Below are 57671 nucleotides of genomic sequence, written 5' to 3'. Positions count from 1 at the left end.
CAATCAAAATCAATTTGCCAATATCATGCAGCAATCCGGCCAGAAAAGCTTCTTCCGGATCGCAGATGACGAGATCTCTGGCAAGTTGTCGAGCGCCTATTGCGACGGAAAGTGAGTGTCTCCAGAAATCGTCCACATCAAAATGTAGTGAATGTGATTCTGTTTTGGGTCGCAGGGTCGAGACGGTCAGTCCCAAGGCAATGTTGCGAACGCCGTGAGTACCTAAAACCACGATTGCCTGTGGTATCGTACTGATTTGTCGAGAAAATCCGAAAAATGATGAGTTGACCACACGCAAAATTTGCGCAGCTAGACCCGAGTCTGCTTCAGCGACGTGGGCCATGTCTTGTGCAGATGCTGTAGGATCTCCCGCGAGCCGACTTAATTCCTGAGCGACTTCAGGGAGTGTCGGCACGGAGCGTACCATGTTCAAAATATCATTTAGCTTTGATTTATCCATATTATTCTTCCATCGAGAGAACACATCCTCGCAAATGGTCTCCGTCCATCAGTTTTTTACAGTGTATTTTGACCTGCTTATTATCGATCGTCAGAGGAACGGATTCTGTTTGCTTACTGCCTGATAAACAGTTCGTCACGGTTTCCACAATATCACTGGAAAAAATATCTTTGATATCAGAACCAAGGTGAACTTCACGTAATGTGGGAAACATCTGGTCTACCGCTTCGTTTGCTAAAACGACGATACTTTCCGCACTGATTCCAACAACCGGAATAGGGATTTTGGCCAGTACATCCTGAGAAAAGTGTAATGATTGTGTGCTTTTTCCGACCAGATCTTCCAATTGTTGATTGAGCCGATTCAGCTCAACGTTTTGTAATTTAATCTCTTCTGTCAGGTTTCGATTTTCCTGCAGCAGTTCATATTGACTTAAACATTGCCGAATGGTGACTCGGATTTCATCATCATTCCAGGGCTTTGTTAGAAATCGGTAGATGGCCCCTTTGTTGATAGAATCCAGGATGGTTGCCGCATCAGCATACCCGGAAAGCACCACGCGGACACATTCCGGATATTTCTCTTTCACGATCGAAAGAAATTCCGTACCCGTCATCCCCGGCATTCTCTGGTCAGAAAGGACGACGCTGACTTCTTCTTCAGCGAGGACAGCGAGACCTTCTTCGCCACCGTTGGCTGTAATTAACTGATAGTCTTCGTTTCTCAATAATCGTTTTAGAGATCGAAGTACATTGATTTCGTCATCGACGCAAAGGACCGTTTTCTGGTTCATGCACTCATCCCTTCCAGTGGCAATCGAATGGTGAATTTCGTTCCGGTGCCGACTTCACTCTCGACGGAAATGTTTCCGTTGTGTTTCTGAATGATGCCATAAATGATTGAGAGTCCCAGTCCGGTTCCCTGACCAACTGGCTTGGTGGTGTAGAAGGGAGTAAAGATTTGTGAAAGTTCCTGTTCGGGAATGCCCACACCAGTATCAGAGATGCTGATGATGATTTCTGAATCCGTCGCTTCCGTCTTAATCGAAATCGTGCCTCGTTCCGGAATCGCCTGGGCTGCATTGACCAGTAAGTTCATAAAGACCTGGTTCAGTTGCCCGGGGGAACAGCGGATGTCGGGGATCTCTCCCAGATCCGTTACAATTTCACTTTTGTATTTCAGTTCGTTCCAGACTACTTTCATGGTGGCGGTGATACCATCATTGATATTTGCTTCTTTGATGCTGGCTTCATCGAGTCGGGCAAAGCTTTTCAGGTTTTGAACTATTTCTGTGACACGGATCAGACCGTCTGTCGATTCAGTCAGTAATTCCTTCACGTCTTCTAAAATATCAGTGAGGTCTTCTTCTTCGCGAACCGTCTGGATCTGCTTGAATAACTGATCCTGTTGAGATTTATCACCAGATCGGATTGCTTGTGAGAGTTCCTCGTAGAGGCTTAATAACTGCGTGAAAATATCTACATATTCACAGAGAGTGCCGACATTACTTTTTACGAAACCAACGGGATTGTTAATTTCATGCGCGACACCGGCGGCCAGCTGTCCAAGCGATGCCAGCTTTTCCGACTGAATCAACTGGGATTCCAGCATATGGCGGTTAGAAATGTCGCGGATAAACGCGTTCAATACGCAGGGTTCGCCTTCTGAGGCACTGGACGCGGAAATTTCGATCGGAAATTCCTGTCCAGATTTGTTGAGTGCTGTCGCTTCGATTAATTTATTTTGAGTCAGACTGTGATCTTCGTTTCTCAACTCAAATAATTTATCTTTGAACGCTTCACGATGTTTCTCTGGCATCATCATGTCGATGAGATTCTTTTCGATGGCGTCTTTATAACTCCAGCCGAAAATCCGTTCTGCTGCTTTATTCCAGTCCAGAATTGTGCCATCATCCCACATGGAGATGAAACCGTCGGCTGCAGAATCGATGATCAGCCGCGTTCTTTTTTCTGCCTGCTTTAACGCATTTTGGGCAATTTCCAGGATCTGCTCTGATTTGATTTTCTTTAATGCGCGTTCAACAATGGTGGGGAGCAGACTGGTGAAAGTATCATCCTTGATCAGATAATCGACGGCACCGCGTTTCATCATTTGTACGGCGACGGTTTCACTTCCACGAGCTGTCATCACCAGGAATTCAAGGTATTGTCCCTGCCGGGCGAGTTCATCAATGATCTCGATGCCTTTCATATCAGGCAATTCGTAATCAAGGAGTAACAGTACGGCCTTATTGACTTTCAACCATTCTAAAGCTTCGTGGCCGGAACCCGTGCAATGAATTTGAAGTGGAAGTTCTTTCAAAGACTCTTCGATGATACGCGCTTGCGTATTACTGTCTTCGATAATCAGAATGGTACCACCAGGGCTGATGACGACATCATGATTTTTGCATCGGTCATATTTTGGTGGAATGGTCTCGTCGATTGGTTCAGTCAACGCACTCTGAATCATTGATCCCCCTGAAGATTCACATTGCACTAGCCTGTGAACAACGGGGGAGATTGATCAACAGAAATGCAAAGTAAAAATGCTTTGATGTGTTTGGTTAAAAAATGACATATGGCTACGATTCAAATCAGAAGATAGAAAAGTGAGCGTTTCCATAGAAAATATAGACCATCTATAAATTAAAAGAGCTCACTATTTTTGAAATGAGTGCTTTACCTCAGCCCGTGTTGATGAATTGAAACATCGCAAAAATACTGGGATGCAAAAGTTTAGAATCATGAGGGCTGTAGAGAGAAGCAGAACGTACAAAAAGATCAATGTAAGAACGTTTTTGTAGATTCACTCGCTTGGTATTCTCATAGAAAAACCAGGTAATTTCACAGGATACCGTTCAGCAAACTAATTGTAACCAGCGAAGCTTATACCAGTTCACGAATCGGCGTTTGCTCATCAACCAGATATTGGGGGCGGCCGTTGTTGTCTTCGATTGTTGTCGATGCGACATCGATGCCCAGATTATGATACAGGGTGGCAAAGACTTCCTGCATATGCACGGGGCGGTCAACAGCTTCTTCGCCGAGGCGGTTGGTGGAACCAATGACCTGGCCGGTTTTCATGCCGCCGCCAGCCATGAGTGCTGCATGCACTCGAGGCCAATGGTCGCGGCCAGCTTTTTTATTAATCTTGGGTGTTCGTCCAAATTCGCCCCAGACCAGAACAGTGACATCCTTATCCATGCCGCGTTCATGCAGGTCTTCCACCAGGGCGGCGACGCCTTGATCGAGTAGCGGGACAACTTTTCGGGCATGCCCGAAATTGTCTCCATGCCAGTCAAAGTGGGCGAAGCTGCAGGTTACACAGCGAGCACCGGCTTCCACAGCGCGTCGTGCTAACAGGAAGCGGGACATAATCGCCTGATAGCCTTTATCGAGCGAGTAGTTTAAAACTTTGGGACTGTCCTTACCGTAACGGGCGCGGACTTTGGGATCTTCTTTTTCAAGATCGAGGGCTTCCACCAGTTGAGATGAGGAGAGTACTTCTAATGCCTGCTTCGTGTATCCATCGTAGGTACCATCTGTGAGTCCCGTTTCTGAGACACGCCGAAAACGGTCTAGATTGTTTAAGAGACTGGCGCGTTCCGTGAGCCGGGTGTTGGAAATGGAATTAAGCGTCATGTTATCCATCACACGGCCATCGGGACGGAAGGGCGCATGTTCCAGTCCCAGAAAACCGGGCCCTTTGATGTTCCAGGGATTGTGTGCCATGGTATGCGACAAATCGATATAGGCTGGGACCGTTGGGTTTACAGGTCCTTTTACTTTGGAGAGCGCTGAGCCCAGTGCAGGCCAGCCTCCCTGTGGTTGGGAACTGCGAAAATGATGTCCCGTGCAGCACTCAAAAGAATCGTGTCGGCCTTCCGCGCCGACTAGAGAGCGAATGATGGAAAACTTATCCATCATGCTCGCCACGCGTGGCATGAGCTCGCTAATTTGAATTCCCGGCACGCTGGTGTTGATCGGTTTGAATTCGCCTCGGACTTCATCGGGGGCATCCGGTTTCAGGTCAAACATATCCTGATGTGGCGGACCACCAGCGAGGAAGATCATGATGACGGCTTTATGCGATGATTTTTTACCGCTCTGTTCCTGTGCACGTAATACTTGGGGAAGTGAGAGGCCTCCCATTGCCAACCCACCAATCTGCATAAAAGATCGTCGTGGCATCCTGTCACAGAGTCGAATGGATTGGTCTTCCAGTCTGAGCATCAATTTCTGCCTTCTGAAGAAAATGATTGTTCTTTTATACGGTAATAAAGCATGAATTTGTCACATAAGCGTACACTAATGTGTGGTGCTTGGATAGAAGAATTGACCTAAAAGATAAAGAAAATTAAGAAATTGTTCGCCTGCAAATAAAGCAAATAATTTGTCCTTTGATCATGTACAGGGATGGGAGTATCAAACGAGATTGTTGCAGCCCGTCAGAGTGAAAATGCGCGTAGCAGGCTCATCTCAAAGTCTTTTTTTGAGGGCCACTCGATCACCCTCAATATCACCACAAAGTGAGAGTCGATAATTACGAACATTCTCTATCAGCGTGATTCCACCTGGCTGGTCAGAATTGCAGAGAATCCAGCCTTTTCCTTCGAGACCATTTAGATAGCGCGTGACTCGGATTAACGAAGGGATCTCGAATTCTGTGGCAATATTTTGTGTGGAAGGCGCGATACCTGTGTGGTCAATCTGGCGGGTAATATAATCAAGAATTTGTTGTTCACGTTTGGTTAGATACTGGTTCATTGATTTCTCCTGTGCGCATCATGGTGCGCGTCTGGGGGCGCAGCAAAGCACCCACAATCATCCTTGAGAGTTAGACCCGGATTCCAATACAGGTCTTGAGAAGAAACAAAACAATGATTTTTTTAAAGTGACTACTTTCAGCGAGTCACACGCGGCCACCACCTGGTGAATGGGGAGGGAATCAGCAGAGCAAAGCATATAATCAATATCGTCGTTCGTCAATCAAAATATGAACTGAGTTTTTTTGATTTCAGATCCCTTTACCGAAGTACTGGAAAACAGGCCATTTTTTATAAACAGGTTGTGCTGACTCATTTCCTGGTACGAAAATAAAAACAGAACTGATCGGATAGATACTTTCGATTGGACTTTTGCTCCACTACGCATTAGGTTATATTGATGCATTGTAAAGTATATTAAAATATCCCACTTGCGCTTCAAATCATCTCTTGGATTCAGGAGAGTCGTGATGCCTGCTTATAATTCTACCAGCCATCCCCTTATTTCCCGTCGTACGGCTCTGGAAGCAGGTTCTATCAGCCTGTTGGGGTTAGGAATCAATCATCTGGACGCTTTACGGGTTCAAGCAGCCGCTCCCTCTAAACACCAAACTGCGAAATCCTGTATCTTTATTTTTCTGTCGGGCGGACTTTCACAGCATGAGAGTTTCGATATGAAACCGAACGCCAGTGATGAGATCCGAGGCGAATTCAATCCAATAGCGACAAAAATTCCGGGGTTGCAGATTTCTGAACATCTGCCGATGTTAGCACAGCGGAGTCATCTCTGGTCGTTATGTCGCTCGTTGACACATGGTTCGAACGAACATTCAATGGGACATCACATCATCTTAACCGGGCGGTCGGATATTCCAGTCGGGTTCAATCCGAGTCGTCCGATGAGTACTGACCATCCCTCGATCGCCGCCATCGCCGGCGACGTGATTCGTTCCCGTACTAATCTGCCGCCTGCGATCGTACTGCCAGACAAAATCGTGCATAATTCCGGACGTGTGATCCCCGGCCAATTTGCTGGCAGAATGGGATCGAATCGTGATCCGTGGTTCATTGAAGCGTCTCCGTTCCATAGTAAATCGTATGGTGCGTTTCCGCAGTACGATTTCGATCACCAGAGACGCGGTGGAGCGGATCAGCGTGTATTTCAGACGCCGCATCTGAAACTATCGCAAGGTATGACGCAGGGACGAATGAATAATCGGATTAGTCTCTTAAAAGAGTTGGGGAAACAACGTCGCGTGCTGGACAGTGCCGGTCAGGTAGAAAGTTTTGATCGCTATCGCAGTGCTGCCATTTCTCTGCTGAATGATGACAAAGTACATTACGCGATGGATGTCACAAACGCAGACGACAAGATTCAGGAACGTTACGGTAAAAACTCGTTTGGCTGGTCGTTGCTAATGGCACGGCGTTTGATTCAAACAGGTGTGAATCTGGTGCAGGTGAATCTGGGCAATAATGAATCGTGGGATACTCACGGTAATATGTTCCCACATCTCAAAGATAACTTAATGCCACCCACGGACCGGGCTGTTTCAGCACTGCTGGATGATCTGGAAGACAGTGGTCAGCTTAAAGATACCCTGGTTGTGATGTGCAGTGAGTTTGGTCGGACACCCAAGATTTCGCAACTGGCGCGCGTTTATGATTTGCCGGGCCGCGATCATTGGGGCGCTGTGCAATCCGTATTTCTCGCCGGTGGAGGGATCAAAGGGGGCCGCGTCGTTGGGAAGACGGATAAAATTGGCGGGTTTCCCATTGATCAGGCACAGAAACCGGAAAATTTTGCTGCAACCATCTATCGTGCCTTAGGCTTACCTAAAACAACGTACTGGCACGACGATGTTGACCGGCCACACTATATCTACGAAGGGGAGCCCATTCCGGGGCTTACCTGATCGATTCTAAATGTGCCTCAATGCAGGTACGATTTCCGCACGAGAGGCATAACAGGCAGGAACGACACCCGCGCAAATACCCGTACCCAGCGCCAACAGCATTCCGACCCAGGCCAGATGTAAGGAGGGAATAAAGGCGACGGTAACTGCCTCGGCTCCCACAGAAAGGCTACTGAGTTTAAGAATGATTAACGCGGCTCCGACTCCCAACAGGCCTCCTGCGAGACTGAGCAACGTACTTTCTGCAAGTATCAGTCCAAATACTTTGAAGCCCGAAAAGCCGAGCGTCCGCAAGACGGCGTGTTCCTGTATGCGGTCCTCAACAGACATCAGTGTTGTGGTGGCGACGAGTGCCAGCACGAGTCCGACGCAGGCCAGTCCCAGATAGTGGGCCATTTCAATCAGTTGGGATAAGTCACCAAGACTTTTCGCCTGAAAGACTCCTTTGGCGCGGGTATTGGTTTCGACGGGACCTCCCCGAAAGCGTTCATCAATGGCTTCACTGACAGTGATCGGATCCGTGCCGGGTTGCAGGATGACTTCGAGCTGCGTGACCGTTCCCACCAGATTGACGCCTTGACGTCGCTGTAAGAACTCCAGGTGGCTATAAATGTAATTCTCTTCAGCTGGGTTATCACTTTTGTAAATACCGGCGACATTCACGGAGAGATCGCCGATGGAAAATTTATCGCCCACGTTAATATCGCGTCGTGCGGCGACGGATTGGCCGATGATGGCGGCGTCCTGATGGGTTTCAAATTCAGTCCAGTTGCCCGAAACGAATTGAAAGTCCCGCGCGGTGCGTAGTTTTTTCGGCGGCACTCCATAGAAGACGACGACATCCAGACTCGCGCGACAATTGTTCGTGAAGACCTGGATTGGAATGACGTCTTTCACCCCGGTAAACTTCGAAATTTGTTGATCATAGTCCTGAGGTAAGTGACTGGTGGCGGGGCAGAATTTATTAGCTTGGAAAACGATCAACGAACCGCGGGCCTCCTGGCGCTGTTTCAAATCGTTCATTCCTTCCTGAATGGATTGGATGAAGCAGAACACAAATAGCGCGACAGCAGAGCCGGCAACGGTGAGCATCGTGCGGGCTCGGTGCCCCCAGAGCGTTTTGAGAATGTAACCGACCAACTTCATAATTGTTCCTTACCGTGAGCGGCAGTGGTTGCGAGGGCTTTCGGTTTTTCGTCATTCACCAGGACGAGTTTCCCATGATCGAGATAAAACTGCCGGTCCGCGACCTGCGCTGCCTCTGAATCATGGGTGACCATTAACATGGTAATGTCTAACTCTCGATTGAGGCGTTGCAGCAAATTCAGAATTTGTTCTGATGTTTCCGGGTCCAGGTCTCCGGTCGGCTCATCGGCGACGACAATTTTCGGGTGTTTGACGATCGCTCGGGCGATGCCCACGCGTTGTTCCTGTCCCCCCGACATTTGCCGCGGATAGTGATCGGCCCGATCGAGCAGGTCGACCGCCTGCAGTGCCACTTCGACCCGTTTTTTTCGCTCGGCGCGGGACATGGGTAACAGTAATAACGGGAGTTCTACATTTTCATATGCGGTGAGCACGGGGACCAGGTTATGCGTCTGGAAGATGTAACCCATGTTTGCAGCCCGCCAGCGTGCCAGTTTTGAGCGGGAGAGTGCTGTGATTTCGATCCCGTCCACAATAATTGATCCAGAATCTGGGTGATCAATGCTGGCAATCAGATTTAAAAGCGTTGATTTCCCTGTTCCACTGGCGCCCATTAACGAGAGAAATTCCCCCTGTTCAATTTGCAGTGAAACCTGGTCGAGGGGCGTGATGGTCTCGCCTCCCTTGTGATACTGTTTGGTCAGGTTATTAATGATGACGAGCGACATGATTAGTTTCCTCCCTGATCGGATTCACCAGTGATTTCAATGCGTTCTCCCGGCTGGAGATCTGTGGTAGGTGAAGAGATCAGATGGCTGGTTGGGTTTAAGCCTTTGGTGACTTCCACCAGAGGACCTTGTGTTTTTTGACTGATTTCGATTTGCTGACGCCGGGCGATCTGTTTTGATTGGTCAGCCACCCAGACAAAGGACTGTCCTGAGTCTGCTTGTTCCAGCATTTTTCTGGGGACATAAATCCGGGTTTCCGCATTTGTCTTTAATGCTTCTGCCTGTCGTTCAGGGGCCAGGAATGTGACGTCAACCAGCATTTCCGGCTTGAGCAGAGGTGACGCGTTTATGATTTCGACCTTGACCTGCAGGGTATTTTTCTGAATGTCTGCTTCCGAACTGATATAAAGCACTTTTCCGATTACCGGTTCACCCAACGCGGGATTATCAATTTGCACGGGTTGGTGCAGACTGACTTTAGGAATGTCTTCAAAACGGACATCGACGCGAACCTGTAGCATTTCCGGTTGATACATGGTCACAATGGTCCTGCCGTCATGGTCAATCATTTGTGTCATCATATTTCCTACGCTGGAGCCGGGATGTCCAATCAGTCGATAGATGCGGCCTGCGACCGGGGCGCGAATCGTCATACGATCGAGTGCCAGCTTGGCTTCATCAACGGCGACGCGTGCCTGTGCGAGTTGTGCAGCGGCAGCCTGGACTTTAGCCGCGTTCTCATCGCGTGCCTGTACTTCTTCCGTGAGTAGCTCGAATTCTTTCTGGAGTGCGTCTGTACGCGCTTTTAATGCTTTTCGTTCGGCTACCAGGGACGTTTTTCGACCCTGCAGTTCTTCATGAGCGGCGCGTGCTGTTTCCAGCGCGGTGAGAGATTCATCGACGGTGCGTTTCGTCACCGCTGCCTTTGCTAAAACCCTGCGATCATAATCATTTTTGGCGAAGTTCAGTTCTGCTTTGGCGCGTCTGACCATGAAGGGTAAGTTTTTTAACTCGGTTTCAATCTTAGCTAACTCTGCTTCAGCCGATCTTAAGATTGCTTCGCGATGGACGGGTTGTTCGAGGCGAATTTGGGAAGCTTTTAATGTTGCCTGGGCCTGTTTTAATTCTGCTTCCCGTAGATTCATACTGGCGATGGCATGTTTTAGCGTCAGTTCAGAATCGTCTTTGACCAGAAGGGCAATTGGTGCTCCCTGTTTGACGAACTGGTCTTCCACGACCAAGAGTTGCTCCACGACTCCCTGTGCGAGCGCTGCCACGCGAATTGGTGTAGGCCGCGGTTCGACCCATCCAGCTGCCTGGAAGAGAGGCGTACCGGCATTTCGGATTGTCGATTGTGTGACAATCACGGGCATGACGGTGACTGGTTTGGGAGGAAAGATCAGGTCGTGAGAAACCCAGTACATTAATCCCAGGAAGCCAGCCAGCAGCGTTCCCGGCAAGAGATAACGTGTGATCAGCCGCAGTCGCGTGTGCCCTCGAACTGACGAGGGCGCACTGCGATCAATGGCTAATTGTGATAAATCAACTTGAGACATATCATTAGTTCCGTACAAAAATACCATTAGCAAACACGGTCAGGTTACCTGTGTCATCACGTTGGGCTTTGCCTTTGACGACAACGGTTTGCAGTTCTTTCAGATTGAGTAGTTTCCGTGCGTCTTCATTAATGAGCGTTCCCTTGTCATCTACGACTTTGATGAGCGCCGTTGCTGTTGGGAGCTTGTCGGTTTCACAGCAGTAATCCCAAGGCTTTTCACAACCATCGCCGGGAATATCGCTACAGGCTTTTAATGAATTATCAACGATCGAAAAGACCGCGCGGTTATCAACCCAGGGGTTTTCGCTGCCCCCAATACGACCAACGAGAACAACTTCTTCGTCATTTTGAGCTGTTTTGCGGGCATCGATGACTTCTTTGGCACCCGCAGGTTCGCTGGTCAGCAACACGGTCGAGGTTGACGCTGGAGTTGTTGTTTCTGTCGCACCAGTACTTTCAGGAGCAGTGCTGGAATTTCCACAGCCGACAAAAACGCAAGCTGCCAGTGTGATTAACAAACTGTGAGGAAATAACTGTTTCATACTTTCAATCCTTTTTAAAAAAATGTGTGCTCAAAAACGATTTTCGAGCAGTTGTTAAACTGATTTTAATCCATCGATAATTGGCAGCCGGAGCGCACGCAGGGCCGGAGGGATTGCTCCCAGAAAACCCAACAGAATTCCGACACTACAACCAATTAAAAGTGAGATGCTGTCAATCTGAAGCGTAAACGCTCCCATTGTGAACCGCACTGAAATTCCATTGATCAGGAAAATTGCGATCAACGCCGCAATCAGGCTGGCCGCGGTGGCCAGAAGCAGACCTTCCTGAATCAAGCTGATCACAATGGCGCGTCGTAAAAAACCGAGGGTCTGCAGGGTAGAGAGTTCTCTGGTTCTACCCACGACGGCACCATACAGCGTATTCAGGCCGGCAAACACACCAGCGCCTGAAACTAAAAAGACGACGAGCCAGGCCAGCATCCGAATCGGGCCGTAATCTTTTTTGAGACTCTGATAATAGTCCACCTCTTGCAGTGACTGCAGTTCCAGGTCCAGGCGTTCCTTACAAAACAGGTTCAGATCCGGGTAGTCGGAGGGGGAATTTAACGTCACGGCGACGAGACTCAAATCCTGACGTTTCATTGCCTGCTGTAATTCATCCAGACGACACCAGATTTCTGATTCAAATGCGGAACCGGCGGCGGAAAAGGTTCCGCTGATGTGCCAGGTTCGCCCCTCCAGGTTCAATTCGCTGCCGACTGATAATTGCTGCGCTGAGAGTCCGAGTTTTGTCGCCGCCAGTTGTCCCACAATGATTTCACCCGGTCCCGGCCAACTTCCGGATTCCAGTTCTACCTGTCTACGTACTAACAGCACTGACTGGGTTACGCCACGGACCAGTCCCATTGCTGTTTCTGATTGACCAGGAATTTCAATCTGCGTTCCCAGATAGAGTTCTGGGGAAACGTATTTTCGATCATGAAAAGTTTTGATTCCAGCCACACTGGCGGAAACCAGCTCACTGGTTCGCATGGGGATGGATGAGTATTCCAGGTTTTCTCCCATCCCCAGGGAGAATAGAATTGCCACATTGGGGTCGCCGCTGACGGTCAGCGAATGTTCCAGGCCACGGATAAAACCGATCACGACGAACACCAGGACAATCACTGTAGTTAAGCCGGTGAGCGTGAGCAGGGTACGGATCGGACGCCTGAATAGATTGCGCACGCCGTATTCCCAGGGAATTAAAGAGAACCAGATCATAGAACGTCATTCTGAGGTTTCAGGGTAGCGTCGAGAAAGCAATTTACCTGCGCGCAGCCTGAATCGAAACGGAAATCGAGTGAATTTCGAGAGTCGAACGCTCAGAAGAGAATCAGCACTGATATGACATCTGCAGACAGCGCAGAGCTCGGCCGGAGGGCGGAACTGCATCTAAGAGGACGATGTCCGTCTGATGATTGATACTGATTTGTTGAAAGATGGCGTCCTGTTGTGGGATTGCAAACCAGAGTACGATTAGGTTGGCCTGTTCAAACTGGTCGGCGTTTTCCAGAATCGCGCCTGAGCAAAAACACTGGCAGGAATCCGATGAAGCAGGTTCTGGGGCCAATGGGTTTTCCGATGACGGTGGCTGGCAATGACTGCAGCAACTGTGAACCGCTGTGTCTGTATCTTCTGCGCTACTCTGCATGCAATTAAAGGGGCAGGCGAGTATCAGAAGTGTTAACAGTAGAGTGAGCAGTTTGCCGATCACGGTATACCTCTATAAAAAAGACGTGACTTTATCGTAGAGCATGCAGACGCGTCTGACAATATCATTTTTTTATTTGTTTAACTGAAATTCCGGAAAGCGTTCTTTGTCGCGCTCCCGGATGCGGATCCAGTGATCGGTGAAGTTGAGGTTGTCGTGGACTTCGACGGGGGGCATATGGCATTGCAGACACTGGCTTTGCATTGATTCTTTTGAACAGACGGGGGCGTGGTCTTGCTGCTCACTGTGACAATTCAGGCAGACTTTTCGATAGACTTCAGGATCCCTGCTAGCCTGCTGGTGCGGGTTATGGCAGGTGGTACAGTCGAATCGGGCTGGTTTTCCGTCTGCCAGTTTGACTTCAGATTGTTTCAGGAAGCAGGGGCTTTGCGACATGCCGACCGGAGCAAAACGTATGAGCAGTTCATTGTCCGGGTGGAGTTCATCTGGTTCAAGTTGATCAGAGCGTCGATGGCATTCGCCGCAACGGTTAATGGATTCGATTGGCGTTAATTGATTCCATTTGACCAGTTTCAAATCTTTTTCACCCCGTTCGACAGCTTTGATGTGTTCTTCACCATTCAGGTGACAGCGTGCGCAAGAGACGCCTGTGATCATCTGGGCGGGCTCAATTTCCCCTGGCACATCGCCCAAGTAGGATGAATGACAGCCGAAACAGTTCATCGTTTTGGCATGCGAGCTGACTTCGCCCAGTGTCTGAACACCTGTCTTGTTGTGTGCAAGTTCCTGAAGTCCGAGTGTGACTCCCAGTTTTCCCGAAGGATACCAGGAAACAATGTGTTGCAGGAGTTCTGACTCTCCCGCTTCGTTGGGGAATAGAGAGACGGGAGTCATGGCGTGCAGGCCGGAACCGAAGACCCATTCGATCCGTACCGGAGTTGGGTAATTCTCACACTTGACCCAGAGGGCATCATCTTCTTCATAGAAACGATAGGTGAGCCCATTTTCTTTGAGGGTGACTTCTTTGCCTGCAAATTTCTCCAGCACGCCTGGGGCGGTGGCTTTTCTCAAAGTTCTGAGGTGGGGGGCTCCTGTGTATTGGTGGCAAACTTTTTCATGGCACTCACAACACTGTTTCATTTTGACTGGTTGTTCGGCTGATTGAACATTGGGGACAAACGAAATCGTTTCTTGCGAGCCGTACAGATACCAGGCTGTGCCTGACGCGAAGGCCAGGAGCAGAATCAGCAGAGTTGGTATGAACGGGTATTTCTGGTTCATGGAAGAGAGTCCAACATCTGTTGACTGGGAATCGCCAGTCGGTCATTGGGGTAAAGTCGAATCAGTTCACGGAATGTTTTTTTAGCCTTGCCGGGGGCCCCCGATTCCAGGAGGATCTGCGCTTTCGCGTAGAGAGTTTCGCTATCCTCGTATGATAAATCACTGAGGGCCTTGTCCCAGTCGCCGTGAATGTAATTCTGAACGGCCCGTTCAAGTGCGTCAGATGTGCGCAGCGAATCTTCGTTTCCACCGAGTGTCGGACCGGAGATTGCGACGTCTAAATCAGCATCTCCTGCAAGTTGGAGCAGTGTAATTGTTCTGAGAGAGCTGGGGATGTTTAACCCGATTTCCAGTTTTTCCTGATAGGCCAGCTCTTTCTGGCAGAGTTGGAATTCACGAATGACTTGTGGTGTAGGATTGTGTTGCAGCAACGGATGCAGTACCCGCAGGGCCGCCGTATACAGTTTCATACCCCGAAATGTTTTTGCCTGTAGTAATGCCGGCGCCACGTTGGATGTACCGGTCAGAATTCCCCACCAGTCAGAGCATTCCGGTGTACCGGAGGGAACGGGAAGTGAGTAGGACCACTGATCTTGATTCACAAATTCTTTGGCAGGTAACAATTCTACAATTTTAGGGCTGCTCAGAAGTTCGCCGGACCAGCCAAATGGAATGACCGAGGCGTCAAGGGACATCGGTTGCCAACGACTGTCAAACAGGGCGCGAATGGTTTTTTCATCTCCATTGGGAACCAGCAGCAATTGGCAATCTCGGTTTTTCAAACGAACCCACCAGCCGCCCCAGCTTCCGTCGGCGCGGGGTTTCTGAAATATCCAGCCGTTGGATAATTCTTCATTCAAGGATAGTTCTTCAAATAGACGTCCTTGTAAAAGGGCTTGCCGGAGCGTTCTGACCGGTTGGATTTTATGATCAGCTTTGATCCAGCACAGCATACCGGTGGGGGCGATTCCCATACCGTGTGCGGTCCCTTTGTAATTGATGGGACCAATGGTTTGACCTAATAGTGTGATATCCAGCTCGGGAGCGATGCCCCAGCCCAGACGCTGTGGTTGCCCGGGTAAACTTCCAGCCGCCGACTTCCAGCTTAGGATCAGAATCCCGATTATGAATGCATATCGGGCGAGGGCTGGTGAAACAGCCTGTTTCCATTTTGAAAAAGTGGCTTGGAATTGATGAGCCTGCATCGACTGTGCGAGCACGAGCGCCATGCCAATCGCACAGGGGCCGAGGCTGTCATAATTGGTCCAGGCCGGGATTGCGAAGGCCAGGAAGGTGACTGCTTCTGACCAGGAAGTCGATTTTAAGATGAGAAACAGGATCGTGACAATCGACAGAATGGCCAGGCCGATGACTTCAATTGTGGCGCCATTGAGAAACGTGGGTCGCCAGATTGTCTGTGATAATAGATCCTGCCGATAGAACGCGCTGGGGAAAAGTTGGACGAACGAATCAGAGGGAGTTAACCACCCGCGGGGCGTAAGCATGAGTGCCAGCACGGAAAACAGAATCAGTAGATTCGTCTGTTTGAGAGGTGATTTCTTCTCAAGCGTGATCCCGGGTAGGTGTGGGAGTAGTGCAACGACGGCGATTCCCAGCAGGCAGAGCGGTGCCGAGTTGGCCCAGAGTGCGAGTACGAGCAAGATGGGGATCATTGTTTTGGTGCCTGGTTCCCGGCTCCAGCGTGCGGTGTAGAACCAGGTAAGAAACAGGAACCAGCAGTCGAGTAATCGCGGCGTTGGTTGCCAGGCAGGGATGCCGGTCATCAGAACCAACACAACAATGCCCAACGCCAGCCAGTTCAATGATTCCTCAAAATGCTTCATGAACAGATATAAGAGCAGACCCACGGCGGTGAATTTCAACAGCATCAAACCGGAAAAACCTGCCAGTTGGAGTGAGAGATAAAATGGTAGCCCACCCAGCCAGTCTGCTTCTGCGATTGGAGAGCCGGCTGTTAATACGGGGCCGGGCGGAGCAAGGTCAGACATCACGACACGACCCCGGCTCAGTTGCCACCAGACATCGGGAGCGGAAATCGGCGTCAGAATGAAACTCGCTATGATAATGAACAGCAAGATTCTGCGCAGTTTTTTATCAGTTGTTGATAAGTTTGGTTCAGTCATGCGGCGCTGTACTGTGAATCAAAAACAGGCAGAACGAAATGTCGGTTTATCAAAGTTGATCAGTAAGACGTGTATTCACTCCATTATATAGTTGTCTGAGAGCGATGAATACGGATGTTTTGTGCTCCCTGGTGAGAAAATGAGATTCCTAACCTGACTACGGCTCTTAGACGTACCATGTTTACCCTGTGTGACGGATTTTGGATATCAAACAGAAAAAGCCCGATCGAATTGACGACCGGGCTCGGAAGATACGATTTCTAACGAATATCAGGGGTGAATTATTGCGCCAGTGTTTTGACTTCCGCAGGTGTCAACGCCCGATTGAACACGGCAATTTCGTCCAGGCGTCCTTCCCAGTTGGATTGATTGTCTGTTCGTCCGCCGAAGAAGAGTTGTTCGAGCATTGGCCCTGGTTTTCCGGGAGCCGATTTCAACTCGATCTCTGGCTTGCCGTTCAGATAGACTTTCACAGAGTCTCCGTCACGGACCAGAGTGACCTGACTCCAAGTCCAGCGTTCAATGGTAGTCTGCCCGGCGTGGGGTTTGCGGTCGCTGCCGTTCATGAAGACGAGCTTGCCGGGAAATTCGGTTCCGCCCAGTCCCAGATGATCGCCGTAGGCGGCGAGTCCATGGTTGGGGCCCTGGGAAAACATCCAGCCGCAAATCTCGCGTGCATCCAGAGGCATCCCGTTCCAGATCCAGAGCGAGATGGAATACTGGTCTTTCAGATCATTGATGCGTGCCTGCAAACGGTTACCGGCAAAATGGACGGCCCGGTTTGTTTCGTCTGCCTTACAGAACGACTTCGATTTAGGGCCTTCCAGGAAATACGCAATGGCCGGTTCATAAATCGCATCGCGCTGATTGCCGGAGGCGTCACGGGCACGGGGACCATTGAATTCGTCCAGTCGCCAGTAAGCGGCGGGCTTCAATGCCAGAATCGCTCCCGCAGCCGGTCCGCGGTTTTGTTGATAAAATATGCGCCGCTGGTTGCTGACCTTCTCCAGCAGTTCCAGGTCGGACTCCACAATGCGCGGTTCAGCGAGGACTTCCAGTCCGGCAGAGCGGGCGGCCCAGGTGTTATAGCCGCCCAGCAGATGCTGTTCGGGAGGGGGAATGTATCCATCGCCGCCGTTGGCTAGTTCGATGACCATGGTTTTGGCGAGCGGACTTTGCCGTTTCAATTTTAAACCGGTCAACGCATACGTTTCGTTCGGAGTGGTTGCGATGGCGATATCGCCGATGCGGAGAGCCTGTGTGACGATTTCCGTATTTTGGCGCTCGTGCAGGATAACCTGTTCGCGAGCGTAGATTTCTTCCTGGGTTTTGGGGAGGCGGTCGCCTAGTTCTTTCACAATTTTTTGTGACCATACCAGGAGTTGTTTATTGGGGACGCGATAGTTCATCTGCAGGCGGTTCTCCTCCATTGCGATGTCTGCGTCTTGTCTGTATTTGATGTTTTTGTAGGCTTGTAAGGTGATTTTGACGAGGCCTTGTGCATATTCGTTGATATCGTTGGTGAAGGCCCACTGGTCTTTGGGTTTGGTATAGTCGCGACGATAAATGTCACCACTGCAGCCATGCGACATGATGGCGACGAAAGGGGGCGCGTCTTTGTCGACTTTCTTTCCCAGTTGATCCTGCAGGCCGTTACAGTACAAGCCAAAATAGTCAGCACTCAATGAAGCATCACCGAAGTAATGCATGGAAAAATTAGCCAGCAGGGCAATCGGGCGTCCATTGGGAGCCCGGAAAGAGATCAGAGACAGTTCCGGGTCTTCCGGTCCTGATTCGCCAACGGCATTGTCCCAGTTGGTGCCGGCGTGCATGGTGGCGCGGACAGTCGGATTGCCGAATGGATCGTTTCTCAGGCGGTCGGGACGCAGAATCCAGCGCCTCAGTGCGGTGTAGTCGGCGGCGTTTTCCGATCCCCAGCCGACTTGAGCCGGTTCCAGATTCGCTTCGGCGGCTGCGATGGCATCGACCAGTTTTCCTCTGAGGAACGGTACATATTCGGGATCCGCGTCTGTGCCTAAACAGGCCAGACTGGAAGGAGCCGAGTGGGCATGTGTGGCAGAAATCAGGATATGGTCTGCAGGAATTTTTGTCCGTTGTGCAGTTAGTTTTTTGACTTCATCCAGGAGTGGACGCGGCAGCATGCAACTATCGACTACGACGATGGCAAGACGTTCTTCGTCGTCAGCGACCACAATGGCGCGTGCATTGATTTTGGTTTTGACCGTACTCACGCTACGACTGGTCATGCTGCCATTCACGAGTACGGGGAATTTGGTGGGGGTGACATCGACGATGACAGCCCCAGCTTGAAGTTCCGCAAACACCTGGGTGGGAATGAGTAAGGCAAAGGCGGCGAGCAGGAGGGGGGCGAGTGACGATTTCATGTGAGGATCCTTTTTGAATGTCAGCCAGTAAGGTGTGTTTGATAATGCATCACCAATACTTCGAGTATAACTTCCCGTATCACAGAGTGGAATGGGTATAATTAAACTTCTTAAGTAAAAGTTTCACGTTAAATAGACATGAATTTCATACTGGAAATCGGTCCTTTCTGAGAACGGAGGCCACTTCAGGAAGTTGGCTTTGGAAGGCGTCAATAAGTAGTTCCTGACGCTTTGGAATTTTAATCTTGATGAAATGTGTTATTCTCAGAAATGCCCTTGGAAACCGAATTGATGATCCCTTACTAAAGGATGTTTGATCAAGATGATTACGGAAGAACCACTTCGGACCGACCCTTACGTTGGATGTAGATCTCTCTCGACAATACTCGTTATGGTAGCGTTGTTTCAGAATTTCTCTTTCGCGGATGAACTAACTGCAGAAAATAAAAGTGATCCAGCAAAGCGATTGTCAAAAGATGAAATCCATCAGGTCTGGGATACGATCAAGACGACTGAGTTTCCGGATACCAAGCAGGTGCCTGCAGGCTCGGAAGGATACTGGATTGAAGTCATGTCTGTTGGTTTTGATGAATTAAGGAGGGTCGTCGAATCATCTAATCCGCGGGAAGGGTTGAAATATTTCGTTGATCAATTTGGAAAAGAGGGAGCCCAAACCGATATGCGTTGGTTGGTCGCGGCACGGTCTCAGCTTCTCCCAGCCAATCGAAGAGTTAAACCAGCTAATGCTGATGGCCAACCGATATTGCGGCGTGCACAGATAATCTTTGCTGAACTGCAGGTTCGTCAGTTTTTGAAAGAACCCAAGTTATTGGCACGGTACTACCAGTCTGTCGTCTGGTTTGAAAATATGTTTGATGATCTGTTTTTTCCGATTCTTCTGGGGAATCTCTATCGCAACATGAAGGAAGACAGTTCGGATGATAACTACTGGTGGTATGCGCAAAATTTTCTATTGCTGGCTCATGCAACCGGACGGGATGATTTGTTGAAAGATGTTAAGCCGGAAAAATTGAAACCGCGGTTTCAGCAGTGGTTCAAGTGGTTCCGTTTCAATGGGATGTATTTAAGGCCTGCACCCAATTCGTGGTACTGGGAAATAGATAAAGGTGAGAAGACACGACAGGAAGGATATATTCCCTTTGTACTTCATCAGGAGCTACCACCATTGAAGGTGCGTCCCAAGTATCCTTTTCCTGACTGGAAAGGTCCCAAGCCAACAACGCCTGCGAACTACCGTTCGATGGAATAGAATTCAGAAACATGGGGAAAATGTCGACGAGAGGGCATCTGGTTATTTACTTTTGAGTTCGAAATTCGCTTCGTTTGCACCAGCTTGCTCAACTTTTGCTTTTAGACCACTGGTAGTTCGGCTGGAGTACTTTGCCGGGATCTTGGTGGCTGTTTTTTCCTTGGGCTTTTCTGCCAGAGCCATCGCGTTTTCTTCTTCTACCACTGGTGGGGTGATAGTGATTTCGTAGGCAGAACCGATGTCTGCTTTGGGAAACGTGATCGAATACTGACCGTTTTGATCCAGGTTCGCGTAGGCACTTTCCCCCGTTTTGGGAGACGTGAACTGAATGCTGGCCTGCTTGAGAGGGGCACCATCCAAGGTTACGGTGCCTTTGATTTCAACCGCAGGACGAGAGTCAGTATCCCCGCTACAGCCTGTCAGTAACACAATCGTCGAGAGCAGGCAGGCATTGAATTTCAACAGATTAAATTGCATTTGAAGATTCCGGTTAAAAAAATCGTGATGTGATCAAAGTCGAGTCTGATCGCATCACGTGAGGAAGTTATGTTCTCAAGCAGACAATACAGGTGATGGTTTTACCATTCACCAATGGTCTGACCATCGTCGCGGACGCAGAGCCGCTGGATTACTACCAAGTCTGTGTTATCGCTGAGAAAGCGGGTGGCGCCATCTCCCAGCAGGACATGCACGCCGCCGGTGTGATGCGAAGTCAGGGGGGTGTTCCAGTCCCATTTGGCGTTTGCTTCAGCGCCGGTCGAAGTCGGGTTTGGGTTGTGATAGACTGAAGTCACTCCGGTACCAAACCTGTGCAACATTGGTCCGGCGGCGATCCATTGTGTCACCGTACCTGAATTGCTGGTGCCGGCCCAGCCGGACGTATAGATGGATTGCATCAGTTTCGGTGTGCCTGTTGAACTGCGTGACTGCTCTCCCACAATGATGGTGTTGGATGATCCGTCGGTAATATCTCTCATCCCACGGCATTCATTAATCAACAGGCAGCCTGTGTTGGTGGCAAAGCTGTTGTACTGTGTTTCATAAAACACATTCGTGCGTCCTGCCGGATCGGGATAAGCGCCCATGATCCCGACATACTGATGCCCCTGCGATCCCTGTCCCTGTTCGCCATTCGCATATTCGAACTGGGGAGAAGCGCTGGAAGGGCACATGAAAATAGGAGTGATGATTTTGTCTTTGAAGAGCAGAGTGTCACCATTATAAGTTCCGCCGCCCCCTTCCCAGAAATCAACATCACTGCCTGGGCGGGTTTTGGCTTTTTCGTAGATGTTGGCCTGATCCATATAGGGCAACAGTGCAAAACGCCAGTTGTTAGGCTGATCATTAGGGTAGCGTGAACCGATCGGCAATTTCGTGTACACGTCGTGATAATTATGCAGAGCAAGACCGATCTGCTTCATGTTATTTTTGCATTGGCTGCGGCGGGCTGCTTCCCGAGCCTGTTGAACGGCAGGCAATAACAGGGCAATCAGAATTGCGATAATGGCAATCACGACCAGAAGTTCGATTAAGGTAAATCCTGATGTGCGCGTACTGCGCAGAGGATGGACTCTCATGAAATCACCTTTGATAGTATGTAGGGAAGGAATATACAGGGAGGATACATTGAGAATAGGCTGAACGAGCGATAACCAATTGTGTAACTAGTTTATCGTGCCCGTAGGAGGAAAATCAAGTAAGTAAATTTAACATAATAATAGTCTTGGCTGAAATAATACTGTAATTTGTGGTGATTTCATCATTTATTATATGGAAATGACGTTAATAGCAGAATGCCCGATCCGATAGCAGAACCTCAGGATTGCTGCCGCAGATCTTCAGAATCAACGTAGATCGACTTCAGGAAGTGGGGATTGCAGACTACGAAAAAGACCAGATCTTCTTCGCCGATATTCGTGATACTCTGGTCTGTGTCAGGAGGGATGCGAACGACATCACCGGGATGGACTTCGGTTGGCGGATAGTCGCCGACTTCAACGAGACCGGTGCCGGAGAGCATGATATAACGTTCGAATGTGCCTTTGAGTCGATGAAATCGGGTTTTCTTACCAGGCTCCACTCGGGCTCTGGCCAGCGAGACTTCCGGATCGACATCGGGGCTCGACATTTCGAGGATGAAGCAACCTTCTTCGAAAAAGTATTCGTCTTCCTCTTTGGGGCGAGTGATGTGCTCCATGTTGCGGCTGCCTTTCATCTCGTCAGTGGCTCTGGCGGGGGAGATCTCTTTCGATTCATTTCGAAAATGAATTATGACAGAGTGGTCCGAGATCGTCAAAGATACCAGGGTGTGACTGCAAGAAAAAACTGCGTGTCCCTATTTAAGTAAAAGGAACACGCAGTGGAATGATTGTTTTCACTTTCTGAGAGCGAACGAAATTAAGTCAATTCAGACAGAATTCCATCGCCACAGAAATTGGGATTTCCGAATGTTTTTACGTGATGACCCATGCCGTGGGCCAGTGACATCAGGAAGCGGTTGTGGGGAACCATTTTGAATTGGAGAGAGCGTCCCATTTTGAAATCGAGCCCCTTACCGACGAGCACCAGCGGGACGTCGTTTAATGTATGGGAGTTTCCTTTACCCAGTTCGTTGGTCCAGACAACGAGTGTGTTATCGAGCAGAGTTCCTTCACCATTGGGCTCGGGAGTTTTATCCAGTTTCTGAACCAGGTAAGCCAGTTGCTCACAGAACCATTTGTTGATTTTGGTCAGTTTTTCCTGGGCATCTTTGTCACTGTCCGGCTTGTGTGACAGGCCGTGATGACCATCTTCGATGCCGAGCCACTTCATCCGTGCCTGACCGACCGAATTTGTATATTGCAGTGTGGCAACGCGGGCCATGTCGTTGGCCAAGCTGTTGACCATCAGGTCGATCTGCATTTTACTGGTGACAGGCATGTGATCGTTGTCATTTTTGACGCCCACTTCCTGCACGGGAACTTCGATGGACAGTTTTTGTTCCTGTCCCGCTTTGAGTTCCTGTTCCATTTGTCGCACATATGTTTCATGCTCTTCCAGCAACTGCTTGTCTTCGCGGCTGAGTTTGGTTCTGACCTTTTTCAGGTCTTCCCGCACATTATCCAGAATGCTGGCCAGACTTTTTCGGTCTTTCATCTGGCCGTAAATCTTTTCGAACATCTGATAGGGATCGTCAATCGGGGCAATCGGTTTGTTGGAACCGGCATAGACCATGCGGGTCCAGGGGTCTGCCCGGTGAGGCACGTTCACGCCAAACTCCAGTGAGCCAAAGCGGGTGTGAGTTTCCGGTTGACTTTGCAGAAAACGCTTGATTTCCTGGTCGACCGATTGACCGCTGGCCCAACCGGCGGGAGTATGCGAACCGCCTTGAATATTGCCGGGCAGCAATTCAATTCCGGTCAGCAGGCAGCTCATGCCACGCATGTGGCTATCGCCGTCACCACGAACGCGGTCTGCAACCCCTTTGATCACGAGCATCTGATCCTGATAGGCTTTCAGAGGCTGCATGATTTCTTTCAGTTCGAACTTGTCACCGACTTCGTCCGGCCAATACGTTTTAGGAACGATACCGTTAGGGCTGAACATGACGATCAGTCGCTGTTTACGAATGGCTCGATCTGCGGCAAAGCCGAGGCTGGGCAAATGCATGACCAGCGGCAGAACAGCCGTTGAGAGACCGAGTTCTTTTAAAAATGCGCGGCGGGATTGATATCTCATGGAATATCTCTTTCTCAGGAATGAGGTTGATGTAAGGCAGCAACCTTCATGATTTCGATCAGTAGCTGTTGAATATTATAGTCAGATTTTTCAAATTTTGTGGTCAGTTCTTCCCGAATATTTTTGCCATAAGCATTAATTGGCTGTTTGACAGCCTGGTGAAACAATTGGTCGACAAATGCTGCGTGGGCGTGATGGTCGGTGGCGATATGGGTGGCCAGATCCCGGGCTCCGTTGAACTTGACAGTTTCTCCCGAAACAGAAGTTAATTCAGCCGAGGCATTGATGGCTTTCTTGACTTCCTGTTCTCTATATCGGCCGATCGCGTCAAAGTGCTCCAAGCTAAAACCGAGGGGATTAATGATGCTGTGGCACGACATACAGGCGGATGGTTTGGTAATCAACGCGACTTTTTCGCGGGTGGTCATGCCTGGTTTGAAGTCGCCGTCTTTGAATTCTGTTGCCTGTGGGGGCGGTTTCAATGTTCGGCCCAGTAAACGCCGCGTGACAAACACACCGCGGTGAATGGGAGAACTCAAATTGTGATACGCGAAGTTGGCCATCATATACGGGTGCGTGATCACGCCGGCCCGCTTATCTTTATCGAGTGAGACCTTCTGGAATTCCGGACCCTCAGAAATTTTAACGTCGTAGACTTTGGCCAGTCGCGGGTTGAGGTAAACGTAGTCGGCGAGCAGCAACTGCCGATAGTCGGATGATTTATTCCAGACAACATCGTCAATAAACAGGTCGAGCGAGGTCCGCAAGTCAGAGACAACCAACTCATCGAATTCGGGGAAGAGCGCTTTGTCTTTAGCGAGTTCTTCTTTTTCGTCGAGTTGCAGCCAGTGATGGAAGAAGTAACGCAGCTTGGACTGGGCACGCGGGTCGCGCAGCATGCGGTCAGCCTGTTGCGCGATCTGGGCAGGGGTTTTCAGTTTGCCTGCTTTGGCTGTGTCAAACAATTGACGGTCGGGCATGGAATCCCACAAACCGTAAGAGAGCCGAGACGCGATGGCATAATCGTCTAACGCCGGATATTCTCGATCGGTATATAGAAAACGAGGTGATTTCAAAACGAGCAGAACGACACGTTTGACAGCGAGTTCAACGGCGGCTTCCTGTTTGAAATGCTGATCGACAAAGAAGGCCTTTTGCTCGTCGGTGAGGGGACGTCGAAAGGCGAGTTCGGCGAAACGATGACAGAATTTCTGAATTTTCTCTTTGCGATCTTTCGCGTCCGGTTTGGTGCCGGCCAGGCGATCCAGATGTTTGATTACGTCAGTCATGATCTCGATGGCAGCCGACGTGGTTGCTTCATCCCATGATTTGGAAACAGCAGTGCCGCGTTCATAGCCGGAAACACTGTCATCAGGCGGGAAGACAGTGGACGTAATAAAGGTTCCGGGTACCTGTTGCGGTGTGAGATTGCGTTGAGGAATGACTTCCTGCGCTTTATGGGGAGGCTTCCATTCGAGGACAACCGACGAAGACTTTTCTTTGTACTTGAACACGTGCAGCCGGATGGTGTAAGGCTTACCTCCCAGCAAACGAATGGTCGCCTTATGCTCTTTGGCGCGTCCCTGTGAACTGACCCATTCATCAATAATCGGGTCTTTCTGGTTCACCCACAGGCGGGCACCGTTTTCTGTTTTGAGAATGAATTCGTAATCGCCGGTTTCTTCTGCTAGGACTGAGCCTTCCCACTTCATGGAAAACTCTTCCGCGTTGGTGATTTTCTCGTCCGGTTTTTTGTTACCGAACTGGAAGTTGACTACGGGATCAATTCGTTTTACGACGCGCTTATCGCGTCGCATGCTGCGGCTGTCATAATATTCTGCATTGAGTCCGCGTTCCTTGCTGGTGACTTTGGCGTTTCCCAGAAAATGCGACAGCAAGTCAGATGTTGTGAACAGATACTGTCGTACGGTTAAATGTGAGAGTTGAACGCGTGCACTTTTATCAGCAGCGGCAACATGTTTGGCATAAAACCGATCGAAGACATATTGGGCAGCCCGTTTGGCATCGTCGCCCTGACAGAGTTCGGGATCTTCTTCGGGCATCGTTTCGTCGATGAGTGTGGTGAGTTCGACCAGCGTTTTCATGCCGTGAAACGGGTTGGCTTTGTCCGTCACACCTTGCCCGTTGGTAGCGTGACATTCAACGCACATTTTACGGTAGATCTGTTCGCCGGTGAGTGGTTTCGGAGCGGCAGCATACACAGTCTGAGAAAAAATGAGACAACAGATTCCCGATAGCAGACTAAGTGCGGTCATATGGAATCGAAATAGACGATGTTGCTGGCTGGCAATCATACTTGGCATCACACTTTAGGGCAGGAAAAACAGGTGGGAACTCTTTTGCGTACTGGCCTGAGCAGAGGCGAGGACGAATATGCTGCGTCAGTCACAGGATAGTGGTTTCTGTGACTGATCAACATATTGGTATTATTTTATTCTGTCTTGAGACCAGAGTCAAGTTGTGGAGAATGACACAACTCGTTGTATTTAATGAGGTTAGTTAAGGAATCTGTCTGTTTTCACTTCAGCAGGGGGGCCGTTTGTGCTTTGGAAGTGACTCCGGGGGGTAATTCCATGATCTGAATACTGCGAAACTGAATTTCGGCCCCTTCTGATTCAAGGCAGAGATAGCCTTTTTTGATGGATGCGTTTCGGACGCCGTTGACGAATTTACCGTTTACGGAAAGTTTGACGACACCATCGACACAAACGACATCGTAGACATTCCATTGCCCTTTTCCTTTACAGCGATTTTCGATTGATTTGCTGCGTGTACCCCGCGGGTTGTCGGGGATCGTGGTCAAGCCGTTGGCACCGAAAAGTTCGCCGTGCACATACGCGATTGGGGGCAAGGTGCCATCTTTTTTCTTGTGCTGATTCACCCAGTCGAGTTCCAGCATTTGGATTTCCATTCCCTTGGGTAAGCGTCTTCCTTCGGGAACAGTCCCTTCGCTCCAGGCAAAGACACCGGAATTGCCGCCTGCTTCCATGTGCCGCCATTCAACGTGCAACAGAAAGTTTTCGTACTGCTTATCGGTTCGCATGACGCCGATGGGGTGTCCCGTACAGATCAGCATGCCATCTTTGACGTACCAGGTATCTTTATCCGTATTCACATTCACCCAGCCGGTCAGGTCTTTGCCGTTAAACAATGGCTTATAGTGTGGCAGACCGTCTGCCTGCGCACCAGACAAGATGCAGAATAGAAAAAGGATAAAACTATACAGGGCGGCGATCATATTTTTCATGGTGGGAAGCTCTCCTGTCAGGATGCGATACATCAGGCTGTTGACGCGACTATAATAGGATCTTCTTTGACCTAACGATCATACATGTCGCACAAGAGTGAAACAAGGAGTGCTTCAGGATAAACGAGTGTACTCAGATTCAAAATGGTTTAGACAGAGAGGTTTCTGCTTCAAGCAGATATTGAGCCTGCCTCTCTTGAGAAAAATAAACCACTGGGCCTGAATTCGAACAATTTGTCAGCTATGAGCAGGGTATGCCCGGCTAAGTCAGCACTTCTCGAAATGAAAGCGTACTCTGGCGCAGGATGAAGCCATTTTGAGGCAGCCTGACGAAACGTGGATGAGATTTAGGTCTAGGTAGATTTCAATGATTGGTTTTGTTGTTATGTACATAGAGAACCCTTGTTTTTATGTGGACAAGATGTTATTGTGTACTTAAATGTGTCTGTGGTTAATTGTTCCTTATCTATGGAATGGAGAATTACTATGAAAAAATGTATGTTATTCGTGTTGTCTATCGTGGCCTTGGGCTATGTCAGTCATTCCATAGCGGGGCCCTGTTACACCGTAGGGAATGTAGGTCCTGCCACGACATGTAACTGGTCTGCGATTGGAAATCAAGGTCCTTGTCCAACTGGATTACAGCTTCCTGATACCATTCAAACATGCGGTTACTACACTTATGCAGTAGTGGTTCCGCTCGGAACATATGGGAATCAGGCTTCAGGTCAAATGTCACAAGGCAACGGGTCTTGGGTATGCAGAAAAGAAGTTCATTGCACAAAGAAAATTGGTACACTTAGTCCAATTTGGCCACCAGTAGCTCAGGTTTATTGTGCAGCTGGTGCGGCATCAACTTGTGGTACGACGACCGCATTTGGCCCAACGGGCGCAGCATGTCCTGCTGGTGGTTAACAGGATCGGAATTCAGTTAGCGGGCGGACAATCGGGTATCATGAGTTTTATCCAAAACTGGGCCGCCCGCTACTCGATTTATTCAGACGCCAGAAATTCTATTTAGGTGTCTGCCGACGTGAAGGGCTTTTATTAGTCCCTGTAAGTGGTCTTGGCGACTGAATGTCATATCTCCCCTTTTCGACCTTCTTGTCTCATCCAGATTCCTGGGTATGCAGGTGACGTATCATGACTTGGTATAGATTTTCCCTATTTCTATGGGCCGCGATTTGCTTTAACACTTCCAGTTCTGAAGGAAGTGATCTTTCCCAATTTTCGGCAATCCTGTCACAGGCTGATGTAATGTCTAAGAACTTTCAGGGAGAGTTCATTTGCCATAGTGGAGAGAGCGAAGATGATCGTCCTCTTGACTTTGATCTCAAGGGGTTGAAGCTTCAGTCTCAGGGGCGAATCTGGGTAGAGTCCGGTAATGTTGTTGTTGAATTCCTGGGAGGCAGTGAGATGACTGCTGTAGGAAAGGGGAGTCAGTATAATGACATCGAAGAGGTCTTGGCTCTGTCTGATGGCACAGCTTATCGGTTTACCGCAGTTGGTTCGACATTAACACCGTATGCAAATCTCCGAATTCAAGACCCTGGTAAATCCAATCTGATTTCGTCATCGATTAACGAGAATATTCTTGTTTATTTGAAGGCCATTACAGAGATTGGCGGCTTCCCGATCTCATCCGTATTGTCTGTTCCCAATTCTGTCGTTCGTGTTGATCCATCGAAAGGGTTCTATTCAGTTAGTGCTAAATATGATGATGCGACAAATCCGGCATCAATAAGTTATGAGCTTACAGTCGTTGGGAGTGAAGTGAAATGCAAGAGCAAATTGACGACAGGCATTCCCGCGCGTAGCCTTTCAATCGAATCATTGGTTGAAGCTGATTTAACTGACGGAGTCATTATTCCACGGCAGGTAGCGCGGAGACTATCCGGCCCGGGTTATGGTGTTGCCAGACGAGAGATTATGAAGTTTACACCCAAAGAGTTGGAGGGGCTCAAGTTCCCGATTACCTCTCAGTTTTTTAGACGGTATGAGAGGAACTTTGCAGTTTTGCAGGGGGAAAGTCAAGAGTCCTCAGAGTATGTTACAGCCACACCTGATAAATATATGAATCCCCTCCATGATCGTCTGAATCCAACATCAAAGTTGTCTGTGAAGTCGTCTGGTTCTTCGATCTGGATGATTTTGCTGATAGCCAATGCGATTCTCGTTGTTGCTCTATTTACCTGGTGGTATCGCGTTCGTTAAAGGGAGAAATGATGGGTAGATTTCTGGTTGGATTTCTGTCAGTGACAATTGGAGTTCTGGTGATTGCTTCTCTTTGGCGAGCCAATCGCTCTTCGTCGGCAGCTGTCTATGTCTCTCCTTCAGTCGAGCTTCTTGGTTCAGTTAACCCGGAAGAAAAAAGTGAGGTGTCCGTCACGTTTCGGCTCCACAACGCTACAGCAAAACCGTTAATGATTACCAACACGCTGACTTCGTGCGTGTGCACCAAGCTGGATGTCAGTAGCTTTATGGTACCAGCAGGCGAATATTCTGATATCACGATGTTGATCGAAACAAAAAAATTACGAGGGCATCACAAGATATCAGCCCAAGTCTGGACTGACAACCTGGAGTTTCCTTATTTTGATCTGGCAGCAACGGGTGACTTCGCAGCAGGCGACTCAATCAGTCCATTTTACGTGACATTGCCACCGGTAACTCCGGGGGAAAAAGTTTATTCTGAATTTGATATTCCGGGCCTTCAGATCGAGAGCGTTTCAGTTGATTCGATTTTTGATTCACTGAACGTGACTTTCGAGAATACCACGAATGATGAGAACGTAGCAACAAAGCTGATTTTTGACGGGATTGCACCGAAACAGATAGAATCCCACACGGCGAAGTTCAATGTCAGTTTTAAAGGCATTGATTCTTCTACAGGTGTGAATGTGTTTTTGACTGTCTTGAATCGTCTCAAGGCTTCGCCATCAGGGGTCAATTTTGGGTTGGTTAACAGGAGCTCTGAAGTCGAACAATCGGTTCAGATTGTTGATCGTCTTTCTTCGGAATTCAAGTCCGTTAAGCTTGAGTCTGCGCCTGATTTTATCTCACTTGCCGATGTCGGTCTGGTTGATTCAGTCGCGAAAGTGAAATTGAAATTCAAGGCATCTTCCCCTGATGAATTTTTCAAAGATCAGTTGCAGTTGTCTGTTACCTTAGATGATGGGACTGTCGAATCGATTCATTTGCCGGTGCAAGCGAGAATTATCTCTCAATAGATATGGATGAGAGTAATCGATATTTGGAGTGAAATAGCCGGTTTATCGAACCGGCTTTGCTAACTATTTCCCAAGCAAGGAACACACCTCATCGCAGTGCGATTTTCGGGATTACATTCAATCTAGCACATCCTTTGACATGCCAAGTATCTTGTTCTGTTTTCACATTTAATCAGCCTGTCAAGTTTTAGTTATCCAGCAATAGTTTGCAGAGTGGCAGATCTTCAGCTTGTGTTTTTGGGGTTAAAGAGTGGACCGGGCCAAAGTGCAGGTGGTTCTATTTTTCAGGGACTGGTTAGACTAGGGATTCGTAACTTCCCGATACGACAGACTAAGTTCTTTGCGCCACAATGAGCATACCAGGCACTAAACAAGTAGCTTACCGACCGGAGTGTTTTTTGTCAGGATTCAAACCAGCTCAGTCAGTCGTGTGCCTGCATCCAGCAGATATTGAGGCCGTCCTCGCGGGTCGGTGAGCGTGATTGCATGCGGATCAATGCCGAGATTATGGTAGAGCGTGGCAAAGATGTCTTTGTAGTGCACAGGACGCTGAATCACAGCGCTGGCAGTGCGGTCGGTCTTGCCGATAACCTGACCGGTCTGCATTCCGCCGCCAGCAAGAATTGCGGGTCCGACACGCGGCCAATGGTCGCGGCCTCCATTTTTCGAGTTGATGCGTGGCGTACGGCCGAATTCTCCCCAGGCAACAATGGTGACATCATCGAGCATGCCGCGTTCTTTGAGGTCGGAGACTAAGGTCGTGAGACCATGATCCACTAGCGGCAATAGCTGTCGCATCCGATTGAAATTGCTGGAGTGGGTATCGAAATCACTGATTGAGATACTCACACAACGTACACCTGCTTCGACAAGGCGGCGAGCGAGCAGAAATTTCTTTACCGCATCAGGGCCTTCGCTGGTGTAAAAGCGAGATGAGCTATTTTGTGGTGCCGGAGTATAGCGCGCTAAAGTTGCCGGATCTTCCAATGTTAAATCCATGGCATCTGCCAGTCGGCCCGATGTCAGAATGCTGACGGCCTGCTGAGAAAAACGATCCATCGCGTCCATCATGCCGCTGGCATCAACTTTGCGACGAATGGTATCCAGTTCGGAAAGTAAGGTCGTGCGGTTTTCCAGCCGCTCCATGCTCAACGATGGATTAAGCTTCAGGCTGACTTGGTGATCGGCGCCTAATCGCTTGAGTTCACCTTGCATACCTTTTTCGAGCTTACGCTGAAACAAGTCGGAGATATCGGGGCGGAAAGGTTGGTACGCGGGACCCAGAAACCCCGGACGTGCGCTGTTCCGAACTAATCCCCGTCCCTGCATGATGTCGACGAACGGAGGCGAGAGATCCTGCGGAGATCCTTTGAGTCGAGAGATAACCGAACCCATGGCGGGGCGACCGCCCACAGCGAGCATGTCTTTTTTCTTAAAGCCTGATTGTGTCTGAAACGCATCGTGAGCACCAGCTGAACCAACCAGTGATCGCACAAAGGCAAATTGATCGGCTTGTGCGGCAAGGCGAGGCATTAACTCGCATATTTTTACGCCGGAGACACTGGTAGAAATAGGTTGGAACTCGCCACGAATTTCAACCGGAGCTTCCGGTTTCAAATCGATCATATCCATATGCGGCGGACCACCATCCAGATGCACATTAATGATGGCTTTGTTGGAAGATCGGAGCCCCGACTGTTCTTCTGCGCGCAATAAGTCGGCTAGAGTCAGCCCGGAGAGTCCGAGTGCACCGATTCGGAGAAACTCTCTCCGTGATCTAGTCCGACTCTGCTGATTCTGTGCGCTTAAGAATGAAAGCATCTTATTCCTTTCCGGTTCTGCAATTTCCATCTGTATTTGCATCGTCGGTTGAGTTCAGTGGATGCAGAGATACACATCAATGTATGTTTATAACAAGAGAAGGGGCTAGAACTCAAGAGGAATACGTTTTAGAACTGATCTCGGACTTTGACGCCTCTGTCAACAGTTGAACTTAAAAACAGGATAAATGCGTCTTGTTTTGTGGTGCGATAACGAATAAACTGATAGATCCAGCGGAGCCAGACTCAATTGCTGGCGAAATCAAATTTGTGAATTAGATCCCAAAGGACTTCTGACAGAATACAGGAGCAATCGAATGTCTTTCCCAGTGCCAGTCAAAGTTTGTTCGGCAATTGCCGGGGTGAGTATCTTGAGTATTGCGGTTGCTGTGTTTGCCGGCCCTCCTGAGGTGGAGAAGAGTCAATCGCGTCCGAAAGTGAAAAAGCCGGCTCCTGTAACGAAAAAAGAAGAGAAACGAACGAAGGTGAAGCGTCTGGTGACGGTTGCAGAAGCACGCCAGCGAGCGAAGCTGACGCATAATATTTACGCGACGACTCTGGATGCGATGCACCATCATTACTTTTTTCATGACAGAGCGAATGTGCCTGCACGTGTTATGGAAGACATGTTTGCTGACATTGCGCAGCAGGAAAATATCAAGGCGAAATGGATCGCTGTGAATGCCAAGGCGATGAGCATCGATCACGAACCGGAAGGGGAGTTTGAGAAGCAGGCAGCGAAAGAGATCTCTGCAGGCAAGCACGAATATGAGCGTGTGGAAAAAGGCGTATATCGGCGGGCTGTTGCAATCTCATTAATGAACAACGGATGCCTGGGGTGTCATCTTGGATTCAGCGCCAATAAAAATAAACGTGATCGATTTGCCGGTCTGGTGATCTCGATTCCTGTCAAACAGGATTGACGGTGGCGCGTAATGTGAAACGATTTGTGTGAGTAATCCAGAAGGGACTCGACGTTGTTTCATAAATCGCCCAATGAGGCATTGACCGTTTTATGGAAGCTTTCGTGGCTTCATTGCGTAGAAAACAGGCGTCACTCTCGTGTTGACCTCGTTTTTTTCGTGAATCAAGTGGCATGCGATTCAGGCAGAGATTTGTTCATGGTGTGCTTTCGCAGCCATAACGAGATTTTGATGCCCTGTTTACTCAGCAAGTGAACTTGCCCTCAATTGTATATCGCAGAAGACCTCAAAACGTTAACAACTAATTTCAAAAAAAAGCAAAATTGTTTGAGACTCAATTTTTTATTTGATTGATTCAAACTTCTTCACGATCTTCATCAATTCTTAATAGATTCTACTACAATATAAAATATTGCTATTACTTGTTTGTCAGTTCAGAGTTAACCCTCGTTATTTCGATGATCTGAAAATTTAGATAATAAAATTAACTGCTAAAAGAGAAGACGCATGTGCCCGATGGATGCGACACAGACAACAACACTTCAAACTGATTCTGCACAAAGTCGTGCCGAACTGGCGCGGAACTGGGTGAAGGTTCAACCTTCGCTGATGGCATTCGTTGTAGCATCAACGCCTCAGTTCAGTGACGCGGAAGATCTGCTACAAGAGGTGGCCGCAGAAGTAGCATTGCGATATGACGAATATGATAATTCGCGTCCCTTTCTTCCCTGGGCTTTGTGGATAGCGAAAATCAAAATTGCAGATTTCTATCGAGGCAAACGGCGTGACCGTGTCCTGTTTATGGGAGAGGCGATGGATGCTCTGGCAGATGCCTGTTCCCGGGTGCAGCAGCTGATGACCGAAGAGCGGGATTTACTGGAGTATTGTCTGGGGCAATTGACAGAGCGTTCCCGACGTTTACTGGGTTTGCGATATTCAGATGATATGAAACCCAAGCAAATTGCAACGGAGCTGGGAACTTCGACAGGATCAGTTCGAGTGACCCTGTCTCGAATTCGTACAACCCTGATGGATTGTGTTCAAAAACGGGCCTCTGGTGAAGCGAATGTCGGAAATTAAAGAAAGCACCGCGCTCGAAAATATCGATGCTTACCTGGATGGCGAAACGCTTTCTCCGGAAGAAGCACAGAGGCTGGAAGAGTGGATTAAGACCGACGGCCAGAATGCCGATCAGGCGTTTCGCCGCGTTTTTCTACATTCGTACTTGAGGCAGCGTTTTCAGGTGCGTTCGATTGGTGATGCCCAGGCCCGTGAACTGGAATCGCGACAAAAAGAACCGTTGGTTCTTCCTTCCGATACGGAAATAGAAGTACAACCTCAAACGAGAACGGCTCGCAAACGGCCTTTGAAAGAGAAACGGAGTCCCTTGCTCACATGGCGCTGGTTTCTCCTGGTGGGGATCGGTATTGTTTCGACAATCAATCTGACTGTCATGTTCATCAAGGATTTTCAAATTCCCTATGATGAAGATAAGGCATTCGAAGCAATCACGTTTGAGTCTGATTATGCCCGGAAATCTTTTTTGATGGCACGAAAGGCGGCTCAACCATTTTTATATGAAGGCTTCGATTATTCTCCCGAAATGTTGGTTGAGAAAGAATCGGATGGGGTGAATGATCTGGATGGAGGAATCGGCTGGTCCGGTCCCTGGCGCGATCAAAGTAAAGTGTTATCCTCAATTATTCAGGACCCCAAAAAACAGAATCAGGGGAAGAATGATATGAGGCTGTTCGGGCCGCTTGGTTTCTCAGACCAGCATGGGAATATGCTGTTGACCAAAGGGGGGCAATACCGTTCGGGAGATACAGCAGAATCTGTCTCGGTGCGGCACATCGATCTTTTGCAGGTTCCTTATGCATTGTCCGACGATAAAGGATTCGGCGCGGATGGCGAAATTCTCTGGCTCAGCTTCATGGCACAGTCCTGTGACAACGCCGGAGACGGGCGTTATGCCTATCTTGATTTCGGAAATAATGAGTCGAGTCTGAGAATCGGTAAACTGGCTTCAGCCGTTCGGGGTAACTGGGCTGCTGCAGGGCAGGTAAATGGCACGGAAATCAATACGGCTTCCAGTGATGTTCTATCGGGGCAGGCGGTGCTGTTTGTGGTACGGATTTTATTCCGCCCTGGGGCCGAAGAAGTCGACCTTTGGCTAAACCCGCCGTTAAACCGGATTCCCGATCTGGATGAAGTCGACCTGCGGTTAATGGCGCCGGACTTGAGAATCGAACGGGTCAAAATTGTCAGTCGCTATTCGACAGACTTTGACGAACTGCGTGTCGGCGTCTCGTTCGTTGATGTGATCCCCGCCAGCGAGCTTGACTGAGCAAATTGCCATCGTGTTTCGTTTCTTGCTCTTGAAGCAATTGTGTTGACAGGTGTGCGTCGATCGTATCCAATGAATGATACGCATTCTGTGATTCCTTACAGCCACTGATGAGTTGTTGGTCAGAAACTAGAACCATAGAATGGGATAGACGTCTCTCAAGAGAGCTCCCGCCGTTTCCCTGCTTCCGTTGATTAGGAAAACAGATGAAAAAATCCTGCCTGCCGCTTTTTGCCTTCCTGTTTTTGGGGCTTATTTCGTTTTCAAACACTGCTCAAGCAGCCGCTCCTCAATATAATGTGCTGTTCATCATTTCGGACGATCTGACTTCGACGGCCCTTTCCTGCTATGGGAACAAGGTCTGCCAAACGCCTAATATCGATTCGATCGCCGCTAAGGGCACGCGCTTTACGCACGCTTATTGCCAGGCCACGTATTGTGGTCCTTCCCGGGCTTCGTTCATGTCGGGCTATTATCCACATGCCTCGAAGGCTTTTGGTTATGTCAGTCCGAGATCCTATATTGGTGACCGGGCAACCTGGTCACAGCATTTTAAAAATAACGGCTACTACACGGCGCGCGTCAGCAAGATTTATCACATGGGAGTGCCGGGTGACATTGAAAAAGGAAGTAATGGCACTGACGATCCTGCCTCGTGGGCGGAGCGATTTAACAGCCAGGGGCCCGAATGGAAAGCGCCCGGCGACGGGGAGACGCTGGAAAACAATCCCGATGGCAAAAAGCCTGCGGTGGGTGGCAATACGTTTGTCGTTGTCGAAGCGGACGGTGATGACCTGGTGCACTCCGACGGCAAGACTGCAAAGAAAGCAGTAGAGTTGATTGAGACCCACAAAGACGAACCGTTTTTTCTGGGAGTCGGCTTTGTGAGACCCCATGTTCCTTTTGTGGCACCACGGTCTTATTACCCACCCTATAAGCCTTACAGTAAGCACGTTCTTCCTGAAAAATATCCGGGCGACTGGGACGACATTCCGAAATTTGGCATCAATTATAAAACCAGCGTGAACATGAAAATGGATTTGCGGCGGCAGAAGAAAGCCGTTGGCGGTTACCTGGCGTCTGTTGCTTATATGGATGCACAGGTTGGCAAGGTACTTGATGCACTCAAGAGGGCGGGGATTGAAGATAAGACGATTGTGATTTTCACCAGCGATCATGGCTATCACCTGGGGGAACATGACTTCTGGGCTAAGGTCAGTTTGCATGAAGAGTCGGCGAAGGTGCCGTTGATTATCAGTGTGCCCGGCAAGAAACCTGCGGTTTGTGATTCACTCGCCGAACTGCTCGATTTGTACCCCACACTAAGCAGCCTGTGTGGTTTGAAGGTTCCCGAAAATATTCAAGGCAAAAATCTCGCCCCCCTTTTGGATAATCCGAGCCTGCGCGTGCGTGATGCTGCCTTTAGTGTGGACCCGCGGGGGAAGGGAAATCGTGGATTTCTGTTGCGTGATGATCGCTGGGCCTATATTCAATACAAAGAAGACGCTTCCGCCGGTGCTGAGCTGTACGATATGGAAAAGGACCCACAGCAGTTTACGAATCTGGTTGGGAAACCCGAATATGCGTTGACCGTCGCTGTGTTTCAGGAACGGCTGGCAGCGAAGTTGAAAGACATTCGTACGAATGATCTGGGGCATTCTTATACGCAGAAGTAACCGATGCCGGTCGACGTTTGAATTTAATCGACGCGAATGCTCTGGCTTTGTCCTGTTTCGGCTGCTTTATAGGCGGCGTAGATCGTGCGTAATACCTGCAGACTATCGTGGCTGTCGAGTGTGGGCGGTTCTTTATCCAGCACAGATCTGACGGCGGCATGGACACACGGTGAATAGCCGCGTGGTTGAATCGGCTCCTCAAATTTATGTACGGTTCCCGGTTTGTCAGCATAGAGTGACCATTGCAGATATTTACCGGTGGAGTAATCCATTTCCAGCCAGCCTTTGGACCCCCAGATTTTAATCAGTGACTGTTTGCCCCGATTGATGTAATAACCTGAAGTCATTGTGCCCAGAAAGCCTTTGTCAAATTTCAGACTGAGGGCCGCTGAATCTTCCACGTCGATTGGTTGCCCGCCGATATTGGTGATAAAGCCGCTGACATCGGTGATTTTGGAATCGGTGATATACATTCCCAGGTCGAGCCAGTGAATGCCGAGCCAGATCAGGTGACCGCCACCAGCACGTTTTTTTTGTGCGAACCAGCCGGCCTGATAGCTTTTACTCGTTAAGCGAGTCTGATCGGCGATGAAATTGAGTTCGATGCCGTAAATTTTTCCGAATGTTCCTTTGCGGATCATCCGGCGGGCGGCTTTGACTTCAGGATTGTTGCGGTTTGCGAGTGCCAGCATTAAATTGAGATGTTTCGAGTCTGCTTTCTGAACCAACGCTTCAAAGGCATCTATATTCGTGCAGGCGGGTTTTTCGGCAAAGACGGGGCAGCCATGTTCCAGCGCGAGATCAATGGCTGCGGGAGCCTTGCCGGCTTCGAGGGTGATCAACGCCATGTCCGGTTTTTCTTTTTTGAACAGTTCCTGAGGGCTGTTATACACGCGCGTGAGTTTATCGCCCAGTTTCTGGCGGGCTGACGCGACGTGCTTTTGACCTTCATCACTGAGAATCACTTCGCTGATCTCTTCACAGGAAGCAAGAGCTGGAAAATACGCGCCAAGATGCGCAGACGTTTCACTTATAATGAGCGCTACTTTTGCTTTGTCTGCCATGAATCTGCTTTCTCGCTATTGGAAGCTCGTTGTTGAAGAATTTTGTATGATTAAACCTGCGGCAGTTCGAAGCCGTCCCGATAGTCACGCGTCAGATACTGGTTGGCGTCTTTATCTTCCGGGAACGTTTCGGTTTGGGGATCAAATACCAGACGTCGACCGGTGCGATACGAAATGTTTCCGAGGTGGCTGAGCAGGGCCGAGTAGTGTCCCTCTTCAATTTCTGCCAGCAGGTTTTGTGAATTTCTGGTTTTCACGCAATCAATAAAGTTTTGATAATGTGTAGGTGTGTCCTGCCACTTCTGTTCGAAAGCGGGGCCCCGTTCGTGTTTGAAGAAGATGCGATAGCCCGATCGATCGACCATCATGAAGCCTTTATCGCCGTAAAAGATGTTGTCGTTATCGTAGCGATGTGCCTGCATACGATACGGGGTGAAATCGCGTTGTTCGTAGACGTAGAGCAGGTCATCGTATTCCCAGGTCACGACCATGGTGTCAGGCGTTTCCTGGGCATCTCCTTTCGAGCCGAGTTTGGCGGCACTGCAGGAGACCGCATTCGGTGCTTTCAGATTCATGCCCCAGCGTCCGATATCAATTTGATGCACGCCGTCATTGCCGATGTCGCCGGTTCCAAAATCCCAGTTCCAGTGCCAGGATGTATGAAAACAGTTGCGGTTGAACGGTCGTTTTTGAGCAGGCCCCAGCCAGAGATCATAGTTGACTCCTTGGGGAACGGGTTCGTTCGGGCGGGGGGGATAAAGGGCACGGCGTTGATTGTTGATGGCTTTAACCATTTTCACTTTGCCGATCACGCCGTCCTGAATCTGTTTCCAGGCTTTTTCGTAGACGGGGGTCGATCGCAGGTTGGTACCATGCTGGACCACACGTTTATATTTACGGGCGGCATTTACCAACTGCCGTCCTTCATGGATATTGTGAGAGCAGGGCTTTTCGACATACACGTCTTTCCCGGCCTGACAGGCGAGGATCGCGGCTGGCGTGTGCCAATGATCGGGGGTAGCAATGACAATCGCATCGATTTCATTTCCGTCAAGGAGCGAGCGAAAATCTTCTACCAGCCTGGGGCGTTTGGCGCCCGATTTTTCGATCTGATCTGCCATCTGGCCACTGCGGCTTTGATCGGGATCGCAAACTGCGACCAGTTGACTGTCGGGCAGTTTTGAGAACCAGCTTCCCAACCCGCGCCCGCGACCACCACAGCCGACGAGTGCCACATTGACTTTTTCGTTAGCAGAAACTGCGGCCTGTCCCAGTGCCGATGCTCCCACCCAGATAAGAGATGCTCCCATAAACGTGCGACGGTTGACGTTGCTCATAACGGTTCTCCTCTAAGGGGATGCTGGAATGGATTGTTTACACGCGATATTGGTTCCATCGTACCAATTGGAAGAATGATACATCAAGCGTTATTGATGCTGCCTTGAGAATCTTTCCGCTTGAGAGCATATCAGCAAAACCAAGGGACGAGCTGTAGTGAGGTAGTATTAAAAATCGTTTTCGTCATCATAGAAATTAGGAGAGAGGTACACTTCGCTTCTCCACGGAGTTTCGGTAGAGCCGTGATGTGTATATTCTTTTCTGGGAGGCAGTAATTCCATCGCCTTGCGGAAACCATCAATAACGGACGGTTCCGAATCAAAGACGGCTTTCAACTGGTGCTCCATTTTTAAGTAGGGATCTTCACCGTCCTCTTCCTCCTCATCCAGGTCATTGTCATATGTGATGATGTCTGCCAGCTCTGAAATCAAACGCGTGGGGTCTGATTTTTCGTGAACAATGACTAAGCGATCGAGTGTTTCTTCCCATTCATCACCCGACATGTTTGTGTTTTTAAGGTAGCTTTTGCGAATCTGGTCTGTAATGAAAGAGTCGATCTGTTCCTTCCAGGGAAATTTTGCCACTTCAATTTCTTCTTGCGATGGTTTTGGTTGACCATTGATTTCAGCAACCCGGATGATTTCTGCGGTCGTGATGCCACCGCGTTCGATACGCCAGTCCATAGAGCGTGCCCAGGAATTTTCGAAGACCTCTTCAAATGATCGGTTCGTCTGGTCGACCATCGTTTTTCCGTTGATTTCTTCCTGCATCCGTTGGTAGAGCTCCTGAACCTGTTCTGGTTTGGAAAGGTCCAGGTGGGACAGGCGAATCATTGTTGAGAATTCCGGATGGTCCATGCCGTCGTCAGGAGCCGTGCTGACCGTGACATGTGTGCCATCAGAATATTCGCAAACCAGATCCAGATGAATCGCGCCGATCTGGTCTATTTCATAAAGGGCTGCAAAACCAGGCAGATTTCTGTTTTTGAATCCCTGAATCTTAATATGAACTGGGGCATAGGCTTCATAAAGTCCATCTGGTGCATAGCCTGCCTCATTCAGAGCGGCAGAGAGCATTGCTATTTTTTCGCTATCGGTCCATTCCGGTTCGTCCATTGGTTCGAGGTCGATACGTAATGGGGGAGCAAAGCCGCCTGCATTTTTGAATGCGTCCGCTAGTTCTTCCGCAAATCGGGACGTGAACTTACGGAATTTATATTTCAGCCAAAACCAGATAATCAGGATGAGAATCACAAAACCGAGAATCACACCCAGAGCGACATAGAGGATCGTTAACATCGGATTTCCAATCTAGCGAAGGAGAAGCAACATCGGGAAAACGAAGATAAGTTATAAATAATGAAATGCCATGAATTTCACTCTAAGGTATCAATCTGAACCTGTGGATCAAGCAATAAATTCGGGGGGAAGTTTTTTAAACGCGATGTAAAGAGGCAGAGGTTAATGCTTGAGATGTGCTTAAACTGAGTTAAAATCCTCTGTTATTCCTGCACGGGTGCTTATTTTCTCAGGGGGACAGTCTGACTGCGCTTGCGGTTGATATCAGAGCGTTTACAATAAATTGCGTTCTCTGAGATTGATTCACGTCAATGTCCCGTTTCCTCCAAGCTGTCCTTCCTTTAGAAAGCACACCCATGAATCGGTTTCTCGTTGTTTGTCTGACCTTGATATTCTGTCAGCCGGCCTTATTATCCGCGGGCGAAAAGCAGGTGGTATCTACAGCTTCGATTAAAGTGAAATCGACGGATTGGCCATGGTGGCGTGGGCCGCAACGGAATGGAATTGCAAACCCGAATCAGAATCCGCCGTTAAAATGGAGTGAGACCGAAAACATCATCTGGAAGACTCCGGTTCCTGGACGGGGCTATAGTTCGCCCACGGTGGTCGGTAATCGGATCTATCTGGCTTCAGCAGATACGGAAACGGAAACACAGTTTGTTCTCTGCTATGATCGCGCGACGGGAAAACAGGTCTGGAAAACGATCATTCACAAAGGGGGGTTCAGTAAGAAGGGGAATAAAAAGTCGACGCATGCTTCATCGACTGTTGCCTGTGACGGCAAACGATTATTTATCAATTTCATTAATGATGGAGCCGCGTATACGACGGCGTTGTCTTTGGATGGTAAACAATTGTGGCAAACGAAAATCACGGATTATATTATTCATCAAGGCTATGGTTCTTCACCGGCGATTTATGATTCACTGGTAATTGTGTCGGCTGATAATAAAGGGGGCGGTGCAGTGGCTGCCCTGAATCGGGCCGATGGTTCAGTTGTCTGGAAAATTGATCGTCCCAAAACACCCAATTATCCATCGCCGATCATTCTGAATGTCGCTGGCAAAGAACAGGTCCTGATGACGGGCTGTGATCTGGTAACGGGCATCGAACCGCTCACCGGGAAAAAACTGTGGGAGATTGAAGGCGCGACAACGGAATGTGTGACGTCCACGGTGACCAATGGAGAACTGATACTGACCAGTGGCGGTTATCCTAAAAATCATATGGCAGCCGTCAAAGCCGACGGTTCGGGAGAAGTGGTCTGGGAAAATAGTACCCGCATGTATGTGCCTTCAATGTTGATCAAAGGAGACCACATCTTTTCAGTCACCGATAACGGCGTGGCCATCTGCTGGGACGTGAAGACCGGCAAACAGGTCTGGAAGGGACGCCTGGGCGGCACGTTCAGCTCGTCACCCGTTCTGGTAGGAGACCGGATTTATGTGACCAACGAAGGGGGCGAGACTTACATTTTCAAGGCGAATCCCAACAAATTCGAACTGCTGGCAGAAAATAAACTGGGAACGGAAGTCTTCGCCACACCGACGTTTTGTGACAGCCGGATCTTCATGCGGGTTTCAGAAGAAATCGATAGTAAACGTCAGGAAATGTTGTACTGCATCGGAAAGTAAGTTCGTTCCTTAATCTGACTCAGGCTGGTAGAACCAGGCCAGCGGAATGGAGCGGAAGCGGGATGAGATTTTATGGTCGGCATCGCCGACGTAATAGCTCATGATGGCTCTCCCTTGATGGAACGTCAGACTGATGTAGGAATACGTGTGTTCTGGATCGGTTTCCAGGTTCTTTTTGTGCTTCCAGGTCTCACCTTCATCATCGCTGATGGCAACGGTGAGCGGCGTACGTTTGCCGCTGTGGCCTGCGCCCGGTTCAAAGTTGTCGTTCCAGATCAACATCAAATCCCCAGTCGAAGGAATGCGGCGGAGAGTGGCAGGGGCTTCAGGCGCTCGCACGCCCCAGAAACCCGGTTTGCCCCAGTGATCTCCGCCGTCACTGGAAATACTGGAACCAATGTGACCGGACTGAGTGCGGAAGAGCATCAGCACCTTGCCGTCCTTTAATTCAAAGACTTCCGGTTCCATCGCGCCCCGTTTTGCGTAATCGACGCTTCCTTTGGATTGACGCCAGGTTTTTCCCAGATCATCCGAAATGAAACAGGTCGAGACAAAATGATTTGACTTCTGCACATCGGCAGTTGAAGCGACCGGTGCCAGCCAGCGGCCCGATGAGAGAATCGTAATCCGGTCGTTGTTCATCACGTGATAGCCGGGGGGAGCAGTGATTTCAATCGGCGATCCAAATGTTTTTCCATTGTCGTGGGAGACTTTCAGAAATGCTTTCAGATCGGAGAGTGTATTTTTCTTGAGGTAGAATAATCCAATAGGGCGTTTTTCGTGCATTGGTCCTGCCAGGTAACGCAGCGTGGCCGACATGACGTTTTTCTTTCCGGTATTCTCCTGCAAGACATGCGGTTTGCTCCAGGTTCTCCCGCCGTCGGTTGATTTTTTTGCAATAATTCGGGCGGTAGCGAAGTCGGAACCGCTGCCGATGAACTGCGTTGTAGCGTAGAGCAGAGTGCCATCCTTTAAAGGCAGAATCGAGCCTTCACTATAGCGAGGGTGTTCCTTTGAAAATTCGTAAACATCGTTCACGACGATTTCGTTTTTGGGATACTGATCTTTTTTAGCCAGGACAACCAGTGCCTGTGCGGCACGGACACGCGCGTCGAGATTCTCGTCATTAAGTTGTTTCTTCAGTTTTTCTTTCAGATTGCTGGCACCTGCTTCGCCGGCAAAGATCGCGGAATAGGTTTTGACGGCCGCGTTATCGCTGGAGAGGTTCCTTTGAATTGCCTGTAAACCTTCCGGATCGCCGTGCATGGCCAGTGCGGTTTCGAAATACGCGCGCTGAAACGGATCATCGGTTCGTTTCAGGTTTGCTTTCAGAGCGGGGATGTCCTGTTTGTCTCCCACACGGGCAATGATCCAGGCTGCAGTGGCGGCAATGCTCACGTCAGGATCATTCAAATACTTTCGAACTACTTTAAATGCCTCCGGATTTCCCCAGCGACAGAGCAGGGCGGCTGCCATCATGGCTTTTTTGGGATTCTCTGACTTCATTGCTTCACGGATCAAAACGCCATCGCCCAGCTCATTGACTTTGTATAACGATTCGCAGGCATGTACGTGTCCGTGCGGATCTTTGCCTGCCAGAATCTGGAACATGATTGCCGCTTTGGAGCGGTCGCCGGCGCGTACCAGTTCCCGGGCGAGGCCGCAGCGATGTTGATCGTCTTTTTCCGTCTTCAGTTTTGGTTCCACAATGGCACGTACTTCAGCACCCTTACCAGCGAGCGTGAGTGCTTCGGCCGCGTGCATGGAAGGCCAGAACTCATCGCTGCGAATGGCTTCCCGCAGTACTTCCAGACAGCGCGCTTCTGTTTCCGGGCTTAATTTGATTTTCGCAGGTTGTGGCTGATTCGCTGACATTAGTACCTGCAGGGAAAACGAGAATAAAATCAGGGTCAGAGCGGAGAGGATCGCTGTTCGTTTCATGGTGTTTCTTCTTCCGAAGGTGAACGTGAAAATTGCGCTTTAAATCTTATGGTGAGCTATTCGGTGAGACTAGCCGAGTCGTTTCAGTTTCGTGATGCGTCCTGTGGCGACCCATTCGGCGACAAAAATATTGCCGTCCTGGTCAAAACAGGCGTCATGTGGATGTACGAAGCGGCCGGCCTGCCATTTGTCTGGTGTTTCCCGCATGCGGGGTTTGGCAGATTTCATCACTTTTTCCCATTCCGGGTCCTGACCCAGATGCGCGATAACTTTGTTATCGGGCCCCAGGAGCGTAATACGCGATGCCAGGTCAGGGACGAGTAGAACTTCTTTGTGTGTATCCAGGTTGGCTGGTAGGATGAAGCCGGTCATGGTTTCCAGATGTTTCCCGTCGAGTGTGAACCACTGCAGGCGGGCATTGGCCCGGTCGGCGACGACGACCGAGGCGTCCCTTCCCGGACGGTCATCAATCCAGAGGCCGTGCGGCAGATTGAATTTGCCGTCTTCCTTGCCTTTTCCACCGAAGGCGAACTGCCACTTGCCGTCTTTGTCGTAGCGGTGGATCTGGTAGGCACCGTAACCATCGGCCAGATAAAACCCGCCGTCATTGTGAAAGGCAAAGTTAGTCGGCAGAAATCGATCACGGCCCCAGACTTTTTTCGGGTGTTCGGCTTCGCCTTCCGCATACACTTTGGATTCCATCGGTGCATATTTCTGCCAGACGGTTTCCCCTTTCAGGTCGAGCTTGGCGAAGGTCTTCAGGTGCTGATAGGCGGTGACGTAGACAAACTGTTCATTGCCTTCCTGGCGGACTTCCAGACCGTGACCACCTCCCTGAAACTGTTTGCCGAATGAACGGACATATTTTCCGTTCGGATCAAAGACGAAAATGGAAGGGTGATCTGTCTGATTGGCGCGGCCTTCATGGATCACATACAGGAAACCGTCTTTATCCACGGCGACATTGTGCGTTGTCTGCCAGGTGAACTTAGATGGTAATTTGACACAGTTGTGCTGGACTTCGTATTGATAGTCACCTGAACCGAGCACAATTCGCGAGTCCGTTTTAGTGCCGGCGTGAATTGCGGGAGCGCCAAACAGAGCAACCGTCGTCCCGGCTGCAGTGGTTTTCAAAAAGTCGCGACGTGTTTGTGTCCGTTTCGATTGACTCATGTTTGATCTCCTGGAGCGGCGATAGAGGGAGTTTTTAACTGGGATTCAGAGTTGATAAATGTTCCTTAAACTGTAACCGGTCGAGAAAGCCAGATCAATTCGGAACTCAGATCTTACCGGATTTCCTGGGAACCGGTTCTATGGGAAAGATCATTGTTTGAGTCCTGTCTCCAGAGTGCTTACAATAAGAGGACCTTTTTTACCATGTTCCATAGTCACATCCTAAAATAAAGCAGTACTATGCCGAATTTGCGCTCTCGCCGACTTAATGTCTTTCTGTGTCTGTTCTTCATCCTCTGCATACAGACAACGTTTCTCCAGGCGGCAGAGAAGCCAAATATCATTCTGATCATGTGCGATGATATGGGGTTCTCTGATATCGGTTGTTACGGCGGGGAAGTCGAGACGCCGAACCTGAATCGACTGGCCCGTGAAGGGATGCGGTTTACTCAGTTCTACAACAACGCCAAATGCACGACCACACGTGCTTCCATTCTGACGGGCCTGTATCCCCGCTTTGGCAAAGGGGGACATCTAAGGCAGAACATGGTCACACTGGGCGAGGCGATGAAAGTAGCCGGCTACCAGACGGGGCTCAGTGGGAAATGGCATCTGATGCGAACGAAAGGTTATGCGAAAAGCAAGTATCCCGGTGGCTGGATTGATCGCTATGACAAAACGACACATCCTTTTTTTCGCGGCTTTGATTCCTATTACGGCGTCTTAGACGGCTGCTGCAATTTCTTTGACCCGACGATTTCTGATCCGCCGTACAAACGGGCCGGCATTCGTAGTTTCGGGCAGGATGACAAAGCGGTCACCGAATTCAAGGACGGCTATTATACGACGGACGCATTTACTGATCACACGCTGGGAATGATTCAGCGTTACAGTAAAGCAGACAAACCGTTTTTTATTCATCTGTGTTATACGGCCCCGCATTATCCGCTGCATGCGAAGCCGAAAGACATCGCAAAGTATGTCGGCAAATTCAAAATGGGCTGGGATCAGATGCGGAAGGATCGCTGGAAACGTCTGCAGGAAATGGGGCTGGCGGGGAAGAACTGGTCGCTTTCCGAAGGGGACAGCCGGACGTACGACTGGGAAACGGCGGATCATGAATTTGAAGATCTGCGCATGGCCGTCTATGCGGCCATGATTGACTGTATGGATCAGAACATCGGTCGAATCATGACGACTCTCAAAGAGACCGGACAGTTGGACAATACGCTGGTGTTGTTTCTCTCTGATAACGGTGGTTGCAGTGAGGAGCCCGGCGGACGTGATCCGAAGGTTCGCAGACCGGGGCCGAAAGACGACTATGTCGCCGTGGGACCCTCCTGGGGTTGGGCACAGAATTCACCGTTTCGCCGTTATAAGTCGTGGGTGCATGAAGGGGGCATTTCGACTCCCTGTATCGCGTGGTGGCCGGGGCATATTCCCGCGGATACGATCAACCGGAGCCCGGCTCATATTATCGATCTGATGCCGACTTTTCTGGAGATGGCAGGAACGGACTATCCCAAGACCTATCAGGGACATGAGCTTTTGCCTCTGGAGGGAAAAAGCATGCTCTCTCTCTTAAAGGGGGAAGCAAAAACGCTGCACGATTCACTGGCATGGTACTGGTCGGGAAACCGAGCATTGCGGCAGGGACCGTGGAAACTGGTCTGGGATACGCAGGTTAAAGAATGGGAACTGTATGATATCAGCGCCGACCGGTGCGAGACGAACAATCTGGCAGCACAACATCCGGACCGTGTGAAACAAATGGCACAAGACTGGTTTGCCTGGGCTGACAAGGTGGAGTTGAAATCGAAGTTGAAAGGGAAGAAATAGCTTTCTGAAACAGTCGATATTGATTCAATTCTTCTTAGGGAGAGGTCAGGAATGATTCTCGCGCGCACTGTCGGGCCAGCCGACAGTGGCACCCGGATGTGGGATAATTTGTTGTATCAATAGGTCCCAATTTTATTAATTACGGCAGGTCGTCGTAGGTTAAGGTGGGCAGATTGATCTGTTGGGCGTGTGCCAGAATCTCTTCAAGTGCCTTAGGGGACAGGTGATGGCCGGGGCCATTGTCACTAATGTTGTGGGCGTAGAAGATGACGATCTCGCCTCGTTGTTTGGCATGATCCATCGCGTCTTTGACTTCGGTCAGATAGTGGGGACGTTTCTCGGTGTCGGCGTAATCGATGCCGGTGCCAATTAGACAACCGGTCTGTTGGATCTGATCGACAGGAACAAAAATCGGTTTGAGATCACGCATGCGTTGGTTCGGGGCCAAGCCGGTGCCGCCGCGGAGATGACGGAATGTTTTGAGTAATGCCTGATCGATTTCTTCGTTTCGGGAACTGCTGGGATAAGCGAACGCAGTCGGCTTTATGCCGGCGTCGGTCATACGCTTTACCGCAGGGTTGATTTCGTCCTGCAGATATCGTTCGATGCCGTGCTCTCGGACGAAGTCGACTGCTTTACGATGTTTGACGCCATGGCAGCCAATTGCATGGCCGGCTGCCTGCAGTTGCTTGAGTGCAACGATTTGTTGTGGCTTGAGAGTGTGGAAGTGATCGACAAAGAAGGTCACTTTGGCATCGTACTTCTGGAACAGGGGGATCTGTTTGACCCATTGATTCATATTACGATCATCAAACGTCAGGACGACACCCGCTGAAGGAAGAGGTTTCCGAGTGGTCGTTTTCTCAGTTGCAGATGCATGCACCGAAAGCAGAGAAAAACAAAGGAGCAGGAATGTAATTCGCATATGAGCTCTCAATTCAAATAAACAGTGCAAAATAAATAGCGTAAATTAGAGTTTGATGCGTATACAGCATGGCAAAAATGGCTTGGGAAATAAAATGGTCATTTTTTCAGTAAAAAGTGGGAAATGACTTTGATTTTGTGATTCTCATTCGACACATTAAGCCTCTTCATAAGTTGAAGTAATGTAACTGATTAGGGGCTGAATGTCTGTAGGGAGAATTGTATCATGACAAGCTCAATTGATGAGGTGGAAGGTTTTGTACTGCAGGATGATTATCTGTCTGAAGCAGAAGAGGCAGCGTTGATTGACTGGATCGATCAGCAGCCATGGGATACGACACTCAGGCGGCGTGTGCAGCATTATGGGTATCGCTATGACTATACTTCACGGGATATCGATTCGGCATTGTTTCTGGGTGAACTCCCGGGACCTCTCGGAGATCTGGCAGGGCGTCTCGTTGATGAGGGGGTTCTCAAAACGATTCCTGATCAGGTGATTATTAATGAGTATGAGCCAGGACAGGGGATTGCGGCACATGTGGATTGTGTGCCTTGTTTTGGTCCGCAGATCGCCAGTATCAGCCTGGGGGCGCATGTCGGTATGGATTTTATACGAGTCAAGGATCAGGTGAAAATCAGTCAGACATTGAAGGCCCGCAGCCTGCTGGTTTTCAGCGATGTGGCTCGTTATGAGTGGAAGCATGGAATCGCCGCCAGAAAATCGGATTTAATCGACGGGAAACGAGTGCCTCGGGGAAGACGGATCTCATTGACGTTTCGGTTTGTGTTGAAGGACTGAAGAACCTGTCGCTACTGGAAACGTTGGCTGGATCTATATTCACACCAGTTTAAATTAGTGTAAGGAATGGTTCTCGCGCGCACTGTCGGACGAGCCGACAGTGACACCAGGTAAGTCTTTATTTTGTTGAATTGCCCTGGTTTGTAGTGCGAAATTCAGTCGTGTGATTATCTTTTCAGTTACGGTTTTTCGAGATGTTTTATGTTGCTCAGATGAGCATTGCTACGTTGTTTTCATCTTTGGGTTCTTGAGTCTTTCCGGTAGCATGTCGCTCGCTTTGTTTTCTGGCTCTTCCATTTAACAGGCAGGAAAGTCTATCCGGTTTGCTCAACTGGAATGAGAGCCAGGTCTATTCCGTTTTGTAGATGTAATTTAGAGAAAAAAAATGAAGAAAAATCTGATGCGTCATTGCCTTGTGAACCCCTTGCGATACCAATTGATCCATCTGCGATCGCTTCTGAATGTCGTTCGAAGCGTCATGATACATGGGGGGCGTGTGAGCAGCTTTTTCGGAAATTGCTCTGAAATCAGCGGTTTTTATAGTGCTCATCGGGAATCAGTGTGCGCTGTTCTAGTGATCTCTCGCGCGCGCGACGCTTAGCCCGCATGTTCGTTCGAGTTGCAGCGAGGTCAAGAGTTGATTTTCGTTCTTTTATTAGGGACATAATCTGTAAGAACGCTCTCGTGTCAGTCAGCAAAGCGCTTTGCATTGGTCGTATCACCGGGTACACTGAAGCGTGCTATGGAATCGTAAAACCTCCGGGAAGATCGGCTACAGTTGAGTCAACGAATTGTCCTATCGAGAAAGTGATCATGCAGGACGTCACACGCATATTACAGGCAATGGAGTCGGGCGATGTCGCTGCCACCGATCAACTATTGCCGATCGTGTATGCGGAACTGCGGAAACTGGCGGGGAATAAGCTTTCTCACGAAGCACCCGGGCAAACGTTGACGGCGACGGCGCTTGTGCATGAGGCCTATCTGCGACTTATGGGTAGTGAAGGCGAAGAACAACAATGGGATCATCGAGGACATTTCTTTGCCGCAGCTGCAGAATCGATGCGACGCATTTTGATTGAGAATGCACGTCGGAAAAAACGAGTCAAGCATGGCGGCGAACACGACCGTGTTGATCTTCCGGAAATCGCCGCACCGGCTCTAGATCAAGCAGATGATCTGTTGGAGTTGGATGCCGCGCTCACCAAATTCGCACAGGAAAGCCCGGAGAAAGCCGAACTGGTGAAGCTGCGCTACTTTGCGGGTCTGAGTGAACAGGAAGCAGCTGAAGTACTGGGAATTTCACGGGCAACCGCGGCACGTCACTGGGCATATTCACGAGCCTGGTTATTTTCTAAAATCAAATCAGACAAAGATCAAACTGTTTAGAGGGCATCTCAAAACCTTTTTAATAGTGTAAATAAACACCCAAGAATTACAAAGCTTTCGTAGAGGTAATCGTGATATTCCCAGCGCGTGACAATGCGACGATAGTTGTGGAGCCAGGCAATACTGCGTTCCACAATCCAACGTCGTTTGAAGCGTGGGAGCTTTCGACCGTCTTGCGTCGGCGGTTTGACTCTCGATTTTCGATGCGGGCAGATCAGATCGATCTTATTTTCCATCAGCCGTTTGCGCAACGGGTCCGAATCGGCGGCTTTGTCATAAACCAGTCGCTCGGGTTGTCGATTTTGCAATGTGTTTTTTGCAAGAAGCGGCTCGATCAACTTGACTTCGCTACGGCTGGCCGATTCTGTGTCGATCGCCACAGGTGTCCCGTGACGATCGACGAAGATCATGATTTTAGTGCCTTTGCCACGACGAGTCGGGCCAACTCTTCTCCCCCCTTTTTTGCCGAGGCAAACGTGCCATCAGCAAAGGTTTCAGAGAAATCAATTTGGCCGGCATCATCCATTCGTTCTAAGATGATTTGCCAGGCAGACAAGAGCCGTCCTTCGATCGTCCATTGCTGGAAACGTCGATGGCATGTCGCTTTAGAGGGATACTCTTTTGGTAAATCTTTCCAGCGCGCTCCTGTCACCAAAATCCAGAGAATGCCTTCCAAGCAATCTCGCGGGTGGGCCTTGGGACGTCCTCCTTTTTGGGAAGGGGGAGTCCAGGGAAACAAATTTGCGACTAAAGACCATTGTTTATCGGTCAAAACGACCGGGCGTTCCGTCCTGGACGCTGTTTTTGTGGAAACCCGTTTTCGTTTGGGCCACCAGACCAGCGTCATATACATGAGAAATTCTCCTTTCAGGAGAACATTACATGCAAACATCACGCCAAACAGTTCACTTTTTTTGACGTTATGAGACAGCTTCTAGTATTATGGGTTTACAGCGATCGGGTTGTGACAGGATGAATTTGGTTTTTGAATAAAAACCGTTTTTTATCAGAAACTCTGAGGCGCGCCGCTCGTCAAAATCGCATGGAATAGTAGACGTGGGACCAAGACGGTCCTGGTTAGAAATCTTTTCCTGATGGGAATTCCCATCCTGAAGAAAAAGAAAAATCATGTCCAATCCAGAATCAGACCCATCTGAAAACTCTGAGCGAGAACCAGAACCAACACGAGAGAACGTAAACCCTCAATCGATAGAGGGACTGTTTTTGATTGCGTTGGAGAAGAAAACACCGGCAGAGCGTATTCAGTTTCTGGATGAAACGTGTGGTGATAATCTGGAACAGCGGCGTCGCGTTGAGGCGCTGCTTATGGCGTATGATGATGCGGGGAGTTTTCTGGAAAAATCCCCTCTGGGACCTGTGGACACCACCTCGTATCCGCTTGATTTTCTGACTCCTTCCGATGATCCAGATCTGCTGGGAACGCTGGGAGAGTATCAGATTCAAAAAGTCATCGGGCAGGGTGGGATGGGGATTGTGTTTCGCGCGCTGGATCCGAAATTGAACCGAATCGTGGCGATCAAGGTGATGTCGCCGCTATTGGCAGTGAATCCGAATGCCCGCAAACGGTTTCTCCGCGAAGCACAGGCTGCTGCAGCAGTGAGTCATCCGCATATTGTAACGATTCATGCCGTCGATGAAGCACAGTTGCCTTATCTTGTCATGGAATTTGTGGTAGGCCAGTCGCTCCAGGAGAAACTCGATAAAGTTGGTTCACTGAAGGTGACGGAAATTCTGCGGATCGGAAGCCAGATTGCTGAGGGACTCGCCGCTGCTCACAAACAGGGATTGATTCACCGTGATATCAAACCAGCAAATATCTTGCTGGAGAATGGGGTGGAGCGGGTCAAGATCACCGATTTTGGCTTGGCGCGAGCCGTCGATGATGTGACGATCACGAAGACCGGCGAGGTCTCCGGCACGCCGCAGTATATGTCTCCCGAACAGGCATCGGGTGATCATGTCGATCAGCGGAGTGACCTTTTCAGCCTGGGGGCTGTCATGTATGCGATGTGTACGGGGCGGTCACCATTTCGGGCGAGTAATCTGGTGGCGGTCGTCCGCCGGGTTTGCGACGATACGCCGCGACCGATTCAGGACGTCAACGAAGAAATCCCGGACTGGCTGGTTGAAATTATCGACTGTCTATTGGAAAAGCGTCCTGAGAATCGTTTGCAGACCGCACATGAAGTTGCCGAATTGCTGGGAGCACATCTGGCCCACGTACAGCAGCCTGGTGCTGTTCCGCCAATGGAACGAAAGCCATCAAAGCCGCTACGTCAGCAAACAGAGGTACCGCAGAAAGCGGCCTTACCTGTGGCGAAACGAGAGGTTGAGGTTCCTTCTGCTATGGAGACCGATCCACGGGTTTTCATGCCAGTCGGACACGCCGTTTTATTTTTGGGGGGGATGATTGCGTTTTCAGAAGCGCATGCTCCGTTCTCATTTCTAATTAGTGCCGCGAGTAGTGTCTTCCTGGGGATCTTGATTGCTTTAGTTGTTTATGAGGCAGAACGTCGTCAGGCGATCCCATTTATGTCATTACGTATGTCCGATGCCCTTTCGCTGCCCGCTGCTTTTGCCGGCGGGACGTTACTGCTGCAGATGCTGTTTTATCTGGGAGTGATTCCCGATTTCCCAAGAGCGTTGCTCTATATTCTGTATACGATTGGTTTCACGATCTATTTTGTCGGAGGACTACGCAAACGTTATCCGAAATCGATGGAACCCGTTTTCAAATCAACTTCACCAGCGTCTCCCCTACCAGCAGAAACGGTCGCTGTAGAGAATCAACCGGTTGAATCCAAGGGTTCTGCTACCTCGGTCATGTTGGAACAAGGGAGCACACCGGCGGTTTACATTATTGCCATCGTGATCGCACTAGTACTGGGTATCGCCACCGGGTTTCAGCTGATCAGTCCCAGCACTCCCGAATCCTCAATGACGTATGAGGTTATGAACAAAATCGTCAAATTCACGCTGACATTGGTATTTATTCTGACAATTGCCTCAATCGTCTATTGGAATCGAGCAGATAAAAAACCACTTCCTTTTATTACTTGGTTCCTTTCAATGTTAGCGATGTTCATGACTTTGGGGGTGTCGTTTGTCACGACAGCGGTGATTCGTGCTGCACCATTTGGGACTAAATTTACTTCGCTGCACGGATCAATTTTGGCCGCGTCTGTGTTGGCGATACTGGCTGTGGCCGGGTTTGCGATTCGGGGGCACTGGCTGCATATTGCTTCGAAAGGGCCTGACTATGTCACGGCAGTGAAAGAAAAGGATGCCCGGACTCTGACCGGGACTGGCATTGGTATCTGGGGCTTGATGGTATTCTTTTACTGGATGTTTACGACCGGATTCTTCCAGCCGGCGTTCCTGGCAAACGATGATTGGCAGTTTTTACCGATTCTGATCTTTTCCCTGGTAGGTGGCCTGTTTGTCACAGCAGGATTCCTGATGGAACGTAGTCTGAAGCAGGATGGAAATGCGCCTGCCAGTTCAACGAGGGGAACGGTTTCCAGAGGGAACTCCCGCGGATCGGGGCTGGATCGGTCCGTTGCCTGGACCGGAAGCGTGCTGTTACTGTTGCCATTATTCATCTGGATGTATGGTACGGCGACTGGCAATCATTTTGCTGCGAACGTTCCCGAAATGACACTGGTGTCCTCTTTGTTTTTCATTCCGATTGGCTTTCTACTGATCGTGTGCGGGTTACAGAATCTGGTCAAACCGGGTTCCAAAACAGCGAAATTGGTTGACGGGCTGTTTCTGCTAGCTTGTGTTTTTGCGGGACCAGTGGGCATTTTGTTGTATATCGCGCGTTACATTAAACGGCGGGATGCGCTCGCTGAAGAAAAATCTGAGCAGATGCCTGTCGCTCCCAGTGATGACCTGTTTGTTCAAGAGAATCGGCGTTCCAATAAACGGGTCGTCCTGGGGGTTGTTTTGGGTATCGGTCTGTTAATGAGTATGGTCTTGTTTACGCAGATCTGGGTTCATCTGAATCGAGACGAGCAACTCTGGGCCAAGATCTGGGGTTTAAGACTGGCAGTGATCAGTGGCATGGTTGTTGCCGCCTATTTTATTAAGCGGAAAGCGGCTTCTGCGGCCATGAACAATCCCTGGAATATCATGGGCTGGGTGACTGCGGTTCTGGCGGGGTTGTTTACTCTGTCAATGCTGATGCAGGTGATTGAAAAGAATATCCCCGCTGCAAACAAGAAACAGCGGGTCTACGAGATTGATGGTCAGCAACCAATGGAAACGATCGTCTCACAGGAGACGGGGGAGAAGAGAGAAGTTTATGGTTCACGAGTGTTAGTTCAGAAAAATCAGTTAAACCAGCAGGCTTCTGAGGCAGGTAAAGAAAATCTCGGAGCGATTTTACTCGAAGGCCAAGAGCCCGGTTGGCGTGTGGGCATCTTTCCAGTGGATCCGATGCAAGTAAGACCGGCAGATGGTGTTTTCGGTTTTGCAGATCGATTTTTAACAGTGGACCCACTTCTGGTAGAGGTACCCGCCGGAATGTACCGCATTCGTATTTCCTGTGAGAACGCCGGTTGGGAAGTGGATGACGGAAATCCAAAATATGACCTGGCTGAAGTGGATGTCAAACCGGGGGCGATCGTGGTGCCGGTCAGGGTGGCACGCGACTATTCCCGACTGGCTGAAGCCCACCCGGACTGGTCCCAGGGAGGGCTGTTCAAATTTCGCTGGCTGGACTCAAAATTGGGTGGACTGCAGGTATTTACTTTGACCGCATCTCAAGCCAAAGTTGTGCAGGAACTGTTCAATGCGTATGCCGCCGATCAACCGGATGTTTATGAAAAAGTTTTGATGTTAGTCGTCCCGGCAGGCGAGGGGGGAGATTCCAACCAAACTCTGAAAGACGTTTTTAATGACGGACAGCATCCCGCCTGGAACAAACTCATTGTTCGGGGAAAAGATACGGGGACATTTCGGCTGGCGAAGCCTCTCACAATGCGACTGGCAAATTCGAATCCGTTTGGCGACGGTTTTCCCGGAGACACTAACCAGCAAGCAAAAAAGAGGGCAGCAGGGGGGGCACTCATATTTAGTACAGAGGAAGGATTGCGGGTGGATGTCAAACTGTCTGATGCTTCTAAAGAGACTGCAGCTAAAGCCTGGATGATGAAAAAGAATATGGCCGGCAAGTCTATTTTCGAAATGTCTTCCGGAAACTATGTGATTGAGGTTGTGAGTAATGCTGCGGGGTGGCAAATCGATCGACAGCCGGCGCATTATGTTGATTCGCAGGTGACTGTGAAGCCTGGCGAAGTCATTCAAAAAACGATCCGACATAATTTCCAGAAACTCGCGGAGCAGCACCCCGACTGGTCTAAGGGAGACCGTTTTCAATTCCTCTGGCCTGAGCCCAAGGAAGGGGGACGCATGACTCATCCTCTCTCCGCGCCTCAGTCGAAGGTCGTGCAGCAATTACTGCTGGCATTGGCTGCAGGAAAACCAGATGTAGCAGAGTCGGAATTACTCAAGACAGCGAATACTGAATTTGAACTCGTGCCGTACAAATCCATAACAGAAATATTCAACTTTGAAGAGCGTCCGATATTGAATTCATTGATCGTACCCGGAAAAAGCGAAGGAACCTGGTGCCTGACAGAGCCTAAGTTTAAGCAATCACGTCAGAATGGTATGGGCACAGGAATATTCTGAATCAACAGGATCATTGCGGGCGAGCTGAGTAAACGAAACAAGAGTAAATCAAGTGATCTGGAATATTCATCTCAGTGATGATGATACCAATGATCGGGAGTTGAAGACCATGCGTGACCTGCTGACTACGACCGCTGCGGTTATTGTGATCCTGTTTTGTCTCGCACTCTTACTCGTGAGTGGAGAGACAGAATTGGAACAAGAGGAAGTGATCACAAATGCAAATCAACTTGCTCGTTATCAAAGTGGCTTGACTGGGATTTCTCAAAGCACGGTTTTTAGAAAAGTACAGTCTGTCACATTAAAGCAGGGGGTTTTGATGTTTGTTACGATTGAAAAGGAAGGTTTAAAGGAGCACTATTTCTCGATTCGAGATAAGAATGTTGTTCTGGTCAACAATAAATCGAGTTCAATGCCATACAATACGATCCGGTTTGATTCTAAAGCAAATACGTTGCTGGTAACGATTCCGACAGCGTTTGAAGTTGATTTAATGGGATCGTTGACCGCGAACTGATTAACTGATGAGCCGGTCTTAAATCAGGCTGTGCTTTCTGCTTCCGTGAATGCCGGGAGCTTCTAGTGCTTTGTCAAGCTAGGAATTGAGGGTTGGGGGTGTTGTTTACGTGCTCCGTTGTCGCACTCTCGTGATATTTATCAACCCAAAATTAAAAAATGACACTCCACTAGTTAACTTTGTTGCGTTTTCTTAGAAGGGGAGTAATTCGATTCCATCTTGGACTGTCAAGAAGAAGGAATCGGTCTCTTCAGGCGTCGACTGGTTATCAAATTCAAAATTCAATTCCCATGTTGACAGTTTCCGAACTCCAGGGGCAAGGCTGTCTTGCATGATGCCTTCGTTTTCGTGTTCATAGCCTAGAATGTGACTGAGTTCGTGAAGGATGACCGTCCGAAGATCAATGCGATCTGCGGCTTCACTGTCGGGAAGCGCGATCAGAGTTAATTCGCTGGACCAGGCAAACTCGCTGTGATCGGCAGGAGTGGTGTCAACAAACCAACCGTGTCCGGCGGCGTTAACATCGATGTAAATCGTCCCGGCAGCAGCACGTCCTAATGTGTCACCTTTCAGGTCAACAACCTGGATATCAATGTGCTCGAGTGTTTGGCTTTCACTGGAAGAAAGTCCGTCACTGACGTGGTCTAGAACAGATTCGAATGCTGTTTCTGCATCTGATTGCGAAATTGGTTGCGTTATTGATGACGATTCCGTTTGTGCATCGGCGATGAGCAGACTGTTCCAGACATCAGGGAAATTGGCGGGATAAGTGACAGGTGACTGATTTAACTTGCTTTTTCCATAGTTGTTAACGAACAGGGACAAATCGCGATGATTCACATAGTCGTTCTGATCGTAATCTACAAACCAGGCGATGTCGGAGCTCGATTCACTGGGGACGCTCTGATAAGCATTGATCAGAGCGATCAGATCACGAGAATTGACTGAATCATTGTCATCTAAATCAAACGGATTTGCATAGATACTGGTTCCGTCGAAAGCTCCCAGATTTGTAGTGACAGGGATATCAGACTCTAACGTAATCTGCTGTGAATTGATCTCGAGGCCCAGGTCATAGGGGCCTATGCTTTTTCCTGGAATGTCGAGCGCAACCTGATCCACTGTAAGCGATTCAAATTTAATTCTGGCAAAAAGAAGTTGAT

43 protein-coding genes (2 of these 43 cut by a window edge) are annotated in these 57671 nt (G+C 49.4%); 14 read left to right on the top strand and 29 right to left on the bottom strand.

What is annotated here, in order from left to right:
- From Enr17x_RS16065 to Enr17x_RS16045, 5 genes are all read right to left on the bottom strand, one after another.
- Positions 1-460, bottom strand: the 5' end (the start) of a protein-coding gene (locus Enr17x_RS16065; RefSeq protein WP_145310439.1) for an HDOD domain-containing protein. It extends 767 nt beyond the left edge of the window; only the first 460 of its 1227 coding nucleotides appear in the window; its start codon is at positions 458-460; its stop codon lies off the left edge, out of view.
- 1 nt (position 461) lies between these two features.
- Positions 462-1253 carry a response regulator gene (locus Enr17x_RS16060; protein WP_145310437.1) on the bottom strand — a complete coding sequence of 264 codons (792 nt, stop codon included), beginning with the start codon at positions 1251-1253 and terminating at the stop codon, positions 462-464.
- Positions 1250-2932, bottom strand: coding sequence for a hybrid sensor histidine kinase/response regulator (locus tag Enr17x_RS16055; protein WP_145310435.1), 1683 nt, complete (start codon positions 2930-2932; stop codon positions 1250-1252). Before Enr17x_RS16055 ends, Enr17x_RS16060 begins: the two co-directional genes overlap by 4 nt.
- A 416-nt stretch (positions 2933-3348) precedes the next feature.
- A complete protein-coding gene (locus tag Enr17x_RS16050; protein ID WP_198000605.1) occupies positions 3349-4695 on the bottom strand; it encodes a DUF1501 domain-containing protein in 1347 nt (448 codons plus the stop codon).
- A gap of 246 nt (positions 4696-4941) precedes the next feature.
- Entirely contained in the window at positions 4942-5229 is a 288-nt protein-coding gene (locus tag Enr17x_RS16045; RefSeq protein WP_145310433.1) for a LexA family protein, read from the bottom strand.
- A gap of 469 nt (positions 5230-5698) precedes the next feature.
- On the opposite strand from Enr17x_RS16045, the gene Enr17x_RS16040 reads away from it, so the two are divergent.
- On the top strand, positions 5699-7144 hold the full coding sequence (locus tag Enr17x_RS16040) for a DUF1501 domain-containing protein (protein ID WP_145310431.1): 1446 nt from the start codon (positions 5699-5701) through the stop codon (positions 7142-7144).
- A 6-nt stretch (positions 7145-7150) separates the two neighbouring features.
- Here the strand turns inward: Enr17x_RS16040 and Enr17x_RS16035 are convergent, their stop codons facing one another.
- The 8 genes from Enr17x_RS16035 to Enr17x_RS16000 all read right to left on the bottom strand — a co-directional run bounded on the left by Enr17x_RS16035 (position 7151) and on the right by Enr17x_RS16000 (position 18623).
- Entirely contained in the window at positions 7151-8290 is a 1140-nt protein-coding gene (locus Enr17x_RS16035; RefSeq protein WP_145310429.1) for an ABC transporter permease, read from the bottom strand.
- Positions 8287-9018, bottom strand: a complete 732-nt coding sequence (locus Enr17x_RS16030) for an ABC transporter ATP-binding protein (protein ID WP_145310427.1) — start codon at positions 9016-9018, stop codon at positions 8287-8289. Before Enr17x_RS16030 ends, Enr17x_RS16035 begins: the two co-directional genes overlap by 4 nt.
- A gap of 2 nt (positions 9019-9020) precedes the next feature.
- Positions 9021-10574, bottom strand: a complete 1554-nt coding sequence (locus Enr17x_RS16025) for an efflux RND transporter periplasmic adaptor subunit (protein WP_198000604.1) — start codon at positions 10572-10574, stop codon at positions 9021-9023.
- 4 nt (positions 10575-10578) lie between these two features.
- Positions 10579-11118 (bottom strand): hypothetical protein, encoded by a 540-nt coding sequence (locus Enr17x_RS16020; RefSeq protein ID WP_145310423.1) that lies wholly within the window; start codon positions 11116-11118, stop codon positions 10579-10581.
- A gap of 54 nt (positions 11119-11172) precedes the next feature.
- On the bottom strand, positions 11173-12342 hold the full coding sequence (locus Enr17x_RS16015) for an ABC transporter permease (protein ID WP_145310421.1): 1170 nt from the start codon (positions 12340-12342) through the stop codon (positions 11173-11175).
- Positions 12343-12904: 562 nt separating this feature from the next.
- Positions 12905-14074 carry a multiheme c-type cytochrome gene (locus Enr17x_RS16010; protein ID WP_145310420.1) on the bottom strand — a complete coding sequence of 390 codons (1170 nt, stop codon included), beginning with the start codon at positions 14072-14074 and terminating at the stop codon, positions 12905-12907.
- A complete protein-coding gene (locus Enr17x_RS16005) occupies positions 14071-16218 on the bottom strand; it encodes a tetratricopeptide repeat protein (RefSeq protein ID WP_145310418.1) in 2148 nt (715 codons plus the stop codon). The genes Enr17x_RS16010 and Enr17x_RS16005 overlap by 4 nt, the downstream gene beginning before the upstream one ends.
- 281 nt (positions 16219-16499) lie before the next feature.
- On the bottom strand, positions 16500-18623 hold the full coding sequence (locus tag Enr17x_RS16000) for a LamG-like jellyroll fold domain-containing protein (protein ID WP_145310416.1): 2124 nt from the start codon (positions 18621-18623) through the stop codon (positions 16500-16502).
- A 466-nt stretch (positions 18624-19089) separates the two neighbouring features.
- Here Enr17x_RS16000 and Enr17x_RS15995 point away from each other — a divergent pair, with 466 nt between their 5' ends.
- Entirely contained in the window at positions 19090-19893 is an 804-nt protein-coding gene (locus tag Enr17x_RS15995) for a hypothetical protein (protein ID WP_145310414.1), read from the top strand.
- A gap of 42 nt (positions 19894-19935) precedes the next feature.
- On the opposite strand, the gene Enr17x_RS15990 is transcribed toward Enr17x_RS15995, so the two are convergent.
- The 6 genes from Enr17x_RS15990 to Enr17x_RS15965 all read right to left on the bottom strand — a co-directional run bounded on the left by Enr17x_RS15990 (position 19936) and on the right by Enr17x_RS15965 (position 26869).
- Positions 19936-20370, bottom strand: a complete 435-nt coding sequence (locus Enr17x_RS15990) for a carboxypeptidase-like regulatory domain-containing protein (protein ID WP_145310412.1) — start codon at positions 20368-20370, stop codon at positions 19936-19938.
- A 101-nt stretch (positions 20371-20471) separates the two neighbouring features.
- The gene (locus Enr17x_RS15985; RefSeq protein WP_145310410.1) at positions 20472-21470 is read right to left on the bottom strand and encodes a DUF1559 domain-containing protein; all 999 of its coding nucleotides are present in this window, start codon (positions 21468-21470) and stop codon (positions 20472-20474) included.
- Positions 21471-21709: 239 nt separating this feature from the next.
- A complete protein-coding gene (locus tag Enr17x_RS15980) occupies positions 21710-22090 on the bottom strand; it encodes a cupin domain-containing protein (protein WP_145310408.1) in 381 nt (126 codons plus the stop codon).
- Between the two features lie 200 nt (positions 22091-22290).
- The gene (locus Enr17x_RS15975; RefSeq protein WP_145310406.1) at positions 22291-23610 is read right to left on the bottom strand and encodes a DUF1552 domain-containing protein; all 1320 of its coding nucleotides are present in this window, start codon (positions 23608-23610) and stop codon (positions 22291-22293) included.
- Positions 23611-23624: 14 nt separating this feature from the next.
- Positions 23625-25934: a DUF1592 domain-containing protein gene (locus Enr17x_RS15970; RefSeq protein ID WP_145310404.1), complete on the bottom strand. Its 2310-nt coding sequence runs from the start codon at positions 25932-25934 to the stop codon at positions 23625-23627.
- 215 nt (positions 25935-26149) lie between these two features.
- The gene (locus tag Enr17x_RS15965) at positions 26150-26869 is read right to left on the bottom strand and encodes a 3-keto-disaccharide hydrolase (protein WP_145314040.1); all 720 of its coding nucleotides are present in this window, start codon (positions 26867-26869) and stop codon (positions 26150-26152) included.
- A 1425-nt stretch (positions 26870-28294) separates the two neighbouring features.
- Between Enr17x_RS15965 and Enr17x_RS15960 the strand changes: the two genes are divergently transcribed.
- Together Enr17x_RS15960 and Enr17x_RS15955 are read left to right on the top strand one after the other, a co-directional pair.
- A complete protein-coding gene (locus tag Enr17x_RS15960) occupies positions 28295-29092 on the top strand; it encodes a hypothetical protein (RefSeq protein ID WP_145310402.1) in 798 nt (265 codons plus the stop codon).
- 8 nt (positions 29093-29100) lie between these two features.
- Entirely contained in the window at positions 29101-30108 is a 1008-nt protein-coding gene (locus tag Enr17x_RS15955) for a DUF1573 domain-containing protein (protein WP_145310400.1), read from the top strand.
- 408 nt (positions 30109-30516) lie between these two features.
- Here Enr17x_RS15955 and Enr17x_RS15950 read toward each other — a convergent pair whose 3' ends face one another.
- A complete protein-coding gene (locus tag Enr17x_RS15950; RefSeq protein WP_145310398.1) occupies positions 30517-31929 on the bottom strand; it encodes a DUF1501 domain-containing protein in 1413 nt (470 codons plus the stop codon).
- 316 nt (positions 31930-32245) lie between these two features.
- Between Enr17x_RS15950 and Enr17x_RS15945 the strand changes: the two genes are divergently transcribed.
- The 4 genes from Enr17x_RS15945 to Enr17x_RS15930 all read left to right on the top strand — a co-directional run bounded on the left by Enr17x_RS15945 (position 32246) and on the right by Enr17x_RS15930 (position 36874).
- Positions 32246-32851: a c-type heme family protein gene (locus Enr17x_RS15945; RefSeq protein WP_145310396.1), complete on the top strand. Its 606-nt coding sequence runs from the start codon at positions 32246-32248 to the stop codon at positions 32849-32851.
- A 507-nt stretch (positions 32852-33358) separates the two neighbouring features.
- The gene (locus tag Enr17x_RS15940) at positions 33359-33931 is read left to right on the top strand and encodes a sigma-70 family RNA polymerase sigma factor (protein ID WP_232100742.1); all 573 of its coding nucleotides are present in this window, start codon (positions 33359-33361) and stop codon (positions 33929-33931) included.
- A complete protein-coding gene (locus tag Enr17x_RS15935; RefSeq protein ID WP_145310394.1) occupies positions 33918-35198 on the top strand; it encodes an anti-sigma factor in 1281 nt (426 codons plus the stop codon). Before Enr17x_RS15940 ends, Enr17x_RS15935 begins: the two co-directional genes overlap by 14 nt.
- A gap of 206 nt (positions 35199-35404) precedes the next feature.
- Positions 35405-36874, top strand: a complete 1470-nt coding sequence (locus Enr17x_RS15930; protein ID WP_145310392.1) for a sulfatase — start codon at positions 35405-35407, stop codon at positions 36872-36874.
- Between the two features lie 23 nt (positions 36875-36897).
- Here the strand turns inward: Enr17x_RS15930 and Enr17x_RS15925 are convergent, their stop codons facing one another.
- From Enr17x_RS15925 to Enr17x_RS15915, 3 genes are all read right to left on the bottom strand, one after another.
- Entirely contained in the window at positions 36898-37938 is a 1041-nt protein-coding gene (locus Enr17x_RS15925) for a Gfo/Idh/MocA family protein (protein WP_145310390.1), read from the bottom strand.
- 50 nt (positions 37939-37988) lie between these two features.
- Positions 37989-39275 (bottom strand): Gfo/Idh/MocA family protein, encoded by a 1287-nt coding sequence (locus Enr17x_RS15920; RefSeq protein ID WP_145310388.1) that lies wholly within the window; start codon positions 39273-39275, stop codon positions 37989-37991.
- Positions 39276-39443: 168 nt separating this feature from the next.
- Positions 39444-40574: a hypothetical protein gene (locus Enr17x_RS15915; protein WP_145310386.1), complete on the bottom strand. Its 1131-nt coding sequence runs from the start codon at positions 40572-40574 to the stop codon at positions 39444-39446.
- Positions 40575-40930: 356 nt separating this feature from the next.
- Here Enr17x_RS15915 and Enr17x_RS15910 point away from each other — a divergent pair, with 356 nt between their 5' ends.
- Positions 40931-42208 carry a PQQ-binding-like beta-propeller repeat protein gene (locus Enr17x_RS15910; protein ID WP_145310384.1) on the top strand — a complete coding sequence of 426 codons (1278 nt, stop codon included), beginning with the start codon at positions 40931-40933 and terminating at the stop codon, positions 42206-42208.
- 9 nt (positions 42209-42217) lie between these two features.
- On the opposite strand, the gene Enr17x_RS15905 is transcribed toward Enr17x_RS15910, so the two are convergent.
- Both Enr17x_RS15905 and Enr17x_RS15900 read right to left on the bottom strand, forming a co-directional pair.
- Positions 42218-44149, bottom strand: a complete 1932-nt coding sequence (locus tag Enr17x_RS15905) for an exo-alpha-sialidase (protein WP_145310383.1) — start codon at positions 44147-44149, stop codon at positions 42218-42220.
- Between the two features lie 69 nt (positions 44150-44218).
- Complete coding sequence (locus Enr17x_RS15900; protein WP_145310381.1) at positions 44219-45322, bottom strand: twin-arginine translocation signal domain-containing protein; 1104 nt, start codon at positions 45320-45322, stop codon at positions 44219-44221.
- 240 nt (positions 45323-45562) lie between these two features.
- Between Enr17x_RS15900 and Enr17x_RS15895 the strand changes: the two genes are divergently transcribed.
- Positions 45563-47161: an arylsulfatase gene (locus Enr17x_RS15895; protein WP_145310380.1), complete on the top strand. Its 1599-nt coding sequence runs from the start codon at positions 45563-45565 to the stop codon at positions 47159-47161.
- A gap of 139 nt (positions 47162-47300) precedes the next feature.
- On the opposite strand, the gene Enr17x_RS15890 is transcribed toward Enr17x_RS15895, so the two are convergent.
- Positions 47301-48086, bottom strand: coding sequence for a polysaccharide deacetylase family protein (locus tag Enr17x_RS15890; protein WP_145310378.1), 786 nt, complete (start codon positions 48084-48086; stop codon positions 47301-47303).
- 225 nt (positions 48087-48311) lie between these two features.
- Here Enr17x_RS15890 and Enr17x_RS15885 point away from each other — a divergent pair, with 225 nt between their 5' ends.
- Together Enr17x_RS15885 and Enr17x_RS15880 are read left to right on the top strand one after the other, a co-directional pair.
- Complete coding sequence (locus Enr17x_RS15885) at positions 48312-48884, top strand: alpha-ketoglutarate-dependent dioxygenase AlkB (RefSeq protein WP_145310376.1); 573 nt, start codon at positions 48312-48314, stop codon at positions 48882-48884.
- Between the two features lie 813 nt (positions 48885-49697).
- Positions 49698-50273, top strand: coding sequence for a sigma-70 family RNA polymerase sigma factor (locus tag Enr17x_RS15880; protein ID WP_145310374.1), 576 nt, complete (start codon positions 49698-49700; stop codon positions 50271-50273).
- 8 nt (positions 50274-50281) lie between these two features.
- Here the strand turns inward: Enr17x_RS15880 and Enr17x_RS15875 are convergent, their stop codons facing one another.
- On the bottom strand, positions 50282-50683 hold the full coding sequence (locus tag Enr17x_RS15875) for a transposase (RefSeq protein WP_145305532.1): 402 nt from the start codon (positions 50681-50683) through the stop codon (positions 50282-50284).
- Positions 50680-51126, bottom strand: coding sequence for a transposase (locus Enr17x_RS15870; protein ID WP_198000603.1), 447 nt, complete (start codon positions 51124-51126; stop codon positions 50680-50682). Before Enr17x_RS15870 ends, Enr17x_RS15875 begins: the two co-directional genes overlap by 4 nt.
- A 275-nt stretch (positions 51127-51401) precedes the next feature.
- Between Enr17x_RS15870 and Enr17x_RS15865 the strand changes: the two genes are divergently transcribed.
- Entirely contained in the window at positions 51402-55991 is a 4590-nt protein-coding gene (locus Enr17x_RS15865; protein WP_145310372.1) for a serine/threonine-protein kinase, read from the top strand.
- A gap of 52 nt (positions 55992-56043) precedes the next feature.
- On the top strand, positions 56044-56508 hold the full coding sequence (locus Enr17x_RS15860; protein ID WP_145310370.1) for a hypothetical protein: 465 nt from the start codon (positions 56044-56046) through the stop codon (positions 56506-56508).
- Between the two features lie 192 nt (positions 56509-56700).
- Here the strand turns inward: Enr17x_RS15860 and Enr17x_RS15855 are convergent, their stop codons facing one another.
- Positions 56701-57671 carry the end of a Calx-beta domain-containing protein gene (locus Enr17x_RS15855; RefSeq protein ID WP_198000602.1) on the bottom strand. Its footprint extends 8539 nt past the window's final position, so the window shows 971 of its 9510 coding nt (coding positions 8540-9510); its start codon lies beyond the right edge, outside the window — the gene reads right to left on this strand; the stop codon is at positions 56701-56703.

The sequence above is a fragment of the Gimesia fumaroli genome (assembly GCF_007754425.1).
In the GTDB taxonomy this organism is placed as follows: domain Bacteria; phylum Planctomycetota; class Planctomycetia; order Planctomycetales; family Planctomycetaceae; genus Gimesia; species Gimesia fumaroli.
The sequence above is the reverse complement of the archived record's forward strand: the minus strand, read 5'-3'. Positions and strand labels throughout refer to the sequence as shown.

Coding starts and splice junctions, on each gene's coding strand:
- Enr17x_RS16005 (WP_145310418.1), bottom strand. CDS start 16,218: ATGACTGAACCAAACTTATCAACAACTGATAAAAAACTGCGCAGAATC.
- Enr17x_RS15875 (WP_145305532.1), bottom strand. CDS start 50,683: ATGATCTTCGTCGATCGTCACGGGACACCTGTGGCGATCGACACAGAA.
- Enr17x_RS15895 (WP_145310380.1), top strand. CDS start 45,563: ATGCCGAATTTGCGCTCTCGCCGACTTAATGTCTTTCTGTGTCTGTTC.
- Enr17x_RS15915 (WP_145310386.1), bottom strand. CDS start 40,574: ATGTTAACGATCCTCTATGTCGCTCTGGGTGTGATTCTCGGTTTTGTG.
- Enr17x_RS15985 (WP_145310410.1), bottom strand. CDS start 21,470: ATGAGAGTCCATCCTCTGCGCAGTACGCGCACATCAGGATTTACCTTA.
- Enr17x_RS15865 (WP_145310372.1), top strand. CDS start 51,402: ATGTCCAATCCAGAATCAGACCCATCTGAAAACTCTGAGCGAGAACCA.
- Enr17x_RS16050 (WP_198000605.1), bottom strand. CDS start 4,695: ATGCTCAGACTGGAAGACCAATCCATTCGACTCTGTGACAGGATGCCA.
- Enr17x_RS16020 (WP_145310423.1), bottom strand. CDS start 11,118: ATGAAACAGTTATTTCCTCACAGTTTGTTAATCACACTGGCAGCTTGC.
- Enr17x_RS15870 (WP_198000603.1), bottom strand. CDS start 51,126: ATGTATATGACGCTGGTCTGGTGGCCCAAACGAAAACGGGTTTCCACA.
- Enr17x_RS15935 (WP_145310394.1), top strand. CDS start 33,918: ATGTCGGAAATTAAAGAAAGCACCGCGCTCGAAAATATCGATGCTTAC.
- Enr17x_RS15910 (WP_145310384.1), top strand. CDS start 40,931: ATGAATCGGTTTCTCGTTGTTTGTCTGACCTTGATATTCTGTCAGCCG.
- Enr17x_RS15955 (WP_145310400.1), top strand. CDS start 29,101: ATGATGGGTAGATTTCTGGTTGGATTTCTGTCAGTGACAATTGGAGTT.
- Enr17x_RS16040 (WP_145310431.1), top strand. CDS start 5,699: ATGCCTGCTTATAATTCTACCAGCCATCCCCTTATTTCCCGTCGTACG.
- Enr17x_RS15960 (WP_145310402.1), top strand. CDS start 28,295: ATGACTGCTGTAGGAAAGGGGAGTCAGTATAATGACATCGAAGAGGTC.
- Enr17x_RS15980 (WP_145310408.1), bottom strand. CDS start 22,090: ATGGAGCACATCACTCGCCCCAAAGAGGAAGACGAATACTTTTTCGAA.
- Enr17x_RS15945 (WP_145310396.1), top strand. CDS start 32,246: ATGTCTTTCCCAGTGCCAGTCAAAGTTTGTTCGGCAATTGCCGGGGTG.
- Enr17x_RS15990 (WP_145310412.1), bottom strand. CDS start 20,370: ATGCAATTTAATCTGTTGAAATTCAATGCCTGCCTGCTCTCGACGATT.
- Enr17x_RS15905 (WP_145310383.1), bottom strand. CDS start 44,149: ATGAAACGAACAGCGATCCTCTCCGCTCTGACCCTGATTTTATTCTCG.
- Enr17x_RS15970 (WP_145310404.1), bottom strand. CDS start 25,934: ATGCCAAGTATGATTGCCAGCCAGCAACATCGTCTATTTCGATTCCAT.
- Enr17x_RS16025 (WP_198000604.1), bottom strand. CDS start 10,574: ATGTCTCAAGTTGATTTATCACAATTAGCCATTGATCGCAGTGCGCCC.
- Enr17x_RS16045 (WP_145310433.1), bottom strand. CDS start 5,229: ATGAACCAGTATCTAACCAAACGTGAACAACAAATTCTTGATTATATT.
- Enr17x_RS16010 (WP_145310420.1), bottom strand. CDS start 14,074: ATGAACCAGAAATACCCGTTCATACCAACTCTGCTGATTCTGCTCCTG.
- Enr17x_RS16060 (WP_145310437.1), bottom strand. CDS start 1,253: ATGAACCAGAAAACGGTCCTTTGCGTCGATGACGAAATCAATGTACTT.
- Enr17x_RS15940 (WP_232100742.1), top strand. CDS start 33,359: ATGTGCCCGATGGATGCGACACAGACAACAACACTTCAAACTGATTCT.
- Enr17x_RS16055 (WP_145310435.1), bottom strand. CDS start 2,932: ATGATTCAGAGTGCGTTGACTGAACCAATCGACGAGACCATTCCACCA.
- Enr17x_RS16000 (WP_145310416.1), bottom strand. CDS start 18,623: ATGAAATCGTCACTCGCCCCCCTCCTGCTCGCCGCCTTTGCCTTACTC.
- Enr17x_RS15890 (WP_145310378.1), bottom strand. CDS start 48,086: ATGCGAATTACATTCCTGCTCCTTTGTTTTTCTCTGCTTTCGGTGCAT.
- Enr17x_RS15920 (WP_145310388.1), bottom strand. CDS start 39,275: ATGAGCAACGTCAACCGTCGCACGTTTATGGGAGCATCTCTTATCTGG.
- Enr17x_RS15975 (WP_145310406.1), bottom strand. CDS start 23,610: ATGAGATATCAATCCCGCCGCGCATTTTTAAAAGAACTCGGTCTCTCA.
- Enr17x_RS16030 (WP_145310427.1), bottom strand. CDS start 9,018: ATGTCGCTCGTCATCATTAATAACCTGACCAAACAGTATCACAAGGGA.
- Enr17x_RS15880 (WP_145310374.1), top strand. CDS start 49,698: ATGCAGGACGTCACACGCATATTACAGGCAATGGAGTCGGGCGATGTC.
- Enr17x_RS15950 (WP_145310398.1), bottom strand. CDS start 31,929: ATGCTTTCATTCTTAAGCGCACAGAATCAGCAGAGTCGGACTAGATCA.
- Enr17x_RS16015 (WP_145310421.1), bottom strand. CDS start 12,342: ATGATCTGGTTCTCTTTAATTCCCTGGGAATACGGCGTGCGCAATCTA.
- Enr17x_RS15900 (WP_145310381.1), bottom strand. CDS start 45,322: ATGAGTCAATCGAAACGGACACAAACACGTCGCGACTTTTTGAAAACC.
- Enr17x_RS15925 (WP_145310390.1), bottom strand. CDS start 37,938: ATGGCAGACAAAGCAAAAGTAGCGCTCATTATAAGTGAAACGTCTGCG.
- Enr17x_RS15930 (WP_145310392.1), top strand. CDS start 35,405: ATGAAAAAATCCTGCCTGCCGCTTTTTGCCTTCCTGTTTTTGGGGCTT.
- Enr17x_RS16035 (WP_145310429.1), bottom strand. CDS start 8,290: ATGAAGTTGGTCGGTTACATTCTCAAAACGCTCTGGGGGCACCGAGCC.
- Enr17x_RS15885 (WP_145310376.1), top strand. CDS start 48,312: ATGACAAGCTCAATTGATGAGGTGGAAGGTTTTGTACTGCAGGATGAT.
- Enr17x_RS15965 (WP_145314040.1), bottom strand. CDS start 26,869: ATGATCGCCGCCCTGTATAGTTTTATCCTTTTTCTATTCTGCATCTTG.